This window comes from Burkholderia sp. BCC0506, assembly GCF_902833145.1.
GTDB lineage: Bacteria > Pseudomonadota > Gammaproteobacteria > Burkholderiales > Burkholderiaceae > Burkholderia.
Window position 1 is genome coordinate 113,796 of record NZ_CADFEN010000012.1, and the last position, 57,115, is coordinate 170,910.

45 protein-coding genes, 1 tRNA gene, 1 pseudogene and 2 riboswitches (2 of these 49 only partly in view) are annotated in these 57,115 nt (G+C 69.2%); of the genes and pseudogenes, 24 read left to right on the top strand and 23 right to left on the bottom strand.

Annotated elements, in window-relative coordinates:
- Together putA and HWX62_RS25560 are read left to right on the top strand one after the other, a co-directional pair.
- Positions 1-2,984, top strand: partial view of a trifunctional transcriptional regulator/proline dehydrogenase/L-glutamate gamma-semialdehyde dehydrogenase gene (gene putA / locus HWX62_RS25555; RefSeq protein ID WP_175930949.1) — the 3' portion only. The gene continues 949 nt to the left of window position 1, outside the view; 2,984 of the gene's 3,933 nt are visible here — the last part of the coding sequence; its start codon lies off the left edge, out of view; it ends in the stop codon at positions 2,982-2,984.
- 84 nt (positions 2,985-3,068) lie between these two features.
- On the top strand, positions 3,069-4,208 hold the full coding sequence (locus HWX62_RS25560; protein ID WP_050015844.1) for a branched-chain amino acid ABC transporter substrate-binding protein: 1,140 nt from the start codon (positions 3,069-3,071) through the stop codon (positions 4,206-4,208).
- A 124-nt stretch (positions 4,209-4,332) separates the two neighbouring features.
- Here the strand turns inward: HWX62_RS25560 and HWX62_RS25565 are convergent, their stop codons facing one another.
- Together HWX62_RS25565 and HWX62_RS25570 are read right to left on the bottom strand one after the other, a co-directional pair.
- The gene (locus tag HWX62_RS25565) at positions 4,333-5,841 is read right to left on the bottom strand and encodes an AMP-binding protein (RefSeq protein WP_175930948.1); all 1,509 of its coding nucleotides are present in this window, start codon (positions 5,839-5,841) and stop codon (positions 4,333-4,335) included.
- Positions 5,842-5,892: 51 nt separating this feature from the next.
- On the bottom strand, positions 5,893-7,545 hold the full coding sequence (locus tag HWX62_RS25570) for an acyl-CoA dehydrogenase family protein (protein ID WP_175930947.1): 1,653 nt from the start codon (positions 7,543-7,545) through the stop codon (positions 5,893-5,895).
- Between the two features lie 119 nt (positions 7,546-7,664).
- Between HWX62_RS25570 and HWX62_RS25575 the strand changes: the two genes are divergently transcribed.
- The 4 genes from HWX62_RS25575 to HWX62_RS25590 all read left to right on the top strand — a co-directional run bounded on the left by HWX62_RS25575 (position 7,665) and on the right by HWX62_RS25590 (position 11,960).
- Positions 7,665-8,333: a TetR/AcrR family transcriptional regulator gene (locus tag HWX62_RS25575; protein WP_175930946.1), complete on the top strand. Its 669-nt coding sequence runs from the start codon at positions 7,665-7,667 to the stop codon at positions 8,331-8,333.
- 206 nt (positions 8,334-8,539) lie between these two features.
- Positions 8,540-9,694 (top strand): pyridoxal phosphate-dependent aminotransferase, encoded by a 1,155-nt coding sequence (locus tag HWX62_RS25580; protein ID WP_175930945.1) that lies wholly within the window; start codon positions 8,540-8,542, stop codon positions 9,692-9,694.
- A 49-nt stretch (positions 9,695-9,743) separates the two neighbouring features.
- On the top strand, positions 9,744-10,532 hold the full coding sequence (locus HWX62_RS25585) for an ABC transporter substrate-binding protein (RefSeq protein ID WP_175930944.1): 789 nt from the start codon (positions 9,744-9,746) through the stop codon (positions 10,530-10,532).
- Positions 10,533-10,547: 15 nt separating this feature from the next.
- On the top strand, positions 10,548-11,960 hold the full coding sequence (locus HWX62_RS25590; RefSeq protein ID WP_175930943.1) for an FAD-binding oxidoreductase: 1,413 nt from the start codon (positions 10,548-10,550) through the stop codon (positions 11,958-11,960).
- A gap of 44 nt (positions 11,961-12,004) precedes the next feature.
- Here the strand turns inward: HWX62_RS25590 and HWX62_RS25595 are convergent, their stop codons facing one another.
- The 3 genes from HWX62_RS25595 to HWX62_RS33135 form a co-directional block, all read right to left on the bottom strand.
- On the bottom strand, positions 12,005-12,577 hold the full coding sequence (locus HWX62_RS25595; protein WP_175930942.1) for a PadR family transcriptional regulator: 573 nt from the start codon (positions 12,575-12,577) through the stop codon (positions 12,005-12,007).
- Positions 12,578-12,645: 68 nt separating this feature from the next.
- Positions 12,646-13,077 carry a Cd(II)/Pb(II)-responsive transcriptional regulator gene (gene cadR / locus HWX62_RS25600; protein ID WP_175930941.1) on the bottom strand — a complete coding sequence of 144 codons (432 nt, stop codon included), beginning with the start codon at positions 13,075-13,077 and terminating at the stop codon, positions 12,646-12,648.
- 51 nt (positions 13,078-13,128) lie between these two features.
- On the bottom strand, positions 13,129-13,491 hold the full coding sequence (locus HWX62_RS33135) for a hypothetical protein (RefSeq protein WP_347879939.1): 363 nt from the start codon (positions 13,489-13,491) through the stop codon (positions 13,129-13,131).
- Between HWX62_RS33135 and HWX62_RS25605 the strand changes: the two genes are divergently transcribed.
- Positions 13,384-15,705, top strand: coding sequence for a heavy metal translocating P-type ATPase (locus tag HWX62_RS25605; protein WP_347879940.1), 2,322 nt, complete (start codon positions 13,384-13,386; stop codon positions 15,703-15,705). The genes HWX62_RS33135 and HWX62_RS25605 overlap by 108 nt on opposite strands.
- A 10-nt stretch (positions 15,706-15,715) precedes the next feature.
- Positions 15,716-16,105, top strand: a complete 390-nt coding sequence (locus tag HWX62_RS25610; RefSeq protein ID WP_175930939.1) for a zinc ribbon domain-containing protein — start codon at positions 15,716-15,718, stop codon at positions 16,103-16,105.
- Between the two features lie 158 nt (positions 16,106-16,263).
- On the opposite strand, the gene HWX62_RS25615 is transcribed toward HWX62_RS25610, so the two are convergent.
- Complete coding sequence (locus HWX62_RS25615; protein WP_175930938.1) at positions 16,264-17,145, bottom strand: AraC family transcriptional regulator; 882 nt, start codon at positions 17,143-17,145, stop codon at positions 16,264-16,266.
- Between the two features lie 278 nt (positions 17,146-17,423).
- On the opposite strand from HWX62_RS25615, the gene HWX62_RS25620 reads away from it, so the two are divergent.
- From HWX62_RS25620 to eutC, 4 genes are all read left to right on the top strand, one after another.
- On the top strand, positions 17,424-18,887 hold the full coding sequence (locus HWX62_RS25620; RefSeq protein ID WP_175930937.1) for a mechanosensitive ion channel: 1,464 nt from the start codon (positions 17,424-17,426) through the stop codon (positions 18,885-18,887).
- Positions 18,888-19,099: 212 nt separating this feature from the next.
- Complete coding sequence (eat, locus tag HWX62_RS25625; RefSeq protein ID WP_175930936.1) at positions 19,100-20,512, top strand: ethanolamine permease; 1,413 nt, start codon at positions 19,100-19,102, stop codon at positions 20,510-20,512.
- Positions 20,513-20,612: 100 nt separating this feature from the next.
- Positions 20,613-22,010: an ethanolamine ammonia-lyase subunit EutB gene (locus tag HWX62_RS25630; RefSeq protein WP_175930935.1), complete on the top strand. Its 1,398-nt coding sequence runs from the start codon at positions 20,613-20,615 to the stop codon at positions 22,008-22,010.
- On the top strand, positions 22,007-22,804 hold the full coding sequence (gene eutC / locus HWX62_RS25635; RefSeq protein ID WP_175930934.1) for an ethanolamine ammonia-lyase subunit EutC: 798 nt from the start codon (positions 22,007-22,009) through the stop codon (positions 22,802-22,804). The genes HWX62_RS25630 and eutC overlap by 4 nt, the downstream gene beginning before the upstream one ends.
- On the opposite strand, the gene HWX62_RS25640 is transcribed toward eutC, so the two are convergent.
- Entirely contained in the window at positions 22,797-23,681 is an 885-nt protein-coding gene (locus HWX62_RS25640) for a LysR family transcriptional regulator (protein ID WP_175930933.1), read from the bottom strand. The genes eutC and HWX62_RS25640 overlap by 8 nt on opposite strands.
- Positions 23,682-23,836: 155 nt before the next feature.
- On the opposite strand from HWX62_RS25640, the gene HWX62_RS25645 reads away from it, so the two are divergent.
- Entirely contained in the window at positions 23,837-25,474 is a 1,638-nt protein-coding gene (locus tag HWX62_RS25645; RefSeq protein WP_175930932.1) for an MFS transporter, read from the top strand.
- Between the two features lie 115 nt (positions 25,475-25,589).
- On the opposite strand, the gene HWX62_RS25650 is transcribed toward HWX62_RS25645, so the two are convergent.
- Entirely contained in the window at positions 25,590-26,066 is a 477-nt protein-coding gene (locus HWX62_RS25650) for a pyridoxamine 5'-phosphate oxidase family protein (protein WP_175930931.1), read from the bottom strand.
- A 283-nt stretch (positions 26,067-26,349) separates the two neighbouring features.
- On the opposite strand from HWX62_RS25650, the gene HWX62_RS25655 reads away from it, so the two are divergent.
- The 3 genes from HWX62_RS25655 (at position 26,350) to HWX62_RS25665 (ending at position 29,834) form a co-directional block, all read left to right on the top strand.
- Positions 26,350-27,876 carry an aldehyde dehydrogenase family protein gene (locus HWX62_RS25655; protein WP_059503208.1) on the top strand — a complete coding sequence of 509 codons (1,527 nt, stop codon included), beginning with the start codon at positions 26,350-26,352 and terminating at the stop codon, positions 27,874-27,876.
- A 179-nt stretch (positions 27,877-28,055) separates the two neighbouring features.
- Positions 28,056-28,604 (top strand): hypothetical protein, encoded by a 549-nt coding sequence (locus HWX62_RS25660; protein ID WP_175930930.1) that lies wholly within the window; start codon positions 28,056-28,058, stop codon positions 28,602-28,604.
- 213 nt (positions 28,605-28,817) lie between these two features.
- A complete protein-coding gene (locus tag HWX62_RS25665) occupies positions 28,818-29,834 on the top strand; it encodes a helix-turn-helix domain-containing protein (protein WP_175930929.1) in 1,017 nt (338 codons plus the stop codon).
- A 63-nt stretch (positions 29,835-29,897) separates the two neighbouring features.
- On the opposite strand, the gene HWX62_RS25670 is transcribed toward HWX62_RS25665, so the two are convergent.
- Positions 29,898-30,980, bottom strand: a complete 1,083-nt coding sequence (locus tag HWX62_RS25670; protein WP_175931034.1) for an ADP-heptose--LPS heptosyltransferase — start codon at positions 30,978-30,980, stop codon at positions 29,898-29,900.
- 17 nt (positions 30,981-30,997) lie between these two features.
- A complete protein-coding gene (locus HWX62_RS25675; protein WP_175930928.1) occupies positions 30,998-32,701 on the bottom strand; it encodes a thiamine pyrophosphate-binding protein in 1,704 nt (567 codons plus the stop codon).
- 292 nt (positions 32,702-32,993) lie between these two features.
- Here HWX62_RS25675 and HWX62_RS25680 point away from each other — a divergent pair, with 292 nt between their 5' ends.
- The 3 genes and pseudogenes from HWX62_RS25680 (at position 32,994) to HWX62_RS25690 (ending at position 34,145) form a co-directional block, all read left to right on the top strand.
- Positions 32,994-33,455, top strand: coding sequence for a hypothetical protein (locus HWX62_RS25680; protein ID WP_175930927.1), 462 nt, complete (start codon positions 32,994-32,996; stop codon positions 33,453-33,455).
- Positions 33,452-33,736 carry a type II toxin-antitoxin system RelE/ParE family toxin gene (locus HWX62_RS25685; protein ID WP_175930926.1) on the top strand — a complete coding sequence of 95 codons (285 nt, stop codon included), beginning with the start codon at positions 33,452-33,454 and terminating at the stop codon, positions 33,734-33,736. The genes HWX62_RS25680 and HWX62_RS25685 overlap by 4 nt, the downstream gene beginning before the upstream one ends.
- Before the next feature lie 42 nt (positions 33,737-33,778).
- Positions 33,779-34,145, top strand: a pseudogene (locus HWX62_RS25690) (type II toxin-antitoxin system VapC family toxin).
- Positions 34,146-34,211: 66 nt separating this feature from the next.
- Here HWX62_RS25690 and HWX62_RS25695 read toward each other — a convergent pair.
- From HWX62_RS25695 to HWX62_RS25725, 7 genes are all read right to left on the bottom strand, one after another.
- Positions 34,212-35,600 carry an L-serine ammonia-lyase gene (locus HWX62_RS25695; protein WP_175930925.1) on the bottom strand — a complete coding sequence of 463 codons (1,389 nt, stop codon included), beginning with the start codon at positions 35,598-35,600 and terminating at the stop codon, positions 34,212-34,214.
- Positions 35,601-35,630: 30 nt separating this feature from the next.
- Positions 35,631-36,761 carry an alginate lyase family protein gene (locus HWX62_RS25700; protein WP_244136099.1) on the bottom strand — a complete coding sequence of 377 codons (1,131 nt, stop codon included), beginning with the start codon at positions 36,759-36,761 and terminating at the stop codon, positions 35,631-35,633.
- Positions 36,762-36,927: 166 nt separating this feature from the next.
- Positions 36,928-39,855 (bottom strand): aminomethyl-transferring glycine dehydrogenase, encoded by a 2,928-nt coding sequence (gene gcvP, locus HWX62_RS25705; RefSeq protein WP_175930923.1) that lies wholly within the window; start codon positions 39,853-39,855, stop codon positions 36,928-36,930.
- A 58-nt stretch (positions 39,856-39,913) separates the two neighbouring features.
- A complete protein-coding gene (gcvH, locus tag HWX62_RS25710) occupies positions 39,914-40,294 on the bottom strand; it encodes a glycine cleavage system protein GcvH (RefSeq protein WP_175930922.1) in 381 nt (126 codons plus the stop codon).
- Between the two features lie 127 nt (positions 40,295-40,421).
- On the bottom strand, positions 40,422-41,540 hold the full coding sequence (gcvT, locus tag HWX62_RS25715; protein ID WP_175930921.1) for a glycine cleavage system aminomethyltransferase GcvT: 1,119 nt from the start codon (positions 41,538-41,540) through the stop codon (positions 40,422-40,424).
- Positions 41,541-41,623: 83 nt separating this feature from the next.
- Positions 41,624-41,757, bottom strand: a riboswitch (glycine riboswitch).
- 32 nt (positions 41,758-41,789) lie between these two features.
- A riboswitch (glycine riboswitch) is annotated at positions 41,790-41,891 on the bottom strand.
- 121 nt (positions 41,892-42,012) lie between these two features.
- On the bottom strand, positions 42,013-42,378 hold the full coding sequence (locus tag HWX62_RS25720; RefSeq protein ID WP_175930920.1) for a hypothetical protein: 366 nt from the start codon (positions 42,376-42,378) through the stop codon (positions 42,013-42,015).
- A gap of 204 nt (positions 42,379-42,582) precedes the next feature.
- Positions 42,583-43,635 (bottom strand): oxidoreductase, encoded by a 1,053-nt coding sequence (locus HWX62_RS25725; RefSeq protein WP_175930919.1) that lies wholly within the window; start codon positions 43,633-43,635, stop codon positions 42,583-42,585.
- A gap of 544 nt (positions 43,636-44,179) precedes the next feature.
- Here HWX62_RS25725 and HWX62_RS25730 point away from each other — a divergent pair.
- Positions 44,180-46,267 carry a UvrD-helicase domain-containing protein gene (locus HWX62_RS25730; protein ID WP_175874689.1) on the top strand — a complete coding sequence of 696 codons (2,088 nt, stop codon included), beginning with the start codon at positions 44,180-44,182 and terminating at the stop codon, positions 46,265-46,267.
- A gap of 114 nt (positions 46,268-46,381) precedes the next feature.
- On the opposite strand, the gene HWX62_RS25735 is transcribed toward HWX62_RS25730, so the two are convergent.
- Complete coding sequence (locus HWX62_RS25735) at positions 46,382-47,269, bottom strand: c-type cytochrome (protein WP_175930918.1); 888 nt, start codon at positions 47,267-47,269, stop codon at positions 46,382-46,384.
- Positions 47,270-47,520: 251 nt separating this feature from the next.
- Here HWX62_RS25735 and HWX62_RS25740 point away from each other — a divergent pair.
- Positions 47,521-47,596: transfer RNA gene (locus HWX62_RS25740), tRNA-Arg, on the top strand.
- A gap of 341 nt (positions 47,597-47,937) precedes the next feature.
- Here the strand turns inward: HWX62_RS25740 and HWX62_RS25745 are convergent.
- A complete protein-coding gene (locus HWX62_RS25745; RefSeq protein WP_175930917.1) occupies positions 47,938-48,369 on the bottom strand; it encodes a helix-turn-helix transcriptional regulator in 432 nt (143 codons plus the stop codon).
- A gap of 146 nt (positions 48,370-48,515) precedes the next feature.
- On the opposite strand from HWX62_RS25745, the gene HWX62_RS25750 reads away from it, so the two are divergent.
- From HWX62_RS25750 to HWX62_RS25760, 3 genes are all read left to right on the top strand, one after another.
- Positions 48,516-49,658, top strand: coding sequence for an MFS transporter (locus HWX62_RS25750; protein ID WP_208458653.1), 1,143 nt, complete (start codon positions 48,516-48,518; stop codon positions 49,656-49,658).
- Positions 49,659-49,991: 333 nt separating this feature from the next.
- Complete coding sequence (locus HWX62_RS25755; protein WP_175930915.1) at positions 49,992-51,935, top strand: tetratricopeptide repeat-containing glycosyltransferase family protein; 1,944 nt, start codon at positions 49,992-49,994, stop codon at positions 51,933-51,935.
- Between the two features lie 93 nt (positions 51,936-52,028).
- Positions 52,029-52,691 (top strand): acetyltransferase, encoded by a 663-nt coding sequence (locus HWX62_RS25760; protein ID WP_175931033.1) that lies wholly within the window; start codon positions 52,029-52,031, stop codon positions 52,689-52,691.
- Positions 52,692-52,701: 10 nt separating this feature from the next.
- On the opposite strand, the gene vioA is transcribed toward HWX62_RS25760, so the two are convergent.
- From vioA to fliD, 4 genes are all read right to left on the bottom strand, one after another.
- On the bottom strand, positions 52,702-53,844 hold the full coding sequence (gene vioA / locus HWX62_RS25765; protein WP_175930914.1) for a dTDP-4-amino-4,6-dideoxy-D-glucose aminotransferase VioA: 1,143 nt from the start codon (positions 53,842-53,844) through the stop codon (positions 52,702-52,704).
- 28 nt (positions 53,845-53,872) lie between these two features.
- Positions 53,873-56,221, bottom strand: a complete 2,349-nt coding sequence (locus HWX62_RS25770; protein WP_175930913.1) for a tetratricopeptide repeat protein — start codon at positions 56,219-56,221, stop codon at positions 53,873-53,875.
- 257 nt (positions 56,222-56,478) lie between these two features.
- Positions 56,479-56,778, bottom strand: coding sequence for a flagellar protein FliT (locus tag HWX62_RS25775; protein WP_175930912.1), 300 nt, complete (start codon positions 56,776-56,778; stop codon positions 56,479-56,481).
- Between the two features lie 25 nt (positions 56,779-56,803).
- Positions 56,804-57,115 carry the end of a flagellar filament capping protein FliD gene (gene fliD, locus HWX62_RS25780; protein WP_175930911.1) on the bottom strand. 1,197 nt of this gene lie beyond the right edge of the window, so the window shows 312 of its 1,509 coding nt (coding positions 1,198-1,509); the start codon falls outside the window, past its right edge; the stop codon is at positions 56,804-56,806.

The window sequence follows — 57,115 nt, forward strand, 5'->3', positions numbered from 1 at the left end:
TCTACGAAGGCCCGGGCATCTCGATCAAGCTGTCGGCGCTGCATGCGCGCTACTCGCGCTCGCAGCAGGACCGCACGATGAGCGAGCTGCTGCCGCGCGTGCGTGCGCTGGCGCTGCTCGCGCGCCGTTACGACATCGGCCTGAACATCGACGCGGAAGAAGCCGACCGGCTCGAGCTGTCGCTCGACCTGCTCGAGGCGCTGTGCTTCGACCCGGAGCTCGCCGGCTGGAACGGTATCGGCTTCGTCGTGCAGGGCTACCAGAAGCGCTGCCCGTTCGTGATCGACTACCTGATCGACCTCGCGCGCCGCAGCCGCCACCGCCTGATGATCCGCCTCGTGAAGGGCGCGTACTGGGACACCGAAATCAAGCGCGCGCAGGTCGACGGCCTCGAAGGCTATCCGGTCTACACGCGCAAGATCTACACCGACGTGTCGTACCTCGCGTGCGCGAAGAAGCTGCTCGCGGCGCCGGACGCCGTGTACCCGCAGTTCGCGACGCACAACGCGTACACGCTGGCCGCGATCTATCACCTGGCCGGCCAGAACTACTACCCGGGCCAGTACGAATTCCAGTGCCTGCACGGGATGGGCGAGCCGCTGTACGAGGAAGTCACGGGCCGCGACAAGCTGAACCGCCCGTGCCGCGTGTACGCGCCGGTCGGCACGCACGAGACGCTGCTCGCGTACCTCGTGCGCCGTCTGCTGGAAAACGGCGCGAACACGTCGTTCGTGAACCGCATCGCCGATAAAACCGTATCGGTGAAGGAGCTCGTTGCCGATCCGGTCGACGAGGCGTCGAAGGTCGTGCCGCTCGGCGCGCCGCACGCGAAGATCCCGCTGCCGCGCAACCTGTATGGCGACGAGCGTCCCAACTCGATGGGCCTCGACCTGTCGAACGAACACCGTCTCGCGTCGCTGTCGTCCGCGCTGCTCGCGAGCGCGCACCATCCGTGGCGCGCGGCGCCGATGCTCGCCGACGATGCGCTCGCCGATGCCCCGGCGCGCGACGTGCGCAACCCGGCCGACCTGCGCGACGTGGTCGGCACGGTCAGCGAAGCGACGGCCGAGCACGTGAGCGCGGCGCTCGCGCACGCGGTGGCCGCCGCGCCGATCTGGCAGGCGACGCCGGTCGACGCGCGCGCCGATTGCCTGGTGCGCGCGGCCGACCTGCTCGAAGCGCAGATGCACACGCTGATGGGCCTGATCGTGCGCGAAGCCGGCAAGTCGCTGCCGAACGCGATCGCCGAAATCCGCGAAGCGGTCGACTTCCTGCGCTACTACGCCGCGCAGATCCGCGACGAATTCTCGAACGACACGCACCGTCCGCTCGGCCCCGTGGTCTGCATCAGCCCGTGGAACTTCCCGCTGGCGATCTTCATGGGCCAGGTGGCCGCGGCGCTCGCCGCCGGCAACACGGTGCTCGCGAAGCCGGCCGAACAGACGCCGCTGATCGCCGCGCAAGCCGTGCGGCTGCTGCGCGAGGCCGGCGTGCCGGCCGGCGCGGTGCAACTGCTGCCGGGCACGGGCGAGACCGTCGGCGCGGCGCTGGTCGCCGATCCGCGCACGCGGGCGGTGATGTTCACGGGTTCGACCGAAGTCGCGCGCCTGATCAACAAGACGCTCGCCGCGCGCCTCGACCCGGACGGCAAGCCGATCCCGCTGATCGCCGAAACGGGCGGCCAGAACGCGATGATCGTCGACTCGTCGGCGCTCGCGGAGCAGGTCGTCGCGGACGTGCTGCAGTCGTCGTTCGACTCGGCCGGTCAACGGTGTTCGGCGCTGCGCGTTCTGTGTCTGCAGGACGACGTCGCGGACCGCACGCTGACGATGCTCAAGGGCGCGATGCACGAGCTGGCGCTCGGTAACCCCGACCGGTTGTCGACCGACGTCGGCCCGGTGATCGACGCCGAAGCGAAGCAGACGATCGACGCGCACGTCGCGGCGATGACGGAGAAGGGCCACGCGGTCACGCAACTGCCGATGCCCGACGCGTGCGCGCACGGCACGTTCGTGCCGCCGACGCTGATCGAGATCGGCAGCATCGACGAGCTCAAGCGCGAAGTGTTCGGCCCCGTGCTGCACGTGGTGCGCTACCGCCGCAGCCAGCTCGACAAGCTGCTCGAGCAGATCCGCGCGACCGGCTACGGGCTGACGCTCGGCATTCACACGCGGATCGACGAGACGATCGCGCACGTGATCTCGAATGCGCACGTCGGCAACATCTACGTGAACCGCAACGTGATCGGCGCGGTGGTCGGCGTGCAGCCGTTCGGCGGCGAAGGGCTGTCGGGCACGGGCCCGAAGGCCGGCGGCGCGCTGTACCTGCAGCGCCTGCTCGCGACGCGTCCGTCGGGCCTGCCGCGCTCGCTCGCGCAGTCGCTGGTGGCGGACAATGCGACCGAAAGCGATGCGCGCGGCAATCCGGCGGCGGCGCTCACGGCGCTGCGCGACTGGCTGATCGAGCAGCGCGAACCGGCGCTCGCCGCCCGCTGCGACGGCTACCTCGCGCAGGTGCCGGCCGGCGCGACCGCGGTGCTGACCGGCCCGACGGGCGAACGAAACACGTATACACTCGGCCCGCGCGGCACGGTGCTGTGTGTCGCGGCCACGCCGGGCGGCGCGCGTGCGCAGTTCGCGGCGGTGCTGGCGACGGGCAACCGCGCATTGTTCGCCGGTGCGGCGGGCGAGGCGCTGGTCGCCGCGCTGCCGGCGTCGCTGAAGGCGCATGCAGCGGTGCGCAAGCAGGCCGACGCGCCGTTCGACGCGGTGCTGTTCGAAGGCGACAGCGACGAGTTGCTGACGCTCGTGAAGGACGTCGCGCAGCGGCCGGGCCCGATCGTGTCGGTGCAGGGCGTGTCGGCGGGCGCGTTCGAGAACGGCGATGCGCAAGACTACGCGCTCGAGCGGCTCCTGACGGAACGCTCGGTGAGCGTGAATACGGCCGCGGCGGGCGGCAATGCGAATTTGATGACGATCGGCTGATCATCCTTGCCGTTCGGATCAAACAAAGGAAGCGGCCAGGCGATCCCGAAGCCGCTCCATTTACCCTGGTACCAAGGAGATGCTATGCAACACACGATGAAAAAGGTGGCAGGCGCGACGTTCGTCGCCGTCATGTCGCTGGCGGGGACGGCCCATGCGGATGACGTGAAGATCGGTTACGCAGGGCCGATGACGGGCGCGCAGGCGCACTACGGCAAGGATATGCAGAACGGGATCGTGCTCGCGCTGGAAGATTTCAACGCGACGAACCCGAAGATCGGCGGCAAGGCAGTGAAGTTCGTGCTCGACACGCAGGACGACCAGGCTGACCCGCGCACGGGTACGACGGTCGCCCAGAAGCTGGTCGACGACGGCATCAAGGGCATGCTCGGCCACTTCAACTCGGGCACGACGATTCCGGCTTCGCGCATCTACGCGAACGCGGGCATTCCGGAAATCGCGATGGCGACGGCGCCGGAATACACGCAGCAGGGCTACAAGACGACCTTCCGCATGATGACGTCCGACACGCAGCAGGGCTCGGTGGCCGGTACGTTCGCGTCGAAGGACCTCGGCATGAAGAAGATCGCGATCGTCGACGACCGCACGGCCTACGGCCAGGGTCTCGCCGACCAGTTCGAGAAGGCCGCGAAGGCCGGCGGCGCGACGATCGTCGACCGCGAATTCACGAACGACAAGGCCGTCGACTTCAAGGCGATTCTCACGAAGCTGAAGGCGGCGAAGCCGGACCTCGTCTACTACGGCGGCGCGGATTCTCAGGCAGCGCCGATGGTCAAGCAGATGAAGGCGCTCGGCATCACCGCGCCGCTGATGAGCGGCGAAATGGTGAAGACGCCGACGTTCCTGAAGATCGCGGGCAACGCGGCCGAAGGCACGATCGCATCGCTGGCCGGCCTGCCGCTGGAAGAAATGCCGGGCGGCAAGGCGTACGCCGACAAGTACAAGAAGCGCTTCGGCGAAGACGTGCAGACGTACTCGCCGTACGCGTACGACGGCGCGATGGCGATGCTGAACGCGATGAAGAAGGCCGATTCGACCGATCCGGCGAAGTACCTGCCGGTGCTCGCGAAGACCGACATGGCCGGCGTCACGTCGACGCACGTCGCGTACGACGCGAAGGGCGACCTGAAGAACGGCGGCATCACGATGTACAAGGTCGAGAAGGGCGACTGGAAGCCGCTGAAGAGCATCGGCGGGAAGTAAGTAGCCTGTCGTGACGTGACGCGCGGGCGGCGGCGAACGTCGCCGGCCGGCTGATCGCGCGTGCAGAAAGAGCCACCGGGCCGTCGTCGAGGCCCGGTGGCTTTTTTATCGACAGGTGCCGGCGCTAGTCTGCCCGCACGCGCAGCAGGAACTTCTGCAACTTGCCGGTCGGCGTGCGCGGCAGCGCCTGCGCGAACGTGAATTCGCGCGGGATCTTGTACGCGGCGAGCCGCTCGCCGCAGAACATGCGCAGCGCATCCGCATCGGGTACCGCGTTCGCCCGCATCACGACGTGCGCGACGACGGTCTCGCCCCAGTCCGGATGCGGAACGCCGATCACGGCCGCCTCGGCGATGTCCGGGTGCGCGCCGAGCACGTCCTCCACTTCCTTCGAATAGACGTTTTCGCCGCCGGTGACGATCATGTCCTTCAGCCGGTCGACGATGAACAGGTAGCCATCCTGATCGATTCGCGCGATGTCGCCGGTGCGATACCAGCCGTCCGGCGCGAACGCGGCGCGCGTCGCGTCCGCGTCGTCGAGATAGCCGAGCATCATGCAGCCGGTTTTCAGCCAGATCTCGCCGGTCTCGCCCGGCCGCGCATCGACGCCGTCCGTCCGCACGACCCGCAGATCGACGCCCGGGCCGCCGTGGCGGCCGATCGAGCCGGCCTTCGCGATCTGCTCGTCCGGATACAGCGTCGTGCCGGCCGGCCCGGTTTCCGTCATCCCGTACACCTGGAAGAACGCGTGACTGCGATACGCGTGGGCGAGCCGTTCGGCCTGCGCGGCGCCGATCGGGCCGCCGCCGTACAACCATGCGCGCACGCTCGACAGGTCGAATGCCGCGAAGCCGTCGATCGTATCGAGCGGCAGCGTGTACGACACCGGCGCGCCGAAATACAGCGTCACGCGCTCGCGCTCGACAGTCTGCAGGAAGCGCAGCGGATGGTATTCGCGCAGCAGCACGACGGTGCCGCCCGCGACCAGCGTGCCGCCGAACCAGTTGTTCAGCGGCGACGAATGCCAGATCGGCATCGCCATCAGCGTGCGCTCGTGGCGGCCGATGCCGATCGCGAGCGCCGCCTGCATCGCGGCGAGCGTCACGGTGCGATGACTGTGCACGCAGCCCTTCGGGCGGCCGGTCGTGCCGGACGTGTAGAGGATCTGCGCGACGTCGCCGTCGGCCGGCTCGATGCCCGCGAGGCCGTCCATCGTCGCGCACATCGTGTCGAAGTTCGGCACGCCGTCGAGCTCGCCCTCGGTCACGAGCCGTCGTGCGGGATGCACGACGCGCTCGACCACCGGTGCGAGCGCCACGTCGAACAGCAGCGCGGTGCTGCCGCTGTGTTCGAGCACGTAGTCGACTTCCGGCGCCTGCAGCTTGTGGTTGATCGGCACGAACGCCGCGCCGAGGCGCCACGCGCCGAACATCAGGTGGACGAAGGCCGGCGTGTTGAAGCACATCGCGGCGACGCGGTCGCCGGCCGCGACGCCGAGCGCGCTCAGCACGGCCGCCGCGCGGTGCGAGCGCTCGCGCGCGGCCGCATACGTGATCGTCGCGGATTCGCTGACGAGGAATGGCTTGTCGGGCGTCGCGCGGGCGGCGCGGTCGAGGGCGGCGACGAGGTTCATCGGGGCTCCGGGGCGGACGAACGAACGCGAGTTCGGGTAAACGGGCCGGCGTCAGGCCGGGTACGCGCGCTGCAGCAACGCGGCGACGTCGATCGCGTGCGGATCGAAGCCGCCCGCGATGCGGCCCCAGTCGGGCGCGGCGAGCCGCGTCGCGACGAACGCATCGGCGACGGCCGCCGGCGCATCGCAGCGCAGCAGGCACGCCTGCGCGACGAGCGCGAGTCGCTGCGCGAACACGCGCCCCGACGCTTCGAGCGTGTCGGCCGGCGCGCCGAGCATCGCGCGCAACGCGTCGAGCGCCGCGCGGATGCGCGGCTCGCCCGCGCCGAGGTCGGCCAGCTCGTCGAACAGCGCGGCGGCCGCGTCGGGCTCGCGCGACACCGCGCGCAGCACGTCGAGGCACATCACGTTGCCCGAGCCTTCCCAGATCGAATTGACGGGCGCCTCGCGGAAGAGACGCGCGATCGGGCCGTCGTCGACGTAACCGTTGCCGCCGAACACCTCCATCACCTCGCCGGTCAGCTCGACCGCGCGCTTGCAGACCCAGAATTTCGCGGCGGGCGTGACGATCCGCTTCCACGCGCGTTCGCGCGGCGAGTCGTCGCGTTCGAACGCGTCGGCGAGCCGCATCGCGAGCGACAGCGCCGCCTCGCTTTCGAGCGCGAGATCGGCGAGCACGGTGCGCATCAGCGGCTGCTCGGCGAGCGCGCGGCCGAATGCATGGCGCTGGCGCGTGTATGCGATCGCCTGCACGACGCCCTGGCGCAGCATCGCCGCGCTGCCGAGCACGCAGTTCAGCCGCGTGTAGGTGGCCATCTCGATGATGGTCGGAATGCCGCGGCCTTCGTCGCCGAGCATGATGCCCCACGCGTCGTTCAGTTCGATCTCGCTGCTCGAATTGCTGCGGTTGCCGACCTTGTTCTTCAGCCGCTGGATCTCGACCGCGTTCTTCGCGCCGTCCGGCCGCCAGCGCGGCACGTAGAAGCACGACGGGCTGCCAGCCTCGGTGCGCGCGACGACGAGGTGCGCGTCGCACATCGGCGCGGAGAAGAACCACTTGTGGCCGCGCAGCCGGTATTCGCCGCCGCGCCCGCCCGCGCCGACCGGCGTGGCGAGCGTCGTGTTCGCGCGCACGTCGGAGCCGCCCTGTTTCTCGGTCATGCCCATGCCGAACCAGATCGCGCGCTTGTCGGCGACGGGCACGTCGCGCGGATCGTAGTCGTCGCTGTAGAGCTTGTCGCGCAGCAGGCCCCACAGTGCCGGCTCCTTCTGCAGCACGGGGATCGCAGCCTGCGTCATCGTCGCCGGGCACAGCGTGCCGGCCTCGATCTGGCCGTGCAGGTAGAAGCCGGCGGCCGTCGCGGCCCAGCGGCCGCGGCGGGCATCGCGAAACGCGAGCGACACGAAGCCTTCGTGGCGATACTGGCCGAGCAGCGCGTGCCAGGCCGGATGGAAGTCGACGCGGTCGATGCGCCGGCCGCGCCGGTCGAACGTGTTCAGCTCGGGCGGGTGGCGGTTCGCTTCGTCGGCGAGCCGCGCGGTGTCGGCGCTGCCGAGCCGTGCGCCGTACGCGTCGAGCTGCGGCACGGCCCAGTCGGCGCCCGCCCGGGCGAGTGCGTCGCGCAGCGCGAGATCCGTCGCGAAGAGGTTATAGTCGACGAGTTCGTCGAACTGGTTCGTGACGGCGTGAGTCGAGTCGGTCATCGCGGTTGTCTCCGGTCTCATGCTTCGCGGTCAGCCGGCGTGATGCCGCACGGAGGGCGCTTCGGCGCGGGTGCCGGCTTCCGGTAAACGTGTTCCCTGCTGAATTCAGAGTAGCAAATATGCCGCCGCGACATGTTCAGGTTCCGGCGCCGCCCGGCTCGCCGGCGGCGCAACCCGCGCCCGCGTTGCGCCGCCGGCCGCGCCAGTCGCGCGCGCAGGCGAGCGCCGACGCGCTCCAGCAGGCGTTCGTTCAGCTTTTGCTCGAACGCGGCTACGCGAAGGCGACGATCCGCGAGATCGCGGCCGTCGCGGGCGTCAGCATCGGCACCTTCTACGAGTACTTCGGCGACAAGCAGAGCCTCGCGGCGCTCTGCATCCACCGCCGCGTGCTGGCGCTGGCCGACCGGCTGCGCGACACCGTGCAGCGGCTGCGCGGCGCGCCGCGGGCCGAGCTCGCCGCCGCGCTGGTCGAGCTCCAGGTCGATACGATCGCCGCCGACGCGGCGCTGTGGGGCGCCCTGTTCGCGCTGGAGCGGCAGGTGTCGCCGCTGGCCGCCTACCGCCGGCATTACGACGCCTATGTCGCGCTGTGGCGCGATGCGCTCGCGCACGCGGCCGATCCGCCGCCGGCCGCGCGGCTCGACGGGATCGCGCGGATGGCCCACACGATCTGCTATGGCGGGCTGTCGCAGGCGTTGCTGACGCTCGGGCCCGCGCTCGATTTCGCCGCGCAACGCCGCGAACTGCGGGCCGTGCTGCGCGCGTACCTCGCGGCGGCGGACGCGTAGCCTTCCATCGGGAAAATGCCTGATTCGCATGCCGGGGCCTCGGGCCGGCCTTGCCGTTGCGGGCACTTGACCGCGAGCCATGAGAAAAATGCATGGCCGCCATGACGAACTTTCGATTGTCCGCCGATATTGGCTGGGGCTAAATCATGCGGCAGACGCAGGGCCGCGCAGGCGCGCCCGCCCGAAGGACATCAGGAGGAGGAGTCATGCGAAGCGCCACCGCGCCCCGTTCGAAACTGCCCGACGTCGGGACGACGATCTTCACGGTGATCGGCCAACTGGCTGCTCGACACGATGCGCTGAACCTGTCGCAGGGCGCGCCGAATTTCGCGCCCGATCCGGCGCTCGTCGAAGGCGTCGCGCGCGCGATGCGCGACGGTCACAACCAGTACGCGCCGATGGCCGGCGTGATCGCGCTGCGCGAGCGGCTCGCCGAGAAGACCGAGGCGCTGTACGGCGCGCGCTACGACCCGGCGACCGAGATCACCGTGATCGCGAGCGCGAGCGAAGGGCTGTACGCGGCGATCAGCGCGCTCGTGCATCCGGGCGACGAAGTGATCTATTTCGAGCCGTCGTTCGACAGCTATGCGCCGATCGTGCGGCTGCAGGGCGCGACGCCGGTCGCGATCAAGCTGTCGCCCGAGCATTTCCGCGTGAACTGGGACGAGGTGGCCGCGGCCGTCACGCCGCGCACGCGGATGATCATCGTCAACACGCCGCACAACCCGACCGCGACGGTGTTCCGCGCCGACGATCTCGAGCGGCTCGCGCAGCTCACGCGCGACACGGGCATCGTGGTGCTGTCCGACGAAGTGTACGAGCACGTGGTGTTCGACGGTGCGCAGCACCAGAGCGTCGCGCGCCACCGCGAGCTGGCCGAGCGCAGCGTGATCGTGTCGTCGTTCGGCAAGTCGTTCCACGTGACCGGCTGGCGAGTCGGCCATTGCCTCGCGCCGGCCGAGCTGATGGACGAAATCCGCAAGGTGCACCAGTTCATGGTGTTTTCGGCCGACACGCCGATGCAGATCGCGTTCGCGGAGATCCTCGCGCGGCCGGACAGCTATCTGGGCCTGTCGGCGTTCTACCAGGCCAAGCGCGACCTGCTCGCGCGCGAGCTGGCCGATTCGCGTTTCGAGCTGCTGCCGAGCGAAGGCTCGTTCTTCATGCTCGCGCGCTTTCGCCATTTCTCGGACGAAAGCGACAGCGATTTCGTGCTGCGCCTGATTCGCGACGCGCGCGTCGCGACGATTCCGCTGTCGGCGTTCTATACCGACGGCACCGACGCCGGCGTGATCCGGCTCAGTTTTTCCAAGGACGACGCGACGCTGGTCGAAGGCGCGCGGCGGCTGCGTTCGCTGTAGGACAACCGGCGACGGGTACGTCGCATCGACCAGATACAGGAGATCCACGATGAAACACACGGCCACCCTGAAACTCGCGTTCGCACTCGCGTGCGCGATCGGCTCCGGCGCGGCGCTCGCCGATGCGCCGACGCTGCGCTTCGGCCTCGAGGCGCAATACCCGCCGTTCGAATCGAAAGCGCCGAACGGCGACCTGCAGGGCTTCGACATCGACGTGGGCAATGCCGTCTGCCAGACGGCGAAGCTGTCGTGCAAGTGGGTCGAAACGTCGTTCGACGGGCTGATTCCGGCGCTGAAGGGCCGCAAGTTCGACGCGATCAACTCGGCGATGAACGCGACCGAGCAGCGGCGCCAGGCGATCGACTTCACGACGATCATCTATCGCGTGCCGACGCAGCTGATCGCGCGCACCGGCAGCGGGCTGCTGCCGACGCCGGAATCGCTGAAGGGCAAGCGCGTGGGCGTGCTGCAGGCGTCGATCCAGGAAACCTTCGCGAAGGCGCACTGGGAGCCGGCCGGCGTCGCGGTCGTCCCGTACCAGGACCAGAACCAGGCGTATGCGGACCTGGTCGCGGGCCGCCTCGATGCGACGCTCGTGCTCGCGCCGTCGGGCCAGCGCGGCTTCCTGTCGCGCCCGGACGGCAAGGGCTTCTCGTTCGTCGGGCAGCCGGTGCACGACGACAAGATTCTCGGCAGCGGCATCGCATTCGGGCTGCGCAAGGGCGACGATGCGCTGAAGGCGAAGCTCGACGCGGCGATCGACAAGCTGAAGGCGGACGGCACGGTGAAGTCGCTCGGCCTGAAGTATTTCGGCGATATCGACATCTCGACGAAGTAAGCGGGGCCGCGCACGATGCCGACCCCGAACCCGACCGCCGCGGGCAGCGGGCCGGACGATGCGGTCGATGCGCTGCTCGCCGCCGAACTGGGCGACGCGCTCGTCACGCGCGCGGCCGATATCGATCCGCGGTACTTCACCGCGTACAACGAGCCGGCCGGCGTGCGGCCGCGTGCGCTGGTGCGCCCGCGCAGCGTCGACGACGTGTCGCGCACGCTCGCGCTGTGCACGCGGCTCGGCCAGCCGGTCGTGCCGCAAGGCGGGCTGACGGGACTCGCGCGCGGCGCGGTCGTGCTGGGCGGCGAGGTCGTGCTGTCGATGGAGCGCTTCGCGGGTATCGACGCGCTCGACGCGGCGGCCGGCACGATCACCGTGCGCGCGGGCACGCCGCTGCAGACGGTGCAGGACGCCGCGCAAGCGGCGGGCTTCACGTTCGGCGTCGATCTCGGCGCGCGCGGCACGTGCCAGATCGGCGGCATGCTCGCGACCAATGCGGGCGGCACGCGCGCGATTCGCTACGGGATGATGCGCGAGCAGGTGCTCGGGCTCGAAGCGGTGCTCGCGGACGGCACGGTCGTGTCGTCGATGAACCGGATGCTGAAGAACAACGCGGGCTACGACCTGAAGCAGCTGTTCATCGGCAGCGAAGGGACGCTCGGCGTCGTCACGCGCGCGGTGCTGCGGCTGCATCCGCTGCTCGCCGCGCCGGCCACGGCGCTTTGCCGCGTGCGCGACTACGACGCGGTGCTCGCGCTGTGGAACCGCGTACGCACGCTGCCGGAGATCGTCAGCTTCGAGGCGATGTGGCCGGCATTCTACGACTACGTCGCGCGCCATACGCCAGGCGTATCGGCGCCGTTCGTCGGCGATGGCGGTTTCGCGGTGTTGATCGAATGCGCGACGAGCGCGCCGGGCGGCGATGCGCGCCATGCGCTCGAAACAGGGCTCGCCGCCGGGTTCGATGCGGGGCTCGTCGACGATGCGGTGCTCGCGACTTCCGAGCGGCAGGCGCGCGACTTGTGGACGTTGCGCGAAGGCCTCGCGATCGATGCGCTGCCGCATCTCGTCAACTTCGACGTGAGTCTGCCGACCGGCGAACTCGGCGCGTTCGCCGAGCGCTGCGAGGCCGCGTTGCGGGCGCGCTGGCCGCGGCTCACGTGCCTGTTCTTCGGCCATGTCGGCGACGGCAACGTGCATATCGGCGTGTCGCTGCCCGCGATGACCGACGCGCACGCCGAGGCGCTCGATCACTGCGTGTATGCGGTGGTGCGCGACATGGGCGGGTCGGTGTCGGCCGAGCACGGGATCGGCGTGCTCAAGCGTCCTTATCTCGCGCACACGCGCAGCGACGCGGAAATCGGGTTGATGCGATGCCTGAAGGCCGCGCTGGACCCGCGCAGGATCCTGAATCCCGGCAAGGTGCTTTGACGGAACCGGCACCCGTAGCCGACGGGGGCGGCCGGTGCGGTGCGTCAGCCGCTCACCCAGCGCAGCGCGCCGATCTTCAGGTGTTCGACGACGCTGCGCGCCCAGTCGAGTTCCGCATTGAGCAGCACGAGCGCATGTTCGTTCTGCAGCAGGAACAGGCGCGGCACCTGATCGGCCTGGGCGGTGGCGCGCAGCGCTTCCAGCCGCTCGCGCTCGGCGTCGAGCCGCGCAATGCGCAGCTCGAGCTGGTGGCGCGCATCTTCCGCATCGAGCAGCGGCAGGAACGCGAGGCCGGCGCCGAACGCCGGAAATTCACGCGCGGGCTCCGCAAGCAGCGCATGCAGCCACGCCTGCCCCGCCGTGTGCCCGGCTTCGGTCAGCGCATACAGCGTGCGCTCCGGAAACGCGCCGTCGCGCTCGGTGTCGTGCACGGCGATCAGCCCGTCGCGCAGCAGCCGGTCGATCGTTTGATACAGGCTCGTGCGCTGCCGCACGTTGACGACTTCGTCGTACCCGCGGGCCTTCAGTTGCTGCAGCATCCCGTATGGATGCATCGGCGCTTCGGTGAGCGTCGCGAGGACGGCCAGCGCGAGCGGGGACGGGCGGCTCGTAGTCATGAATAGTTAAAATATATCTAGTAAGAATATAACTATTCTTGATCGGAATATCTTGTTTGACAAGGGTTTCAGCCGAGGTGCGAGCGCTTCGCGGCCGGCGCGACGGTTTCCATCGTCGCGAGCCCATGCACGATCCCGCAATCCTCGACCGAATGCTCGCCGACGCACTGGCGGCGCAATTCGACGAGTTGATCGCGCAGATGCGTGAGTTCCGCGAGGCGCGCATCGACGTGCCCGATGTGATCGTCGAGCAGCGAATTGATCGAATCGCAGCGGTCGGCCGGCGTGTCGGTGAGCCGCAGCAACGCGCGGATTTCGTCGTGCGCCATGTCGAGCGCGCGGCAGTTGCGGATGAAGCGCAGCCGTTCGACGTGCACGTCGGTGTAGTTGCGGTAGTTCGAATCGGTGCGCTCCGCATCCGGCATCAGACCCTCTTTCTCGTAGAAACGGATCGTCTCGGGCGTGCAGCGGGCCGCTTTGGCCAGTTCGCCGATCTTCATGCCTTTCTCCCGTGTAAGGGTTGACCTTGTAGTGGCTTCAGGGTGTTAACTCTACACCGTCAAGCCACAAAGGAGGTTGTCATGACCGACGCCCAGCGTACCCCCGACCCACGACACCGTCATGCCGGCGGCGCCGACGCGTGCTGCGCCGATGCGCGCGACACGCAGATGGCGATCGTTGCCGACGCGGCGCCGGCGGCCGGCGGGCACGCGCACGGCCATGACCACGAACACGGGCACGATCACGCCGCGCGCGGCGAGGCGGCCCACGGTCACGATCACGACCATGCAGGCGACGATGCGCATGTGCACGGCGCCACGTGTGCGCACGATCACGCCACGCATGACCATGCCGGTCACGACCACGACCACGACCACGACCACGACCACGACCACGACCACGACCACGACCACGCGGCCGGCGACTGCTGCGCGCCGGCCGCGCTGACGCTCGCGCCGCTGCCGGTCGCGCGGGCGACCGCGTCGGGTCACGTGCGCTCCGCGTTCCGGATCATGCAGATGGACTGCCCGACCGAGGAAACGCTGATCCGCAAGAAGCTCGGCGGGATGCGCGAAGTGTCGGCGCTCGAATTCAACCTGATGCAGCGGATGCTGACCGTCGAGCACGTGCCCGGCGCGCAGCCGGCGATCGAAGGCGCGATCCGCACGCTCGGGATGACGCCGGAGGCCGCCACGGCCGGCGCCCCGGCGGCGCGCGTCGCCGATGCGCCCGCGAAGCCGTGGTGGCCCCTGGCGCTCGCCGGCGCGGCCGCGCTCGCGTCCGAAGGCGCGACCTGGGCCGGGCTGCCGGTGTGGCTGTCGGCCGCGCTCGCGCTCGCCGCGGTGCTCGCGTGCGGGCTCACCACGTACAAGAAGGGCTGGATCGCGATCCGCAACGGCAACCTGAACATCAACGCGCTGATGAGCATCGCGGTGACGGGCGCGATGGCGATCGGCCAGTGGCCGGAAGCCGCGATGGTGATGGTGCTGTTCACGATCGCGGAATTGATCGAGGCGAAGTCGCTCGACCGCGCGCGCAATGCGATCCAGGGGCTGATGCGGCTCGCGCCGGACACCGCGACCGTGCGGCAGGCCGACGGCTCGTGGCGCACGGTCGAGGCCGCGCAGGTCGCGCTCGGCGCGGTCGTGCGCGTGAAGCCGGGCGAGCGGATCGGGCTGGACGGCGAAGTCGTCGCGGGCCGCTCGACGGTCAACCAGGCGCCGATCACCGGCGAGAGCCTGCCCGTCGAAAAGACGAGCGGCGACGCCGTGTACGCGGGCACGATCAACGAATCGGGTTCGTTCGACTACCGCGTGACGGCCGTCGCCGCGAACTCGACGCTCGCGCGGATCATTCACGCGGTCGAGGAAGCGCAGGGCGCGAAGGCGCCGACGCAGCGCTTCGTCGACCGGTTCGCCCGCGTGTACACGCCGATCGTGTTCGCGGTCGCGCTGCTGGTCGCGGTGGTGCCGCCGCTCGCGATGGGCGGCGCGTGGCACGACTGGATCTACCGTGCGCTCGTGCTGCTCGTGATCGCATGCCCGTGCGCGCTGGTGATCTCGACGCCGGTGACGATCGTGTCGGGCCTCGCGGCCGCGGCACGGCGCGGGATCCTCGTGAAGGGCGGCGTCTACCTGGAGGAAGGGCGCAAGCTCGCGTGGCTCGCGCTCGACAAGACCGGCACGATCACGCACGGCAAGCCGGTGCAGACTGACTTCGACGTGCATGCGGACGGCGCCGATGCGGCGCGCGTGCGGCACCTCGGCGCGAGCCTCGCGGCGCGCTCCGATCACCCGGTGTCGCAGGCGATTGCGGCCGCGGCCCGCGACGCCGGCACGACGGCATTCGCCGACGTGCAGGATTTCGAAGCGATTGTCGGGCGCGGCGTGCGCGGCACGATCGACGGCACGCGCTACTGGCTCGGCAACCATCGGCTCGTCGAGGAACTCGAGCGCTGCTCGACGGCGCTCGAGGCGAAGCTCGACGCGCTGGAGCGGCAGGGCAAGAGCGTCGTGGTGCTGGTCGGCGAAACGCGCGTGCTCGGCATCTTCGCGGTGGCCGACACGATCAAGGACACGAGCCGCGACGCGATCGCCGACCTGCACGCGCTCGGCATCCGCACCGCGATGCTGACGGGCGACAACCCGCATACCGCGCAGGCGATCGCGCAGCAGGCCGGCATCGACGACGCGCGCGGCAACCAGTTGCCGGAAGACAAGCTCGCGGCGGTCGAGGAACTGTCGGCCGGCGGCGCGGGCGCGGTCGGGATGGTCGGCGACGGGATCAACGACGCGCCGGCGCTCGCGCGCGCCGACATCGGCTTCGCGATGGGCGCGATGGGCACCGACACGGCGATCGAGACGGCCGACGTCGCGCTGATGGACGACGACCTGCGCAAGATTCCCGCGTTCGTGCGGCTGTCGCGCGCGACGCACCGCGTGCTGGTGCAGAACATCGGCTTCGCGCTCGGCGTGAAGGTCGTGTTCCTCGGACTGACGGTCGCGGGGCTCGGCACGATGTGGATGGCGGTCTTCGCCGACGCGGGCGGGAGCCTGATCGTCGTGGCCAACGGCTTGCGGCTGCTGTCGTCCTCCGGCGCGTTCGGCGGCGCCCCGGCCAGGCGTTGAGGAGCGCACGATGAGCTTTCTGAAACGGATTCTCGGCGGCCACGGCCGCGAGCACGGCAACGGCGGACACGGCAACGGCGGGCACGGCGGCGGACACGGCGGCGGGCATCACGGCGAGTCGCGCCAGGGTGGGCATGGCGGTCACGACGCGCGCGGCCGCGACCGCCACGGCTGGGGCTGGCAGGCGCCCGCCGATGCCGGCGGCGGGCAACGCGGCCAGGGCGGCAACGTGCCGCTGAGCCAGCTCGCGTGCGCGGGCTGCGGCGCGCCCAACGCGGCCGATGCACGCTTTTGCACGCAATGCGGCGTCGCGCAACGCGGCAAGGCCTGCAGCCGTTGCCATGCGGCGCTTGCGGCCGACGCGCGGTTCTGTCCCGGCTGCGGGACGCAGCCTGCTTAAGGATCTCCGCGAGTTCGCGTCGGCCACGCATACGCACAAGCCGGCGCGCTTCGTTCGAGGCCGGCGCACCGGCATGCCCGACGTCGTCCCGGGCATGCTCTCACCGGCCATATCGTCGCGGTCCGTTCGGATACACGGCGCCACGACGCACGCGTCGCTCAGCGCAGCGGCAGGTGAATTTCGGTGAGCAGGTCGGCCGGCGCCGTGTCCATCGGCGTATTGAGGTACAGCTCGAACGGCGGCGCGTCGGCGGCTTCGCGGCCCGAGTGGCGCAGCCAGTCGCCGTAGAGCCACTGGTAGGCGGTCTTCAGGTCCGCGTACGGCCCCGTATGCAGCAGCACCGCGTATTCGCCGCCTGCGATCGTCGCACGCTCGACCGGCGGCACGGGCGCGACGTCCGGCGCACCGTCGGCCGGCATGAAGCACGCCTTCGCGCGCAACTGCGCTTCGGGCGTCGTGTCCGGATCGTCGTAGAAAATCCCGATCATCTTCGCGCCCGGGCCGACCAGCCCGTGCTGCCCGACCCACGCGCCGATCCGCCCGAACGCGTCGCCTACCTTCATGTACGCGCCGGTGTGCGTCACCGCATAGCCGCGCAGTTCCGGCAGGCGCCGGATCTCGACCTCGTGCTTGAACATGTCTGTCTCCCCTCGCTGTAATGGATAAATCGGCCGGTGGCTGCCCGTGCGGCGATGCTCGGCAGGCAGCACGCCGTACGCGTCGCGAAACGCCCGCGCGAACGCATGCGTCGACCCGTAGCCCGCGCGCCGCGCGATCTCGTCGAGCGGCCGTGCGGTGCAGACGAGATCCTCGGACGCCCGCACGATCCGCATCCGCCGCACCGTCAGCACGATCGACTCGCCGTACAGCGCGCGGTAGACGCGCTGCCAGTGATACGGCGACAGGCACGCGACTTCGGCGAGCCGGTTCAGGTCGAGCGGGCCGTCGAGATGCGCGCCGATGTACGCGTGGACGCGCGCCACGCTCGCCGCGTAGCGCACCCATGCGGGCGGGTCGGGTTTCGTTTCGGCTGGGGTCATCGGCGTGTCCGGGCTGGAACCGACGTCACGGTAGCACGGGCCGAATGGACAAATCTTGCGGAAATGCCGCGCCGCGGATGGCTCCGCCCCTTTTAAATTTTTCATGAAATGGGGTCTTGTCCCGCCGGAATCTATGACTAAAGTTAAACACGGTGAAATCGGGTGATCGCGTCATTTTTCTCGGGTAAGTTGCTCGGACGGGGCAGCACGCTTTTTCGAAGTACGCAGGTCGTTCGTCGATGTTCAATCGCACCACCACGTTTTCGGGAGAAGAAGAAATGGATGCTTCCAGCTTCATCACGTCGCTGCAGACCACGCTAGGCGGATACCTGCCCAAGATCGCCGGCGCGATCGGCATCCTGGTGATCGGCTGGCTGATCGCCGTCGCGGTGCGGGCCGGCGCGCTCCGGCTGCTCAACGCGCTGAAGGTCGACCAGCGGATCACCGAGAGCACCGGCCAGGGTGCGTGCGTCGAACGCATCATCGCCGGCGGCCTGTTCTGGCTCGTGCTGCTCGTCACCGCGGTGGGCATCTTCAACGTGCTCAACCTGTACGCGGTCTCCAACCCGTTCTCGCTGCTCGTCACGCACATCGTCAACTACCTGCCGAACCTGATCGGCGGCGCGGCGCTGACGCTGATCGCGTGGCTGATCGCGTCGCTGCTGCGCAGCCTCGCGAACCGCGCGCTGAAGGCGAGCAAGATCGACGACAAGCTGTCCGAAGGCGCCGGCATGCAGCCGATGAGCGGCTACCTCGGCGACGTGCTGTTCTGGCTCGTGATCCTGATGTTCCTGCCGGCGATCCTCGCGTCGTTCGCGCTGTCGGGCCTGCTGTCGCCGGTGCAGGGGATGGTCGACAAGCTGCTCGCGATCGTGCCGAACATCTTCGCGGCCGCGGTGATCGGCTTCGTCGGCTGGATCGTCGCGCGCGTGCTGCGCGGCCTCGTGACGAACCTGCTGGTCGCCGCCGGCGCCGACCGCCTCACGCAAGGCATCGACAGCCCGACGCCCGTGCGCGTGTCGAGCCTGGTCGGCACGGTCGTCTACGTGTTCGTGTTCGTGCCGACGCTGATCTCCGCGCTCGACGCGCTCAAGATCGACGCGATCTCGATTCCCGCGACCAACATGCTGAACCAGTTCCTCGGCGCGGTGCCGGACATCGTCGCGGCGATCGTGATCGTGCTGGCCACGTTCTACGTCGCGCGCTTCGTCGCGTCGCTCGCGCAGAAGCTGCTGGAGGCCGCCGGCGCGGACGGGCTGCCGGCCGTGCTCGGCGTCGAGCGCGTGTTCTCGGGCATCCTGCAGCCGTCGGTGCTGGTCGCGCGGCTGATCGTGTTCTTCGCGATGCTGTTCGCGTCGGTCGAGGCCGCGAACCGGCTCGGCTTCACGCAGGTGCGCGACGTCGTCACGCTGTTCATCGAATTCGGCGGCCACGTGCTGATGGGCGGCGTGATCCTCGTGATCGGCGTGTGGCTCGCGGGCCTCGCGCGCCGCGTGATCGAGCAGGCCGACCGCGAGCACAGCGTGCTGCTCGCGCGCATCGCGCAGTTCGCGATCCTCGGCCTCGTGTTCGCGATGGGGCTGCGCGCGATGGGCATCGCGAACGAAATCGTCCAGCTCGCGTTCGGCCTCGTGCTCGGCGCGATCGCGGTGGCCGTTGCGCTGTCGTTCGGCCTCGGCGGCCGGGAGGCGGCCGGCAAGCTGCTCGACCGCTGGTTCAACCAGCGCGGCGGCGGCCAGTAAGCACGGACGATCCGGCCCCGCGTCGCGCGGGCCGGATCCACGTTGCAACCCGCGTGGCCGGCGTTCGCGCAGGCGGTACCGCGAGCGTTACCGCAAGCGAAATGTCAGCCGCGATCTTTGCCGAATTTCGATAACACGTCGTTTAATGACTCTCTAGCATCGATTCTCAGTCGCGCGGGCCCGCAGCCCGGCGCCCTTGAGGAGAGAGTCCGATGAAAGCAGAGTCGAATGGCCGGCCCGCCGCCGGCGCCAAGTCCTCCGGCCAGCCCGCGCTGCAGCAGACGCTCGGCACCTGGCAACTGTGGGGCATCGCGGTCGGCCTCGTGATTTCCGGCGAATACTTCGGCTGGAGCTACGGCTGGGCGAGCGCCGGCACGCTGGGTTTCGTGATCACCGCGCTGTTCGTCGCGGCGATGTACACCACCTTCATCTTCAGTTTCACCGAGCTGACGACGTCGATTCCGCATGCGGGCGGCCCGTTCGCGTACGCGCGCCGCGCGTTCGGCCCGACCGGCGGCTATCTGGCCGGCGCCGCGACGCTCGTCGAGTTCGTGTTCGCGCCGCCCGCGATCGCGCTCGCGATCGGCGCGTACCTGCACGTGCAGTTTCCGGGGCTCGAACCGAAGCACGCGGCGATGGGCGCGTATCTCGTGTTCATGGCGCTGAACATCGTCGGCGTGCAGATCGCGGCGACCTTCGAGCTCGTCGTCACGCTGCTCGCGATCTTCGAGCTGCTGGTGTTCATGGGCGTCGTGTCGCCGGGCTTCGCGTGGAGCAACTTCATGAAGGGCGGCTGGTCCGGCGCCGATCATTTCAGCGTGGGCGCGTTCCACGGGATGTTCGCGGCGATTCCGTTCGCGATCTGGTTCTTCCTCGCGATCGAAGGCGTCGCGATGGCCGCCGAGGAAGCGAAGAACCCGAAGCGCTCGATTCCGATCGCCTACGTGGCCGGGATCCTGACCCTCGTCGCGCTCGCGATCGGCGTGATGGTGTTCGCCGGCGGCGCGGGCGACTGGACCAAGCTCGCGAACATCAACGACCCGCTGCCGCAGGCGATGAAGTACATCGTCGGCGCGAACAGCGGCTGGATGCACATGCTCGTGTGGCTCGGGCTGTTCGGGCTCGTCGCGTCGTTCCACGGGATCATCCTCGGCTATTCGCGCCAGATCTTCGCGCTGGCCCGCGAAGGCTATCTGCCGGAGTGGCTCGGCAAGGTGCATCCGCGCTTCAAGACGCCGCATCGCGCGATCCTCGCGGGCGGCGTGGTCGGGATTGCCGCGATCTACAGCGACGAGCTGATCCAGTTCGGCGGGCAGACGCTCACCGCGAACATCGTGACGATGTCGGTGTTCGGCGCGATCGTGATGTATATCGTGAGCATGGCGGCGCTGTTCAAGCTGCGCCGCTCGCAGCCGAACATGGCGCGGCCGTTCCGCGCGCCGCTGTACCCGATCTTCCCGGCATTCGCGATCCTGGCGGCGCTCGTCTGCCTCGGCACGATGGTGTACTTCAACGCTCTGGTGGCGCTGGTGTTCGTCGGCTTCCTCGCGGTCGGCTACGCATACTTCCTCGCGACCCGCGCGCAGCGCGCGAGCGCGCCCGGCGACGCGCTGCTGGAGGAGTGAGCGCGGTGACGACGGCGAACGTGAAAGGCCGTTCCTGACGGCATCCGGCGCGCCCCGTCGAACGGGCGCGCCGTCGGCATTTGGCAAGGAGATTCGAACGATGTCCTATACGGAGACGATCGGTCCGCGCACGTACCGCTTCGCGGACCTGAAGACGCTGCTCGCGAAGGCGAGCCCGCTGCGTTCCGGCGACCAGCTCGCCGGCGTCGCGGCGGCGAGCGAGGAGGAGCGCGTCGCCGCGAAGATCGCGCTCGCGGGCGTGCCGCTGAAGGCGTTCCTGAACGAAGCGGTGATCCCGTACGAAGACGACGAGGTCACGCGCCTCATCATCGACGATCACGACGCACAGGCCTTTGCCGACATCTCGCACCTCACCGTCGGCGATTTCCGCAACTGGCTGCTGTCGCCCGCGGCCGACGGCGCGGCGCTCGAACGGATCGCGCCGGGCCTCACGCCCGAGATGGTCGCGGCCGTGTCGAAGCTGATGCGCAACCAGGACCTGATCGCGGCGGCGAGGAAGCGCCGCGTCGTCACGCGCTTTCGCAACACGGTCGGGCTGGCCGGCCGGATGTCGGTGCGGCTGCAGCCGAATCACCCGACCGACGACGTGAAGGGCATCGCCGCATCGATGCTCGACGGGCTGATGTACGGCTGCGGCGACGCGATGATCGGCATCAACCCGGCCACCGACAGCCTGGCGGCGATCGTGAAGCTGCTCGCGATGATCGACGGCTTCCGCGAACGCTACGGCGTGCCGACGCAATCGTGCGTGCTCACGCACGTGACCAACACGATCGCGGCGATCGAGAAGGGCGCGCCGGTCGACCTCGTGTTCCAGTCGATCGCGGGCACCGAGAAGGCCAATGCCAGTTTCGGGATCTCGCTCGCGCTGCTTGCCGAGGCGCGCGAGGCCGCGTTGGCGCTGAAGCGCGGCACGGTCGGCAACAACCTGATGTATTTCGAGACGGGGCAAGGCAGCGTGCTGTCGGCGAACGCGCATTTCGGCGTCGACCAGCAGACCTGCGAAGTGCGCGCGTATGCGGTCGCGCGCAAGTTCGAGCCGTTCCTCGTGAACACGGTGGTCGGCTTCATCGGGCCCGAATACCTGTACGACGGCAAGCAGATCATCCGCGCGGGGCTCGAGGATCACTTCTGCGGCAAGCTGCTCGGCGTGCCGATGGGCTGCGACATCTGCTACACGAACCACGCGGAAGCCGACCAGGACGACATGGACACGCTGCTGACGCTGCTGGGGGCGGCCGGCATCAACTTCATCATGGGGATTCCCGGCGCGGACGACGTGATGCTGAACTACCAGAGCACGTCGTTCCACGACCAGCTCTACGTGCGCGAGGTGCTCGGCCTGCGTCGCGCGCCCGAGTTCGAGGAATGGCTGGAGACGATGGAGATCGCCGACGCGCACGGCGCGCTGCGCGCGGCGAATGCACGCGTGCCGCTGCTCGCGGGCGCGAACGACTGGATGGGGGTGTCCGCATGAGCGACGCCGTCGAGAAGAACCCGTGGGCGCAACTGAAGGCGTTCACGAACGCGCGGATCGCGCTCGGCCGCGCGGGCAACAGCCTGCCGACCGCGCCGCTGCTCGCCTTCAACCTGTCGCATGCGCAGGCGCGCGACGCGGTGCACCAGCCGCTCGACGCGGACGCGCTGCGGCGCGAGATCGAGGCGGCCGGCCTGCTGCCGACGCTGCGCGTGCAGAGCGCGGCGCCCGACCGCGACCATTACCTGCGCCGGCCCGATCTCGGCCGCAAGCTGTCGGACGACAGCCGCGGGCTGCTGGCCGGCTACGGGGCGGCGCTCGACGAAGCGCCCGATGTCGTGTTCGTGGTCGGCGACGGGCTGTCGGCGTTCGCGGCCGCGAAGCAGGCGCTGCCGCTGTTGCAGGCGGTGCGGCCGCGGCTCGACGCGGACGGCTGGCGGATCGGCCCGGTGGTGGTCGCGACGCAGGCGCGCGTCGCGCTCGGCGACGAGATCGGCGAGCTGCTGCGCGCGAAGGTGGTCGCGATGCTGATCGGCGAACGGCCGGGGCTCAGCTCACCGGACAGCCTCGGCGTCTACCTGACGTGGGCGCCGAAGGTCGGCTGTCACGACGCGCTGCGCAACTGCATCTCGAACGTGCGGCCCGAAGGGCTGCCGCACGCGGCCGCCGCGCACAAGCTGCATTACCTGATGACGCATGCGCGCAGGCTCGGGCTGACGGGCGTCGGGCTGAAGGACGACAGCGACGCGCTGCTGCCGGCGGAGGAAGCGGAGCGGATCGGGGCGACTACCTGAACAGCCGCTCGCACAGGAAATCGACGAACACGCGCAGCTTCGGCGACAACTGCCGGCTCGACGGCCACACGATCGAGAATTGCCCCGGCGCGATCCGGTAGTCGTCGAGCACGGTGACGAGCGCGCCCTGTTCGAGCGCGTCGCGCGCGAGGAAATCGGGCATGTAGCCGATGCCGAGCCCCGCGAGCACGGCGCCGCGCAGCGCCTCCATGTTGTTGCAGGTCATCGCGGTGCGCAGCTTCAGCGGCGTGCCGTCGTCGGCCGCGAGCGCCCAGTCCTGCAGCTTGCCGGTGGTCGGGAAGCAGTAGCGCACGCAGTCGTGCGCTTCGAGCTCGCGCGGCGTGCGCGGCATCCCGGCCTGCGCGAGATACGCGGGCGTCGCGCACAGCACGAACGCGAACGGGCCGAGCCGCCGCGACATCAGGCTCGAATCGGACAGCGGGCCGCTGCGGATCACCGCGTCGAAACCGCCTTCGACCACGTCGACCATCCGGTCGTTGAAATCGAGATCGAGCTCGATGTCCGGATAGCGTTGCCGGAATTCGGGCAGCACCGGCAGCAGGAAGCGGTAGCCGATCACCGGCAGGCTCACGCGCAGCTTGCCGCGCGGGCGTTGCGCGGACGCCGTCACGGTCGCCTCCGCGTCGCGGAAATCCTCGAGGATGCGCTGGCAGCGCTCGTAGAAATGCCGCCCCTCGTCGGTGAGCGTCACGCGCCGCGTCGTGCGGTTGAACAGCCGCACGCCGAGCGACTGCTCCAGTTTCGCGATCGTCTTGCCGACCGCCGATGCCGAGATGCCGAGCGCGCGGCCGGCCGCGACGAAGCTCAGCGCTTCGGCGGTGCGGACGAACGCGACGATGCCGGTGAGGTTTTCCATCGAATCGAAGGGCGTGCGGCGACGCACGCTGCCACGTCAATTGCGGAATTTTAGTCCGTTATATGTGGAACTTCGTGTGGTTTTTCACGGATTGAATCGGATTTATCTTCTGTCGTTCCGATGGCGCATCCGCGCCGGCTTTTCGAGGAGCGATGATGGATCACCCTGTTTCACCTGTTTCAGCCCTGGCCGCGCGCCGGCGGGCATGGGTGCTGGCCGCCGTCTGCATGGCCGCCGTCGCGCTGCCGCTGTCGTTTTCGGGCGGCGCGGTCGCGACGCCGGCGATCGGCCGCGATCTGCACGGCAGCCCGGTCGCGATGAACTGGATCACCAACGCGTTCATGCTCGCGTTCGGCAGCTTCCTGATGGCGTCGGGCGCGCTGGCCGACCAGTTCGGCCGCAAGCGCCTGTTCGCGATCGGCGTCGGCGGCTTCACGCTGATGTCGGTCGCGCTCGCGTTCGCGCCGTCGATGCTCGCGGTCGACTTGCTGCGCGCCGCGCAAGGGCTTTCGGCGGCCGCGGCGCTGGCCGGCGGCACGGCCGCGCTCGCGCAGGAGTTCGACGGCGCGGCGCGCACGCGTGCATTCAGCCTGCTCGGCACGACCTTCGGGATCGGGCTCGCGTTCGGGCCCGTGCTGGCCGGCGGGCTGATCGGGCATTACGGCTGGCGCGCGATCTTCGTGACGAGCGCGCTGGCCGGCGTGCTGTCGCTCGCGTTCGGGCTGCCGCGCATGCACGAGTCGCGCGACCCGCACGCGACCGGGCTCGACTGGCCCGGCACGGCCGCGTTCACGACCGCGCTGACGCTGTTCACGTTCGGCGTGATCGAGGCGCCCGCGCGCGGCTGGTCGAGCGCGCCCGTGATCGCGCTGCTGGCCGGCGCGGCGCTCAGCGCGTGCGCGTTCGTGACGATCGAGACGCGCGTCGCGCGGCCGATGCTCGACCTGTCGCTGTTTCGCATCGCGCGCTTCGTCGGCGTGCAGGTGCTGCCGGTGTCGACCTGTTGCTGCTACATCGTGCTGCTCGTCGTGCTGCCGCTGCGCTTCATCGGCATCGACGGCTTCAGCGAGATCGACGCCGGCTGGCTGATGCTCGCGATCTCCGCGCCGATGCTGGTCGTGCCGCTCGTCGCGGCGACGCTCACGCGCTGGCTGTCGGCCGGCGTGATTTCAGGGCTCGGGCTGCTGGTCGCGGCGGCCGGGCTCGTGTGGCTCGGGATCGCGTTGCGCGGCGGCGCGGGGCCGGCGGCGATCGCGCCGATGCTCGCGATCGGCGTCGGCGCTGGCATGCCGTGGGGGCTGATGGACGGGCTGTCGGTGAGCGTCGTGCCGAAGGAGCGCGCGGGGATGGCGACGGGCATTTTCAGCACGACGCGCGTGGCCGGCGAGGGGATCGCGCTGGCGATCGTCGGCGCGGTGCTGGCCACGCTCGCGCAAGCGGGGCTCGCACGGGCGGCCGGCACCGCCGCCGCGCCGGATGCGACGCTGCGGGCCGCCGCGCGGCTCGCGACCGGCGATCTCGCGGGCGCGGCGGCCGCGTTGCCGGGCGTCGGTCGCGCGGCATTGATCGCGAGCTACACGCACGCGTTCGACCGGCTGCTGATCGCGCTGGCCGTCGTCACGGTGCTGTGCGCGGTGGTGGTGTTCGGGTTTCTCGGCGGACGGCCGGCTGCCGACGAAGCGGGCGACAAAGCGGCCGACAAGGCGCGCGACGAGGCGGACGGTCATGTGCACGCCGATGTGTCGGCGCGCAGCGGGATCGAGCCGGCCTGTGCGGAGACGCACGGGCGCTGACGACTGCCGCGCGACGCATCGGCGCGTTCCGTTTGTCGGTCACGCGCCCGTCGCGCCCGGACGGTCCGTCGATCAGCGCCTCACCTCATGTTGCGCAACGCGCAACCGTCGCGCATCACGCCAGCACGAGCGGCGGCAGGGCCGCATCCGTGCGCGCCTGCGCACGTTCCACCTCGATCACGAGATAACGCAGCGCATCCGGCCACAGGTGCGCGTGCCGCTGCGCGTCCTCGTCGAGCGTCGCGCGGCCCTGCACGAGCCACGTCGTCTGGCGCACGAAATCGACGAACAGCAGTGCGATGGCCGGATTCACGAGCAGGTTGCCGATCGTGTTGAGCAGGTTGTTGCCCGCGAAGTCGGGCAGTACCAGCGTGCGGCGATCCGGGACATCGACGAGCGGCGTGAACGAACCGTCGGCGCGCGGCTGGCGGCCGCGGTACGAACAGTCGGCGTTGCCGGCCGCGTCGGCGGTCGCGACGATCAGGAAAGCCTGCTCGCGAATGAATGCGATGGCGTCGTCGGTCAGGGGGCCGCGATCGTTCATGGTGTCGGTCGGCGTGGGCGCCGTGGCGTGTGGATCCGCAACGGTCATGCAAGCGACATGCCACGCGGCGCGGCACGCCTCCGCGGGCGGCGCGCGTGCGCGCACTGTGGAAATTCCGAACACCGGCCCCGCCGCTGCGCAACCGCGGTGTTCAGAATCGGCACACCCGCCGTGTTGCGTGCGTGAACACCGCACGGTGCGAGCACCGGCCGGCCTCGATCGACATGCTCCCGATCCCGTCCGTTCTGTTTGGCACGCATGTTGCGTAAACGGGACCAGCGCATTCCAACCGGCGCTGTACTCACACAAGCACGATGAACAGGAGACATGTATGAACCCGTTTGACCTGAAACAACTGGGCCTCGACGTCGAATACCCGTACCGCCAGCAATACGACAACTACATCGGCGGCAAGTGGGTGGCGCCCGTGAAGGGCGAGTATTTCGAGAACGTGTCGCCGATCAACGGCCAGCCGTTCTGCCGCGTGCCGCGCTCCGGCGCCGACGACATCGAGCTGGCGCTCGACGCCGCGCATGCCGCGCGCCGCAAGTGGGGCAAGACGTCCGTGGCCGAGCGCGCGAACCTGCTGCTCGCCGCCGCCGACCGGATGGAAAAGAACCTGAAGCTGCTGGCCGTGGCCGAGACGATCGACAACGGCAAGCCGCTGCGCGAGACGATGGCGGCCGACCTGCCGCTCGCGATCGACCACTTCCGCTACTTCGCGGGCTGCATCCGCGCGCAGGAAGGCGGCATCTCCGAAATCGACGACAACACCGTCGCGTACCACTTCCACGAGCCGCTCGGCGTGGTCGGCCAGATCATCCCGTGGAACTTCCCGCTGCTGATGGCCGCGTGGAAGCTCGCGCCGGCGCTCGCGGCCGGCTGCTGCGTGGTGATGAAGCCGGCCGAGCAGACGCCCGCGTCGGTGCTCGTGCTGATGGAGCTGATCGGCGACCTGTTCCCGGCCGGCGCGATTAACATCGTGAACGGCTTCGGCAAGGAAGCGGGCGAAGCGCTCGCGACCAGCAAGCGGATCGCGAAGATCGCGTTCACGGGCTCGACCCCGGTCGGCAAGCACATCCTGCGCGCGGCGGCCGACAGCCTGATCCCGTCGACGGTCGAGCTGGGCGGCAAGAGCCCGAACATCTTCTTCGCCGACGTGCTCGACCAGGACGACGCGTTCCTCGACAAGGCGCTCGAAGGGCTCGCGATGTTCGCGCTGAACCAGGGCGAAGTGTGCACGTGCCCGTCGCGGATCCTGATCCAGGAATCGATCTACGAACGCTTCATCGAGAAGGCCGTCGCGCGCGTCGAGCGCATCAAGGCCGGCCATCCGCTCGACCTGCAGACGATGATCGGCGCGCAGGCGTCGCAGCAGCAGCTCGACAAGATCCTGTCGTACATCGACATCGGCCGAGGCGAAGGCGCGCAATGCCTGACGGGCGGCGAGCGCACGGCGCCGGCCGCCGAGCTGGGCACGGGCTACTACGTGAAACCGACGATGCTGCTCGGCAACAACAAGATGCGCGTGTTCCAGGAGGAGATCTTCGGGCCGGTCGCGTCGGTGATGACGTTCAAGGACGAGCAGGAAGCGATCGAACTCGCGAACGACACGTTCTACGGGCTCGGCGCGGGCGTGTGGACGCGCAACGGCACGCGTGCGTACCGGATGGGCCGCGAGGTCGAGGCCGGCCGCGTGTGGACCAACTGCTACCACCTGTACCCCGCGCATGCGGCGTTCGGCGGCTACAAGCAGTCGGGGATCGGCCGCGAGACGCACAAGATGGCGCTGTCGAACTATCAGCAGACGAAGTGCCTGCTGGTCAGCTACCAGGCCGAGGCGCTCGGGTTCTTCTGATCGCCGACGCCGGCGCGAAGGGCCGCGGCCGGTTCGGCCCGGCCCTTCGCCCGGTTCGATTTCCCGATTCAACCGTCGGCGCCGGTTGCGTTTTTCTGCGCGGCCGGCGCCGGCAACGCTGCCGGCCGCCGCGCGTTCGCGGCGGCACGGTGCGCCGATGCGTGCGACGACCCCCAAGCATGGCAGAACCGCCCCGATTCTTTCCCCGTCACCCGGTATTCCATCCGGGCGAACTCGACGCGCAACACCGCTTCGGCGTCGCCGACGAAGCCGAGCGGATGAGCGATGCCGTGACCACGCGGCTGAGCCTCGGTGTGCGGCAGTTCGTCGAATCGCAACCGTTCATGTTCGTCGGTCTGGTATCTGGCGCCGGTGCATCGATGACCTGCGACATCGTGCAAAGCCGGCGCGACGCGAACGGCGATCTGCTGCCGGTCGTGCGCGTGATCGATACGAAGACGCTGCGGTTCGCGTTGCCGGCCGCGCATGACGGCGACGGCGGCCGGCTCGACGCGGCTGCCTGCGACGGCAGCGGGGTCGGATTGCTGTTCGTCGATTTCGTGCGCGGCCTGCGCTACCGGATCAACGGTCGCGCCACGCTGCGCGCCGATCTGCCGGAAGCCGACGCGGCGCCGTGGGCGGCCGGCAGCGCAATCGTCGAGCTGGCGATCGCGCAGGCCTACGGCAATTGCGGCACGCGGGTCGTGCGGCTGAAGCCGGCCCGGTAGCCGGCATCCGGGCGAGGGGCGGCGGGCGGCGGCGCGCATGCGCGGTCGCCGCGCGGATCGCACCGGCGGCGTGCGCGGCATGCCGCCTTCGGGTGCGCCCGCATGGCGCGCATCGGCCGGACAGCGTGGAATGGCGGGTTGCTCGCCGGGCCATGCGGTTCGGCACGGGACTTGCGTGATACGCACGGTTCCGCGCAGGTGAGGGAGGACACGATGAATCGACATGTGGCGTGTACGGAGGAGCCGACCGCCGAAGACACGCGGCGCAGCGCGCAGGGCGACGACGCGTTCGCCGGGCAGGCCGTCGTCAGCGTCGCGCACGATGCGGACGAGCAGGCGCGCAACCTGATCGGCTGGCGGCAAACCTACGACCAGCTCGCGGCCGGCCGCTTCGTCGGCACGTTGACCGAGCTGCCGCTCGACACGATGAAGCTGTTTCGCGAATCGACCAGCCACCTGCTGCGCCAGGCGTGCGAAGTGCGCGGCGATGCGTACTGGTTCGGCATCCCGCTCGTGTGCGACGGCTCGGCGCGCGTCGATGCGTGCCGCATCGGCCCCGGCGCACTCGCGTTCCGGCCCGGCAACGTCGAATTCGAGCTGGTGACGCCCGCGCAGTTCTCGATCTACGGCGTCGTCGTGCGCGGCGACGTGCTGCGCCGCTACGCGGCGGAAGTCGAGCGTCGCGCGCTCGACGAGCGGCTCTTCACGCAGCGCGTGATGCAGGTCGGCGACGCGCGGCTCGCGCGCCTGTGCGCGCTGCTCGGCCGCCGGCTCGACGGCGCGGTGGCGATGGCCGGCCCGCTGCCCGATGCGCAGCGCGACGACCTGCAGGCCGAAGTGCTGGCCGCGCTGTTCGATGCGTGTTCGCAGCCGGCCGACGACGGCAGCGGCGCCGCGCCGTCGACGCGCCGCTGGATCGTCGACCAGGCGCGCGATTACGTGCTCGCGCACCGCACGCGCCCGGTCGGCGTGCCCGAGCTGTGCGAACAGTTGCACGTGAGCCGGCGCACGCTGCAGTACTGCTTCCAGGACGTGCTCGGGATGGCGCCCGCGACCTATCTGCGCACGCTGCGGCTGAACGGCGCGCGGCGCGATCTGTGCGGGCGCGCGGCCGGCTCGGTGCAGGACGTCGCGGAGGCGTGGGGCTTCTGGCATCTGAGCCAGTTCGCGACCGATTACCGGCGCCTGTTCGGCAAGCGGCCGTCGGAGACGCTGCGCGATCGCGCGTGAGGGGCGCGGCCGGGCACGCCGCGGCCGTTTCGACCGTCCCGCTTGCCGCCGCGCCGGCTTCGCTCAGATGGCCCGCGCTGCCGCATCGCGCGGTGCGGGCCACGCCAGCGCGTCCCAGTCGATGGCGCGGTAGGCGGCTTCGACCGCCGCCAGATCGTCCGGCTGCTCGCTGCGATGCAGCCCGTGCAATTCGGCCGGCACGTCGAGCATGACCGCCTCGCAGTGCGGATAGTCACGTACGCGCAAGGCGGGCCCGATCGTCGTGAAGCACGCGAGCGTCGGCACGTCGAAACCGTCGGCGAGATGCACGGCCGCCGTGTCCGGCGCGAACAGCAGGCTCGCCCCCTTGATCCACGCGATGAAGCGTGCGGTGTCGGCCGCGTCGCGGCTCACATCCACGTAAGCCGGATGCGCGAGCGGGCCGAAGCCGACTACCGGCAATCCGTAACGCTGCGCGAGCCGGTCCACGAACGCGACGCGCAGCGCGGGCGGCACGCTGCGCACCGCGGTGCTCGCATTCGGGCAGAACAGCACGTACGGCCGCCGCCATTCGGCCGGCAGCGCGGGCAGCGGCAGCCGCGCGAGCCAGCGGTTGCGCTTCGCGGCGGCCGGCACGGCGGCCGGATCGGCGCCGAGCGCGTCGAGGAAGAAGTCGATCATCGGCAGTCGCGCGAACGCGGGCCAGTACAGATGATTGCCGACGTCGATGCAACGCGCGTCGGCGGGTAGCGCATCGGCGGGGCACGGCAGCGTGCGCGACGGCGCGACGACGTCGGCCGCGAGCGCATACAGCGCCTCGACATAGCGCGGCGCGCGCGCCGGCCGGTACAGCGTGAAGCGCAGGCCCGCATGTGCCGCGCGCAGTGCGGCGAGGGCCGTGAGCCCGATCACCGAATCGCCGAGCGTGACGCCCATCCCGTTGATCACGTGGACGTGCCGCGCATCGCCGTAATCGAGCCGGAACGGCCGGTGCGCGGCGTGCAGCAGGCCGAGCGCGGGCGCGGCCGCCATGTAGCCTTCGGCGCGCACGTCGCCATGCTCGAGGTCGTACGGCGCGACGAGCGCGCCGTCGGGCGCGAGCAGCGTGCCGGGGCAGGCCAGCGCGTCGTCGTGCGACAGCGCGGCGGCGGGCGGCGCGGTGTGCATGTCCACGTTCACCGCCGTCATGCGCCGCGCGCGCGGCGGCCTTGCTCGCGGATCTGCTCGAGCGTCGCGGCCGGCGTGCTGGCGTCCTGCGGGATACGGATCTCGATCACCGCCGGCAGTCCGCAGGTCAGCGCGCGTTCGAGCGCGGGCGCGAAATCGGCAGTGCGCTCGACCGTCTCGCCATGCGCGCCGAACGCACGCGCATACGCGGCGAAATCGGGATTCGTGAGCCCCGTGCCGTGCACGCGGCCGGGGTAGTTGCGCTCCTGATGCATGCGGATCGTGCCGAAATGACCGTTGTTGACGACGATCGCGACGATGTTCAGCCCGTATTGCATCGCGGTCGCGAGCTCGTTGCCGGCCATCATGAAGCAGCCGTCGCCGGCGAGCGCGACGACGGCGCGCCGCGGATACAGCGACTTCGCGGCGAGCGCGGCCGGCAGCCCGTAGCCCATCGCGCCGCTCGTCGGCGCGAGCTGCGAACGGAAGTGCCGGTACGCGAAATGGCGATGCAGCCAGATCGCATAGTTGCCCGCGCCGTTGGTCAGGATCGCGTCGTGCGGCAGGCGCTCGCGCAACTGCACCATCACGTCGCCGAGCTGCACGTCGCCGGGCATCGGCAGCGGCGCATGCCATTCGCGGTACGCGCGGTGCGCATCGGCGGCCGTGCCGGCCCATGCGGGCCGCGCGGGCGGCTCGAGCGCGGCCAGCGGCGCGGCGATCTCGGGCATCCCCGACACGATCGGAAGATCGGCGGCGTACACGCGGCCGAGTTCGTCGGCGCCCTGGTGCACGTGGATCAGCGTCTGGCGTGTCTTCGGGATGTCGAGCAGCGTGTAGCCGCCGGTCGTCGCTTCCCCGAGGCGCGGGCCGATCACGAGCAGCAGGTCGGCGTCGCGGATGCGTTTCGCGAGCGCGGGGTTGATCCCGAGCCCGACGTCGCCCGCGTAGTTCGGGTGCGCGTTGTCGATCGTGTCCTGGAAGCGGAACGCGCACGCGACCGGCAATTGCCAGCGTTCGACGAAGGTGCGCAGGTTCGCGCAGGCGTCCGGCGTCCAGCCGCTGCCGCCGACGATCGCGAACGGCCGTTGCGCGCGCGCGAGCCGCTCGCGCAGCTCGTCGAGCTGCGCGGGCGACGGCGCGGCCGCGACGCGTTTCGCGGCCGGCACGACCGGCTGCGGCGCGCACGCGTCGGACAGCACGTCCTCCGGCAACGCGAGCACGACCGGGCCGGGCCGGCCCGACGTCGCGACGTGGAACGCATGGCTCAGGTATTCGGGGATGCGCCGCGGGTCGTCGATCTGCGCGACCCATTTCGCCATCTGGCCGAACATCCGGCGGTAATCGATTTCCTGGAAGGCCTCGCGGTCGAGATGCTCGCGTGCGCACTGGCCGACGAACAGGATCATCGGCGTCGAATCCTGGAACGCGGTATGCACGCCGATCGACGCGTGGGTCGCGCCGGGCCCGCGCGTGACGAACGCGATGCCGGGGCGGCCGGTCAGCTTGCCGACCGCTTCGGCCATGTTCGCGGCGGCCGCCTCGTGGCGGCAGACGACCGTCTGGATGCGGGCGGTATCGTCCGCCAGCGCATCGAGCACGGCGAGAAAGCTCTCGCCCGGCACGCAGAACACGCGTTCGACGTGATTGGCGAGCAACGCATCGACGAGCAGCCGCGCACCGGTGGTCGTGCGCGGCTCGAGATCCTTGGAATGCGACATGGGCTGCCGTCTCCCTGGGTAGCGGGACGTACAGATTACGCCGGTTGGCCGCGGGCCGGTGCGACGGCCGCTGAAAAGTGTCGGAACGCTGGGTGGGCCGAGTGCGCGCCGGCTTCGGTTGGCCATCCGGCCAGCTTGTGCGCGCTTGTGCGAGGGCGGAAAGTGAGCGCTACGGATGGCGGGCTGACGCGTGTCTCGATCCGGAAATGGGTCTCCCAAATAACAATAAAGTGGGATACCGTCCAATAGTAAAATTTCAGCGAATGAGTGGGGAAAGGGGGCGAGAATCGTCATGATGACCGAAACGATTGATCAAAAGACGCTGACGGAGCTGGTCGAGGCCGGTGCGGTGCGTGCGGCCCGCGTGGTCGGTTGCGGCAACGGTTGGGCGCTCTCGGCCCGGTGCGGTGCACACGAACGCTTCCTGTCGGCCAAGCGCGGCGACGTGCGCGTGTTTCGCCGTTTCGAAACGCTGGTCGGCTTTCTGCGCGACATCGGCATCAGCCGGTTCGATGTGGATGCATCGACGTTCGATCCGGATGCGGCCGGTCGGGCGGCCCGGCCCGATCGTTCAGCCGCGTTGAAGGCGGCGCACGAGGCGGCAGCCCACGACCGCTGGTTTCGCGAACAGGTGCAGCAGGCGCTGGATGACCCGCGCATGTCGATTCCGGACGCCGAAGTCAGCGCCGACTTCGCGTCGCGCCGTGCGGCGCTGCGTGAGCGGCTCGCGGGCAAGCGCGGGGATGCTTCTTGACCCTCGCGTCGCACTGGAATCCGAAGGCGTACGAGGATCGCGCCGCGATCATGGAATACCTCACCGAGGACGACCCGCTGGCCGCGCTCGAACTCGACGAACTGCTGGAAGAAAGGGCGGGGGCGTTATCGGCCCACGCCGAGTTGTATCGGCAAGGGCGGGTGGCCGGCACGCGCGAGCTGGTGATCGCGCCGAATTATGTACTCGTGTACCGCATTCGGCCGGCCGAGGGCATCGTTGAGGTTCTCCGGGTGCTGCATGCGCGACGGCAATGGCCGTGATGCGCGTATTCATTGCCGGCTCGTCAGCCGGGGAAGACTGATATGTACACACATGGTCAGCCGGAGCAGGTCGCGAAACGGTTTGCGCAGTGCTACACGGGCGACGTCGTCATGTCGGCGATCACCTATGCGGAACTCGAGTACGGCGTGACCGCATGCGCGAGCCCTGCCCGGGGGGCGCCGCCATCTCGCCGCATTGATCGAGGATATTCCCGTCGCGCCTTTCGACGCCGCGGCAGCGCAAGCGTATGGCCCGGTGCGCGATGCCACCCGCGAGCGGAAGAAGGATCACCTCGACAAATTGATCGCCGCGCATGCGGTGTCGCTCGATGTCGTCCTGGTGACCAACCACGAGCGGGATTTCGTCAGCTATCCGGGGGTGCGACTGGAGAACTGGCTGAACGACTAGCGTCGGGCGCCAGGTCGGCGGCAATGCGGGGTATCGATTCACCCCGCGCGACCATCGAATCCCGCATCAGCACTCGACGATATTCACCGCCAACCCGCCGCGCGACGTTTCCTTGTACTTCGTCTTCATGTCGGCGCCCGTCTCGCGCATCGTCTTGATCACGGAGTCGAGCGACACGTAGTGCGAGCCGTCGCCGCGCAGCGCCATGCGCGCCGCGTTGACGGCCTTCACCGACGCCATCGCGTTGCGCTCGATGCACGGGATCTGCACCATCCCGCCCACCGGGTCGCAGGTGAGGCCGAGGTTGTGCTCCATCCCGATCTCGGCCGCGTTCTCGACCTGCTGCGGCGTGCCGCCGAGCACGGCCGCGAGCGCGCCGGCCGCCATCGAGCACGCGACGCCCACTTCGCCCTGGCAGCCGACTTCCGCACCCGAGATCGACGCGTTGAGCTTGTACAGGATGCCGATCGCGGCGGCCGTCAGCAGGAAGTCGATCACGCCCTGTTCGTTCGCGCCGGGCGTGAAGCGCGTGTAGTAGTGCAGTACCGCCGGGATGATGCCGGCCGCGCCGTTGGTCGGCGCGGTGACGACGCGGCCGCCGGCCGCGTTTTCCTCGTTGACCGCGATCGCGTACAGGTTGATCCAGTCGATCATCGACAACGGGTCCTGCAGCGCGCGTTCCGGGCTGCCCGTCAGCGTGCGGTACAGCTGCGGCGCGCGGCGCTTGACCTGGAACGGGCCGGGCAGGTTGTCGTCGGCGTCCGGGTTGCCGATCCCGCAGCCGCGCGACACGCACGACTGCATCACGGCCCAGATCTTCAGCAGCCCGTCGCGCGTTTCTTCCTCGGTGTGCCACGCGCGCTCGTTTTCCCACATCAGCTGCGCGATCGACTTGCCGGTCGACGCGGTGAGTGCGAGCAGCTCCGCGCCGGTGCGGAACGGGTGCGTCATCTGCTCGGCCGCGCTCAGCACCTTGGTGTTCGGCGCGCCGGCCGTCACGACGAAGCCGCCGCCGACCGACAGATAGGTGCGCTCGACCAGCACCGCGCCGTTCGCGTCGCTTGCGCGCAGCTTCATCCCGTTCGGATGTTCGGGCAGCGCCTGGCGGTAGAACGCGATGTTCTCCTTCAGCACGAACGGCACCGGGTGCGTGCCGAGCAGCGCGAGCTGCTTCGTCTTGCGGACGTCTTCGAGCCGCGCGTCGATCGTGTCGGGATCGACGGTGTCGGGCGCGTCGCCGAGCAAGCCGAGCATCACGCCGCGATCGGTGCCGTGGCCCTTGCCGGTCGCGCCGAGCGAGCCGTACAGCTCGACCTTCACCTGGGCCGTCGCCGCGAGCAGCCCGTCGCGCTCGAGGCCCTGGACGAACATCAGCGCCGCGCGCATCGGCCCGACCGTGTGCGAACTGGACGGACCGATGCCGATCTTGAAGAGGTCAAACACGCTGACTGCCATTTCGATACCTGCCTTGCTATAAGAATGGTGCTAGCGCGCCTGCAATGGCAGGCACGCGGCGAGCCATGCGGGCGGCGTTGGGGAAAGCTGCTGCGCGACGCGGGCATAGCGCCCGTCGAGCCGCGCGGCCAGATGAAAGAGTTCGGTGGCGTTTTTCGGGTCCCACTGCCCCGTGTAACCCGGCAAGCCGGCCTCGCGGCGCTTCGCGTCGAACGGCACCGGCGAATTCACGAATTCCTCGTGCGTTTTCTCGCCGAGCGCATACGGCACGAGCCAGTCGAGCGCGGCCGCGAGCGTCGCGCCGTTCGCGCCGCGCTCGCGCAGCCAGTTGCGGTTGAAGCGGCGCGCGGCGAGCGCGGCCGTCACCAGCGGCTGCAGATCGTAGACCGCGTAATGCAGCGCATCGCGCTCCTCGAAATCCCAGGTCTTGCCGTCCGGGCCGATGTTGTCGGCGAGATGCTCGACGAACAGCCGCTGCGCGGCGTTCATCATCTTGCGGTCGCCGAGCGTGAACGCGGACAGCGCGATCAGCTTGATCCGGTGGCTCTGCCAGTTGTTGCGCCAGGTGCCGGTGAGCGGGCGCTTCTGCGCATCGACCTGCGCGACGTAGCCGGCGCCGAGCTTCGCGATGAACGCGGCCGCCGCGTTGCGCGTCTTCACCGGCAGCGCGCTCGCGGTCATGTCGTACGCGATGATCAGGCTGTCGAAGCGCGTCTCGTCGATCGGGTTGAAGCTCGGCTGGTAGGTCGACACCCACGCGGACAGGAAGCGGTCGACGAGCTGCAGGTAGCGCGGCGCGTTCGTCACGCGCCACGCGAGCGCGGCATCGCGCATCAGCTCCATGTCCCTGAGCGCGGCTTCACTCTGGTCGTAGATGCCTTCATGCGGTAGCGTGCCCTCGGTGTGCACGCGCGCCATCGCCTTCGGCTGCTCGCCGATGCGCGCGTCGACGCTGCGGATCAGCGCCTGCACGCCCGGCTCGGCCTGCGTCGTCTCGCTCGCCTGCAGCGCCGGCGCCGCGCAGAAATTCATCGCCGCGCGCGCACTGCCGGACACGCCGACGCCGGCGGCGGCCAGCGACAGCGATGCGACGAGCATCGGCACGTAGCGGCCTGCGCGGGTGCGCGGCCGACGCGCTGTTGCACCATGGCCCGGAAACATCGGACGCACCATGCGGAACTCCTTCATTGGCTGGATCGCGTGTGATGTTAGCCGGATTGGCGGGCAAGCGTGAAACGGTTGGCCGGGCGGGGAACGTAAAAACCGCACGCAACCGGTGGCTGCGTGCGGTGTCGTCACGGTCGGACGCTCCGGTGCGAGACGGGCGTTATGCGTAGTCCGACATCGGCACGCACGAACAGAACAGGTTGCGGTCGCCGTACGCGTTGTCCGCGCGGCCGACCGGCGGCCAGTACTTGTTCGTGCCGAGCGACGCGACCGGGTACGCGGCCTGCTCGCGCGAGTACGCGTGCGGCCATTCGTTCGCGGTGACGACGGCCGCCGTGTGCGGTGCGTGACGCAGCGGGTTGTCCTCGCGATCGGCGCGGCCTTCCTCGACCGCTCGGATTTCCTCGCGGATCGCGATCATCGCGGCGATGAAGCGGTCGAGTTCTTCCTGCGATTCCGATTCGGTCGGCTCGACCATCAGCGTGCCCGGCACCGGGAAGCTCATCGTCGGCGCGTGGAAGCCGTAGTCCATCAGGCGCTTCGCGACGTCGTCGACGCTGATGCCGCTCGTTTCCTTGATCGGACGCAGGTCGAGAATGCACTCGTGCGCGACCAGCCCGCCCGGGCCCGAATACAGCACCGGGTAGTGCGGCGCGAGACGCTTCGCGATGTAGTTCGCGTTCAGGATCGCGGTTTCGGTCGCGGCGGTCAGGTTCTTCGCGCCCATCATCGCGATGTACATCCACGAGATCGGCAGGATCGACGCCGAGCCGTACGGCGCGGCCGATACCGCACCGATGCCTTCCTCGCCGCGCGCGTAGCCGGTCGAACGCTGGTTCGGCAGGAACTTCGCGAGGTGCGCGCCGACCGCGACCGGGCCGACGCCCGGGCCGCCGCCGCCGTGCGGGATACAGAAGGTCTTGTGCAGGTTCAGGTGCGACACGTCGCCGCCGAACTGGCCCGGCGCGGTCAGGCCGACCATCGCGTTCATGTTCGCGCCGTCCACGTACACCTGGCCGCCGTGCGCATGGACGATCTCGCAGATCTCGCGGACGTTCTGCTCGAACACGCCGTGCGTCGACGGATACGTGATCATGATCGCCGCGAGGTCCTTCGAGTGCTGCTCGGCCTTCGCCTTCAGGTCGGCGATGTCGACGTTGCCCTGCGCGTCGCACGCGACGACCACGACCTTCATGCCGGCCATGTGCGCGGACGCCGGGTTCGTGCCGTGCGCGGATGCCGGGATCAGGCACACGTCGCGATGGCCTTCGCCGCGCGATGCGTGGTAAGCGTGGATGATCAGCAGGCCCGCGTATTCGCCCTGCGAGCCCGCGTTCGGCTGCAGCGATACGGCCGCGTAGCCGGTGGCCGCGACGAGCATCTGTTCGAGCTGGTCGATCATCTCGCGGTAGCCGACGGTCTGCTCGGCCGGCGCGAACGGGTGGATCCGGCCGAATTCGGGCCACGTGACGGGCAGCATTTCCGACGTCGCGTTCAGCTTCATCGTGCACGAGCCGAGCGGGATCATCGAGCGGTCGAGCGCGAGATCCTTGTCCGACAGGCTGCGCAGGTAGCGCAGCATTTCGGTTTCGGAATGGTGGCGGTTGAACACGGGGTGCGTGAGGTACGCGCTCGTGCGCTCGAGGCCGGCCGGCAGCGCGGCGACGCCGCCGAGGCCCGCGTCCAGCGCGTCGACGGCCGGCGCGGTGCCGCCTGCCGCTTGCGCGAACACGTTGAGCAGGTCGGCGAGGTCGTCGCGCGTCGTCGTTTCGTCGACCGATACGCCGACTTGCGTGTCGCTCACGCGGCGCAGGTTGATGCGCTTCGCCTTCGCGAATTCGTGAATCTGCGCGGTGCGCGCGCCGGTGTCGATCGTCAGCGTGTCGAAGAACGTGTCGTTGACGGTCGCGAAGCCGAGCTGTTTCACGCCGGCCGCGAGCAGCGCCGCGATGCGGTTCACGCGCAGTGCGATCGTCTTCAGGCCGTGCGGGCCGTGGTAGACCGCGTACATGCTGGCCATGATCGCGAGCAGCGCCTGCGCGGTACACACGTTCGACGTCGCCTTTTCGCGGCGGATGTGCTGTTCGCGCGTCTGCAACGCGAGGCGCAGCGCGGGCTTGCCCTGCGCGTCGACCGTCACGCCGACGAGCCGGCCCGGCATCTGGCGCTTGAACTCGTCACGCACCGCGAGATACGCGGCATGCGGGCCGCCGAAGCCCATCGGCACGCCGAAGCGCTGCGTGTTGCCGACCGCGACGTCCGCGCCCCATTCGCCGGGCGGCGTCAGCACGGTGAGTGCGAGCAGGTCGGCGGCGACCACCACGTGGCCGCCGGCCGCGTGGATCGCGTCGGTGAGCGCGCGGTAGTCGCGCACGTCGCCGTTCACGCCCGGATACTGCAGCAGCACGCCGAACGCGTTCGCTTGAGCGGCGTCGGCCGCCGGGCCCGTCTTGACCTCGATGCCGATCGGCAGCGCGCGCGTGCGGATCACTTCGAGCGTTTGCGGCAGCACGTCGTCGGCGACGTAGAACACGTTCGACTTCGGCTTGCCGGTACGCTGCAGCAGCGTCATCGCTTCGGCCGCGGCCGTCGCTTCGTCCAGCAGCGACGCGTTCGAGATCGCGAGGCCCGTGAGGTCGGCCACCATCTGCTGGAAGTTCAGGAGCGCCTCGAGGCGGCCCTGGGAAATTTCGGGCTGGTACGGCGTGTAGGCCGTGTACCACGCCGGGTTTTCGAGCACGTTGCGCAGGATCACGGCCGGCGTGTGCGTGTCGTGATAGCCCTGGCCGATATACGAGCGGAACACCTGGTTCTTGTCCGCGAGCGCACGCAGCGCGGCGAGGGCTTCGGCCTCGCTCTTCGGCTGCGCGAACGGGCCGAGCGGCAGCGTTTCGGCGCGGCGGATCGAGGCCGGGATCACGGCGTCGATCAGCGCGGCGCGCGACGCGAAGCCGAGCGTGTCGAGCATGGCCTGCTGGCTGGCGGCGTCGGGGCCGATGTGGCGTTCGGCGAACGCGTCGTGCGTTTCGAGCGCGGCGAGCGAGAGGGGCGTGCGGTTCATCAGGCGGTCCGGGTGTTCGAGCTTCATGGCGTGACTCTGGTCCCGCGCGCGCCGGGGCCGGCGCCGCGCGGTTCGGGTAGGGAAATTAGTCGATCAGCTTGCTGTACGCGGCGGCGTCGATCAGCTTGTCGGTCGATGCGCCGTCCGCGAGCTTGATCTTGAACAGCCACACGCCGTACGCGTCGCCGTTCACGCCTTCCGGCGAGTCGGTGGCTGCCTCGTTGACGGCGACGATCTCGCCGGACACCGGCGAGTAGATGTCGGACGCGGCCTTCACCGATTCGACGACGCCGACGGCGTCGCCCGCCGTCACCGACTTGCCGACTTCGGGCAGCTCGAGGAAGACGATGTCGCCGAGCGTGCTCTGCGCGTGATCGGTGATGCCGACCGTCAGCGTGCCGTCCGCCTCGGTGCGGATCCACTCGTGTTCGTCGGTGTACTTCAGGTCGGCCGGGACGTTGCTCATCGGATGCTCCTGGATAAAAGGGTGTGTTCGTTTTGCTGGCGCGCCGCCGAGGCGCGCCGGATGGGGTTGCGCCGGGCGCCATTTCCCGGCTTTACCGGGACGCGGCCTGCCGGTCGCTTCCCGGTCGTTACGCAGCGAGGACCTTGCCGTTGCGCACGAACGGCAGTTTTACCACGCGCGCGGGAAGATTCTTGTCTCGAATTTGCACCTGGACGGTGTCGCCGATCCGGACGGCCGCCGGCACGCGCGCGAACGCGATCGATTCCTGCATCGACGGCGAGAACGTGCCGCTCGTGATCTCGCCTTCGCCGTGCGGCGTGACGACCTTCTGGTGCGCGCGCAGCACGCCGCCCGCCTTGCCGTTCTCCTTCTGCAGGATCAGGCCGACGAACGCGGCGCGCGTGCCGTTGGCTTCCAGTGCGGCGCGGCCGACGAAGTCGCGCGGCGCGGTGAGGTCGACCGTCCATGCGAGGCCCGCGTCGAGCGGGGACACGGTGTCGTCCATGTCCTGGCCGTACAGGTTCATGCCGGCCTCGAGGCGCAGCGTGTCGCGCGCGCCGAGCCCGCACGGACGCACGCCGTTTTGCTGCAGCGCATTCCACAGCGCGACGACGTGCACGGCCGGGACGATCACTTCGAAGCCGTCCTCGCCGGTGTAGCCGGTGCGGGCGACGGTGAGATCGCCGAACGGCGTGCCGGCGACCTGCGCGGCGTTGAACGGCTTGAGCTCGCCGGTGGCCGCGCGTGCGGACGGCACCGTCGCCCAGACCTTCTCGCGGGCGTTCGGGCCCTGGACGGCGACGATCGCGAAATCGCGGCGCGGCGCGATCGTCAGGCCGTAGCCGCCTTGCTCGTTCAGCTGGTTGAACCACGCGATGTCCTTCTCGGCGGTGCCGGCGTTGACGACCACGCGGAAGAATTCTTCGGTGAAGTAGTAGACGATCAGATCGTCGATGACGCCGCCCTGCGGGTTGAGCAGGCACGAGTAGAGCGCCTTGCCGGGCGTCTTGAGCTTGCCGACGTTGTTCGCGATCGCATGCTCGAAGAACGCGCGCACGCGGCTGCCGGTGAAATCGACGACGCACATGTGCGACACGTCGAACATGCCGGCGTCGGTGCGCACGGCTTCGTGTTCTTCGATCTGCGAGCCGTAGTTGACGGGCATGTCCCAGCCGCCGAAGTCGACCATGCGGGCATTGAGCGCGCGGTGCGCGGCGTTGAGCGGGGTGTGATTCAGTGCAGTCATCGAGGCCTCAGGCAAGGCGCTTGCGCGCGGATCAGAACGGCCATGTGCCGACCGCCGCGGCCGATGGCCTCGAGCGATCCGGTACATGCCCCTCTGTCCTCGATACCTGAGAGATTGCGCTGCGGGCAAAGCCCGGCGAACGCGCGCCCCTTCGGTGGGCAGCCTGCCCGCGCAGCCGATGCGCTGCGGGCTACTGCCGCTCTCCAGAGTGCGGGGAGTGCGGCCCGCGCAATGCGCGGACGGGAATCCCCGACGCGGTCGGTCCTTTTGCCTGAGAGTTTGCGGGTGTGCCCCTTCGGCGGCGCAACCGGTGTCGGAACACCCGGTCGCACGCTCTCCCGACGCGTGCGGGCGACTGTACGCGAGCGGGTCGGCATTGTCAATTTGAGCAAAAGAATGTCGCTTCGCGACAAGCGGCCGCGGCCGGCGCCGCCGCTTCATCCGCTCCGGCGGCGCCGGCGCGTTGACTCGCTTACTCGCCGATCGCGCGCGCGGCCGTGTCGAGTTCCTGGTTCAGCACGCGCTGCTCGTCGCCGGACAGGCCGCCGTTGTGCTGGGCCGCCATGTCGTTCGCTTCCTGGCGGATCACGTCGAGGCGGTGGTGCAGCTGTGCGCCATAGGGCGGCGGGTAATAACCGCCGTTCACGCGCGCGTCGATCCGGCGATGCAGGTTGTCGATCCGGCCCTGGACCTCCTGCATGCGGTCGTTCGCGACGACCTGCGGATTCGGTCGCGGCGGCGGAGGCGCCTGCCGGGCCGGCCGCTGCGGCTGCACGATACAGGCCGCGAGCGAGGAAACCAGGGCGCAGCATGCCGCTGCGCGAATCAACCGTTGCATCACATTCTCCTGACGGATAAGTGTCGAATCGACTTTTCGAGAAACGCGTCAGACCGGACGAGCGCTGACTTTCGTTCCCGCACCATTTGTAACGGAATGTTCGGGATCGTACCGGCCGGGCGGCGTGGTGGCGGGGGCCGCGCTGCCGCCGGCGCGTGGCGGCGTGGCGCGAAGCGCGGCCGGGTCGGCACCCGGCCGAGGCCGTCAGACCACGCGGCGCGCGAACGGCAGGCGGCGGCCGTCGTGCTCGCTCTGCGCGGCGAGCTCGATGATCGTCATCACGTCGACCGCGTCCTGCGCGGTCACGGGGAACGGCGCGCCGTCGCGGATCGACGCGGCGAGCGCGCGGTAGAACTCCGCGTACTGGCCGTCGAGCGTCGGCACCGGCCGCTCGACCTCGAGGTCGCCGTCGAGCACGCGCAGCAGGCCGGGCGGATTGCCGCCGCCGAATTCGACGTCGTCCGCGGTGAGGCCGGCCTTGAGCTGGTCTTCCTGCGTGTCGAGCCCGAACTTCTGGTAGCTGCCGCGGGTGCCGTGCAGCGTGAAGCGCGCGGGCTCGATCGCCGACAGCGCGCTCGCATGCAGCGCGACGTCCTTGTCCGGATAGCCGAGCAGCAGGTGCACGAAATCGGGCGCCGTGCCGTTGTCGCGGCGCGTCTTGACGGTGGCGCTCACCGTTTCCGGCGTACCGAACAACGCGAGCGCCTGGTCGATCAGGTGCGGGCCGAGGTCGAGCAGCAGGCCGCCGCCGCGGGCCGGCTCCTCGCGCCAGCGCGTGCGCGGCGTCGGCCGGAACCGGTCGAAGTGCGACGCGAAGTACGTGATGCGGCCGAGCTCGCCCGATTCGACGATCCGGCGCACGGTGAGGAAGTCGCCGTCCCAGCGGCGATTGTGGAACGGTGCGAACAGCCGGCTGCGCGCGTTCGCGAGCCGCGCGAGCGCGAGCGCCTCGTCGGCGGTGAGCGTGACGGGCTTGTCGACGACCACGTGGCGGCCGGCTTCGAGCACCTGGCGCGCGAGCGCGAAGTGAGTGTCGTTCGGCGTGGCGATCACCACGCACTCGATGTCGTCGAGGCCGAGCAGCGTGTCGAGGTCGGGGACGATGCGCGCACCCGGATACGCGGCCCGCGCGCGATCCGCCTGACCCGTCGCGATCGCGGCGACCTCGGTGCGGCCGCTCGTGGCGATCACGGGCGCGTGGAACGTCGCGCCGGCGAAACCGAAACCCATCAAACCAATCCTGAGCAATGACGACATGGCAATTCCTGGCTGCGAAGGAAACTAAAGGATGGCGCGCCTGAGCGACGCGAGGACGACCGGCTATTTTGGCATGGCGGCGCCGCTTGCACAGACGCGTCGGGCGAAACGCACGAAGCGGTGCGGCGCGTGCGCAGGCACTGCCGGCATTTTGCGCGGAATCGTGCGCCGCGCAGCCGGCCGGCCAGGGCGCGTACCGCGTCATTCGCCCGCCACGCCGTCGCGCGCGCCGGCCGCCTCGGGCAGCCGCGGTGTGACGCGGCGCACGTAACGCCCCTGCCCCGAACGCAGCGGGCCGGCGCGGACGGCGCCGCGGCACGCATATTGTGGCCGAACGGTGCGTGAACGGGGCCGGATTGGCCGGACGGACAGCGCGCGCCCGGCCGATCGGCCTGCGGGCGCCGCGTCCGGCGGCGCGCCCGAAATACGCGCCGCCGACGTGTTAACATGCGCGTCCTGCCTGCGTGTCCGCCTGCTTCGCCAGCCTGCCGCGCACGGCATCCTCCCGGCGTTCCGCCGTCAACCCGCAACACCATCCGCCATCATGTCAGCAGGCCTCAATCCCGCTCAGAACGAAGCGGTGCGCTATCTCGACGGTCCCTGTCTCGTGCTCGCCGGCGCGGGCAGTGGCAAGACCCGCGTGATCACGCAGAAGATCGCGCATCTGATCGAAGCGAAAGGCTTCGAGCCGCGCCATATCGCCGCCGTCACGTTCACGAACAAGGCGGCCGCCGAAATGCGCGAGCGCGTGTCGAAGCTGCTGGAAGGCAAGACGCTCACCACGCCGGGCAAGGAAGGCCGCAAGGTGCCCGTCAACCAGCTCACCGTCTGCACGTTCCACTCGCTCGGCGTGCAGATCCTGCGCCAGGAGGCCGAACACGTCGGCCTGAAGCCGCAGTTCTCGATCATGGATTCGGACGACTGCTTCGGGATGATCCAGGAGCAGCTCGGCACGACCGACAAGGGGTTGATCCGCAAGATCCAGAGCATCATCTCGCTGTGGAAGAACGGCCTGATCATGCCCGACGAGGCGATGGCGATCGCGGCCAACGAGGACGAGCATCAGGCCGCGCTCGTCTACCGCAACTACGTGGCGACGCTGCATGCGTACCAGGCGGTCGACTTCGACGACCTGATCCGCCTGCCGGCCGAGCTGTTCGCGAAGAACGAGCAGGTGCGCGACCGCTGGCAGAACAAGCTGCGCTACCTGCTGATCGACGAGTACCAGGACACCAATGCGTGCCAGTACGAGCTGCTGAAGCAGCTCGCGGGCCCGCGCGCCGCGTTCACGGCGGTGGGCGACGACGACCAGGCGATCTACGGCTGGCGCGGCGCGACGCTGGAGAACCTCGCGCAGCTCGGCAAGGATTTCCCGAAGCTGCACGTGATCAAGCTCGAGCAGAACTACCGGTCGACGGTGCGGATCCTGACCGCCGCGAACAACGTGATCGCGAACAACCCGAAGCTGTTCGAGAAGAAGCTGTGGTCCGAGCACGGGATGGGCGATTCGATCACCGTCACGGCGTGCAACGACGAGGAACACGAGGCCGAGTCGGTCGTGTTCCGGCTGTCCGCGCACAAGTTCGAGCGGCGCGCGCAGTTCCGCGACTACGCGATCCTGTACCGCGGTAATTTCCAGGCGCGGATCTTCGAGCAGGTGCTGCGGCGCGAGCGGATTCCGTACGTGCTGTCCGGCGGCCAGTCGTTCTTCGACAAGGCCGAGATCAAGGATCTGTGCGCGTACCTGCGGCTGATCGCGAACGCCGACGACGATCCCGCGTTCATCCGCGCGGTCACGACGCCGCGCCGCGGCATCGGCAACACGACGCTGGAAGCGCTCGGCTCGTTCGCGGGGCAGGCGAAGGTGTCGCTGTTCGAGGCCGTGTACATGGGCGGGATCGAGGCGCGGCTGTCGGCGCGCCAGGTCGAGCCGCTGCGGATGTTCTGCGACTTCATCCAGCGCCTGACCGAGCGCGCGGACAAGGAGCCCGCGACCGTCGTGCTCGACGACATGATGGAGGCGATCCACTACGAGGCGTACCTGTACGACGCGTTCGACGAGCGGCAGGCGCAGTCGAAGTGGCAGAACGTGCTCGAATTCCTCGAATGGCTCAAGCGCAAGGGCACGAAGCCCGAGACGGAAGCCGTCGACGGCGAGGCCGAAGGTTTCCACAACGCGGACGGGCTCGCCGATACGGGCAAGAACCTGCTCGGGCTGATCCAGACCGTCGCGCTGATGTCGATGCTCGAAGGCAAGGACGAGGATCCGGACGCCGTGCGGCTGTCGACCGTCCATGCGTCGAAGGGGCTCGAGTATCCGCACGTGTTCCTGGTCGGCGTCGAGGAAGGCATCATGCCGCACCGCGGCGGCAGCGAGGACGACGGCCCGATCGACAACGAGCGGATCGAGGAGGAGCGCCGGCTGATGTACGTCGCGATCACCCGCGCGCAGCGCAGCCTGCACCTGAACTGGTGCAAGAAGCGCAAGCGGGCGCGCGAGACGGTCGTGTGCGAACCGTCGCGCTTCATCCCGGAGATGGGGCTCGACGAAGCGCCGCCGCCGACGCCGGAAGAAGCGCCGATGTCGCCGAAGGACCGGCTCGCGAGCCTGAAGGCGTTGCTGCAGAAGTGACGCGACGGCGCCGCCGCGAGCACGACGGCGCGGCGAACGGGCGACCCCAAAACGAAACCCCCGCGGTGCGCTGGCGCCGCGGGGGGGGGGGGTTACGGCAGGCCGGGTGGTGCGTTACTTCGCCGCGTTGACCATGTAGTCGACGGCCGCCTTCACGTCGGCATCCGACGCGTTCGACCCGCCCTTCGGCGGCATCGCGCCCTTGCCGTGCAGCGCGTAGTTGTAGACCGTATCCATCGAGTCCTTCAGGCGCGGCGCCCAGTCTTCCTTGCTGCCGAACTTCGGCGCGCCGAGCACGCCGGCCGCGTGGCAGGCCTGGCAGGTCGACGCATACAGCGCCTTGCCGGCCGTTGCCGCATCGGCGCCGGCCGGGGCGGCCGCGGGCTTTTCGCCGGCCTTCGGGATCGCGGCGATCGCAGCCATCGCGGCGGCGGCCTGCGCGTTCGACGCGTCGGCGCCCGACGCGGGCGCGCCGCTGGCGGGCTGTGCCGCGTTGGCGGCCGGTGCGGCCGGTTCGGGGAAGTTCGCGCCGTCGTTGTTCGCCATGTAGACGATCGCACGGGCGATTTCATAGTCGCTGACGTCGTCGGGGCTGGTGCCGCCGCGCGCCGGCATTGCGCCCTTGCCCGCGAGGGCCGTCTTCAGCAGCGTGTCGAAGCCTTGCGAGATGCGCGGCGCCCAGTCGTCCTTGTTGCCGAACTTCGGCGCGCCGGCGGCGCCCGTACCGTGGCAGGTCACGCAGACGGCCTTGTAGACTTCCTCGCCGGTCTTGTACGTGCGGGGCGCGTTGGCGTCCTTCACGTCGACCTTCGCGATCGGGGCGATACGGGCGGCGACCTGCTCGTCGGATAGCGCGTCCGTGCCGGCGCCCGCACGGAATGCATGGTTCGCGTAATTGGCGAACAGGACGATCAGGACAATCGGAATCGCGAACGACGCGATGATGACGGCAATCAGCTGCCCGGGGGTTTTGACGGGAGATTCGTGGGGTGCTTCGCTCATGCTTGCCTCGTCTCCGTGAATAGGAATTGTGAGCGCGGTGCAACGGCAAAATGGCAGTCCAATGAAGCACGGACGATTATAGACGGAACGTTTACATCACGGCGAGCGGCGCGGTGGCGCGTGTTTACCCGCACGCAGCGGGCCCGTGCGGCGATTCGGCGGGCAAGGTGGACGCGTCGTGGGAAACCGGGTATCCTTGCCGTCTTGCCAATCGTGGGCGGCCTGTATATGGGGTCGCTTCACTGTCTCACGCGCCCGTAGCTCAATGGATAGAGTACTGCCCTCCGAAGGCAGGGGTTGCTGGTTCGATCCCAGCCGGGCGCGCCAAGCCTATCGAGGCTCTCAGCGGTTTCCTTCCTTCGTCGGACAGACTCATTGCAGCTAAATTGCAGCTAGCACCGGCTCGGCCGTCGGCGGCGCGACCCGATGCGCCAGCGTTTCCCATCCACCCAGCTCCTTCGATACCTGCAGCGGCGTGCTGCTGCTACGAGTGCCAGCTCACCTGGGCGTGACGTCGGTCGTGCCCGCGGAAGTCGTGCAGGCCGGCGCGCGCGGGTTCGCGCGCTAGCGCTGCGGCATGGTTTTCGCGGATCTTCGCAGACATCGCTTCGAGCGCGTCTCGGGAGCTGTTCCGCCTCGCTCTTCGCGCCCTTCAGCCGCGGCCATGACTAGGCCGATGCCTTCGCAGCACGCCTCACGTTCGCGTGCTGATGCGTAAGCGCGTCGGCGGGCGGCTGCCAGTTTTCCACCAGCGACAACAACCCCGGAAAGCGTGCGTCGAGATCTTCGCGGCGCAGCCGGCTTCGCCGTTCGAGCCCGTATTGGCGCTGGCGGAGCACCCCGGCTTCCCGCAGGGCCTTGAAATGGTGGGTCAGGGACGACTTGGGCCGGTCGAGGCCGAACCAGCCGCACGGATGGTCGTAGGCGTCGGACTCCATCATCAGCTTGTGGACGATGAACAGTCGCAGCGGATCGGCCAGCGCAGCCAGGATGTGCTCGAGCCGCAGATCGTCGATGGCCGGCTCATCCAGCGGCGCCGGGAGGTCGGCCGGCGTGACGGGCAGCGTCCCGGCTCGGGAGTTCGTAGGCTTTTTCGTCATGATGTTTCGCACTATAGCACCCTGTACGAGTTTTTTCGAACTAAGGTATAGTTCGAAAAAACTCGTACAGGAGGGTCGTCATGCCGCATTCTTCCGCGTCCGCTTGCGCACGCTCATCCCGCGCTGGTACTCGATCCCCGGCACGCATGGGGACCGTCGCCTGGATGATCACTGCAGTCTTCATGCTGTCGAACTCGACTACGCCGCTCTACGTGCATTGGCAGGAGCGGATGGGCTTTTCGTCCGGCATGCTGACCGTGATCTTCGCGCTCTACATCGTCGGCCTGCTGGGCACGCTGCTGGTGGCCGGGCAGTTATCGGATCACTACGGGCGCAGGCCGGTGCTGATTCCCGGCCTGCTTGCGGCGCTGGCGGCCTGCGGCCTCTTTGCCGGTGCCGATTCGATCGCGATGCTTGCGGTGGGCCGGCTGCTGGCGGGTGTCGCCGTGGGGGTCATCGTCTCGGCCGGCATGGCCGCGGTGGTCGACGCGGGCGGCCCCGAACGCAAGCCCAAGGCCGCCATGCTGGCCTCTATCGCGATGGTGCTGGGCGCCGGCCTCGGGCCGTTGTGCGCGGGCGGCGCGGTCCAGTGGCTGGCGCACCCCGTGCTGCCCATCTTCGCCATGGAGGCGCTGATCCTGCTCAGCGCGTTGGCGGTGGCATCGCGCTTGCCGGCGCGCAGCAAGGCCAATGGGCCGCTTCGACTGCGTTTGCCGCACGTGCCGGTTGCCAACCGCCGCCACGTCCTGTCCGGCATCGCCGCGTTCGGCCCGGGCATCACCGCGACCTCGTTCGTGCTGGCATTGGGCCCGTCGTTGCTGGCCCGGCTGCTCGACATCCGCAGCCCGTTGCTCGCCGGCGGCATGGCATGCGCGATGTTCTTCACCGCGGTTGGCGTGCAGTTCGCCGTGCGGAAATGGCCGGTCGCGCGCATCTTCGCGGCGAGTGCGTTGGCGACGATCCTGGCGATGATCGGCCTGGTGCTGGCGATTCATGCGTCGTGGGTTCCGGCATTGATCGTGTCCGCATTGCTGGCCGGCGCCGGGCAGGGGCTCGGGCAATTGGGCGGATTGACGCTGATCGGCCTGCATGTGCCCGATACCCATCGAGCCCAGGCCAATGCCGTCCTCAACATCGGCGGCTATATTCCGGCAGGCCTGCTGCCGGTGGCGACCGGCTATCTCATCGACCGCGTGGGATTGGCACCCGCCGGGACGTCGTTTGCGCTGGTGCTGGTCGTCACCGCAATGGTCGGCGGCGCGTGGGCGATGCGACGGACCACTGCCTGAGTTGCGCCTTTCCGTTGTGCGAGAATCGCCCGCAACGACCACTCCAAGCGTCGGTCGCGATTGATGCCGCGTGGCATCCATCTGCAATACACGATCGAATACGGGGACGTCTTCTGCGCCGGCGCGCCACGCGCGGGGCGGCAGGCTCATCGCCCGAACAGCCGCACGGAATGGGCTCAGATCGTCGCATCGCGTGCGTGCATGCTTCGGTAACCTGTCGATCGACGCTCTCCGTGCCGAAACGGTCGCCCGGGCGCGACACGCGTCGCGCATGCCGGGCCGCCGCCGCGACGGCCGGACGGGATGAATGTCCGCCGCTTTGCCCAGCCTTCCATGACGACGCCTGCTTCCGACGTTTCCACGCGTGTTCAGCACGCCGCGACCCTGTGCCAGAACGGGCGGTTCGCCGACGCGCTGTCGTGCGTCGAGCCGCTGCTCGACGCACCTGAGGGGGACGTCGCGGCGCTGCACATCGCGGCCGTTTGCGCGCTGGGCCTGAACCGCCTGACCGATGCCGAGGCCTGGTGGCAGTGCGCGATCGACGCGATGCCGGCGTTTGAACCGCCCTATGACGGCCTCGGCGCGCTACTGATGTCGCAGGGCCGCTTGCCCGAAGCCGAAGCGCTCCTGCGTCGACAGCTCGCCTCCGTCATGCCGTTGCGCGCGTCGCATCATCATCGGCTCGGCAAGGTGCTCGAAGCGCTCGGCCGGCTCGACGAGGCCGAACAGGCGTTCGGGCAGGCACTGCTGATCGAGCCGCGGTCGCCCGATGTGCTCACCGATCTCGGCAACCTGCTTCGCGTCCTCGTTCGGCCGGCGGAGGCGGAACTCGCGTACCGGCTCGCGATCGCCGTTCGCGCCGACCATGTGCTCGCGCACGCGAATCTCGGCGCGATACTCGTCGACATGCAGCGGTTGCCGGAAGCGGAGGCGGCCTGCCGGCAGACGATTGCACTGTGTCCGGATCATCCGGAGGCGCATTACAACCTCGGTATCGCGCTGCAGAACCTCGATCGCCTGCCCGAAGCGGAGGCGGCCTATCGCGACGCCATCCGCTGCCGGCCCGGCCTGCCGCACGCACACAACAATCTCGGCTGTGTGCTGCGTGCGCAGGGCCGCCACGACGAAGCGGCCCTCGCGTTTACCGACGCGCTGACGCTAGCACCGCGGATGGCCGAGGCGCACTACAACCTCGGCACGACGTTCGCGCATGCGGGCCGGCTCGACGACGCCGAACGCGCGTACCGTCGTGCGCTCGAGCTGCGCGCGGACTACGACGATGCGCGATTCGGGCTGGCGACGCTGCTGCTCAGCCGCGGACGATTCGAGGAAGGGTGGCGTCGCTACGAGTCGCGTTACGCGCAGTCGACGTTCGTGCACCGCCGGACCCGCGAGGTGCTGCGGTGCGCGCAGTGGCAAGGCGAGCCGCTGGCCGGCAAGACGCTGCTCGTGTGGCAGGAGGACGGCCTCGGCGACATGCTGCAGTTCAGCCGCTATTTCGCGGAATTTCGCGCGAGGCGGGCGGCGCGTGTGGTGTTCGCGTGCCAGCCGGCGCTGCATCGGCTGATGGAGGCGGTCGACGGCGTCGACGCGGTGCTCGATCACGAGACGGCCACCGCGCAGGCCGCGCAATTCGATTATTGGACGAGCCTGTTGAGCGCGCCGATGCACGCCGGCACGACGCTCGACACGATCCCGCCGCCGGTGCGGTTCATACCCGATCCGGCGCGCGTCGCCCACTGGGGCGCGCGCCTCGATGCGTTGCCGGCCGGCCCGCGCGTTGGCCTCGTGTGGAAAGGCAATCCGAAGCATCACAACGACACGCACCGTTCGCTGCCGTCGCTGGCGCTGCTGACGCCACTGTGGAGCGTGCCGGGGGTGAACTTCGTGAGCCTGCAGAAAGGACAGGGCGAGGACGAGGCGCGCCAGCCGCCGGGCGGCCTGCCGTTGCTGCACCTGGGCTCGGAGATCGACGATTTTGCCGATACGGCCGCGATCGTCGCGCAACTCGATCTCGTGGTGTGCGTCGACACGTCGAGCGCGCATCTGGCCGCGTCGCTCGGCACGCCTTGCTGGGTGCTGCTGCCGAATCAGGACGTGGATTGGCGCTGGATGCACGACCGTGAGGATTCGCCTTGGTATCCGGGTACGGTGAGGTTGTTTCGGCGCGGGCGCGGCGAAAGCTGGATTCAGGTGGCCGAGCGGTTGCGGGGGGCGTTTGCCGCGCATTTTGCAGCCGCACCCGTGACGCCGGACGAAGCGGCGCATACCGTCTGACGTGGCGGCACGCGCGGCACGGGTGCGGCGACACGGCATACTGCGCGAAACGCGACCCTGTTGCCGCTGCTTATCGGATCAATCGAGGCCTTTGTGGAAAACATCGTCATCGTCGGCTCTTCCGGTCACGCCAAGGTCGTGATCGACATCGTCGAACTGGCTGGCCGGTACCGGATCGCCGGGCTGATCGATTCGTTTCGCCCCCCCGGCGAAGAGACGCTCGGTTACGCGGTGCTGGGTGCCGAGCGGGATTTGCCGCAACTGGTCGACAAGCTCGGGATCGCCGGGCTGTTGGTCGCCATCGGCGATAACCACGCGCGCGAGCATGTGACGACCGGGCTCGCGGCGCTCGTGCCGGGCCTGCCGCGCGTGTCGGCGGTGCATCCGGCCGCGCGTGTCGGCAAGGCATCGACGATTGGCGCGGGCACGGTCGTGATGGCCGGCGCGGTGATCAACCCCGGCAGCTCGATCGGCGAAGGCTGCATCGTCAACACGAATGCGTCGCTCGACCACGACGGCGTGATGGAGGATTTCTCGAGCCTCGCACCCGGCGTCGTCACGGGCGGCAACTGCCGGATCGGCCACGGCGCGGCGATCGGCCTCGGTGCGATGCTGCGGCACCGGATCGCAGTCGGCGAGCACGGCGTCGTTGGCGCGGGTGCGGTCGTACTGCACGACGTCGAGCCGTACACGGTCGTGTACGGCAACCCGGCGCGCCGGATCCGCGCGCGTGCGGCCGACGAGCGTTACCTGTAAGCGCGACGGGTCAGAAAGCGATCAGCTCGACGATGCGGCGGACCATGTCGTCGCTGAGCGCCGGGTAGATCGGCAGGCACAACACCTTGCGCGCGGCTTCCGTTGCGACAGGCAGGTTGTCGCGGCTGGCGGACGGCAGCCCGCGGTACATCGGAAATTCCGAAATCAGCGGATGGAAGTAGCGGCGCGCATACACGTCGTAGTCGCGCAGCTTCTGGTACAGCGCATCGCGATCGAGCGGATAGTCTTCGTCGACGAGGATCGCGAAATACGCGTGGTTCGCGACGGTCTGACCGCCGAGCGGCACACAGCGGATGCCGCGCACGTCGGTCAGCAGCGTGCGGTACAGCGCGTCGATCTCGCGGCGGCGCGCGAGCGCGCCGTCGATGTGCTGCAACTGCAACATCCCGAACGCGGCGTTGATTTCGCTCATCTTGCCGTTGATGCCGGGCGCGACGACCGTGACTTCATCGACGAAACCGAAGTTCTTCAGGTGATCGATCCGCTGCTTGGTTTTCGCGTCGGGGCAGATGATTGCACCGCCTTCGAACGTGTTGAACACCTTCGTCGCGTGAAAGCTCAGCACCGACAGGTCGCCATGCGCGAGCACGCTGCCGTCGGCGTTCTGCACGCCGAACGCGTGCGCCGCGTCGTAGATCACACGCAGGTTGTAGTTGTCGGCGATCTTCTGGATCGCGTCGACGTCGCACGGATTGCCGTAGCAATGCACGGGCATGATCGCCGTGGTCTGCGGCGTGATCGCCGCCTCGATGCGCGCGGGGTCGAGATTGAGCGTGCCAGGCGCGACGTCGACGAATACCGGCTTGATGCCGTTCCACAGCAGCGAATGCGCGGTCGCGACGAACGAGTACGGTGTCGTGATGACCTCGCCGGTAATACGCAGCGCCTGCAGCGCCGTGACGAGCGCGAGGGTGCCGTTCGCGAAAAGCGACAGGTACGGCACGCCGAGATAGTCGCACAGCGCACGCTCGAACTGCTGATGGAACGGGCCGCCGTTCGTCAGCGTGCGGCTCTCCCAGATCTTCTCGAGATACGGCAGGAATTCCTCGAGCGGCGGCAGGTGCGGTTGCGTGACGTAGATGCGTTCGTGCGGCAGTTGCGCGACGGACGACGCGGGCAGGCTGGCGGTCATGATGGTCTCTCTCGGTAACGCGTGGCGTTCAGGCCTCGACCGCGGCCGGTGCGGTCGCCACGTCGTCGAACAGCGGCGTGTCGAATGCGGTGACCGGCTCGCCGGCGCACCAGCGGGTCCACATCGTGCGCAGCGCCGACGACAGCCCGGCCGCGACGACGGCCGGCCGGAACGCGGCGGACGCTCCGCAGCGCGCGCGCAGGCCGGCGCGAAGCGCCTGTAGCGCGGCGGTGTCGCCGCTGAGCGCCAGCGCCCTCGCGACGAAATCGTCCTCGTCCGTCGCGATGTACGCATCGAGCCCGACGTGCTGCAGCCAGCCCGCGCTACCGCGCCCGGCCATCGTCGCGCCGGGGATCGTCACGGTCGGCACGCCCATCCACAGCGCATTCAGCGTGGTCGTCGAACCCGTGTATGGGAATGTGTCGAGGCAGAGGTCGACGCCGTGATGCTGCTGCATGTAGACCGGAATGTTCGAGCGCCGGTGGAACGCCAGGCGGCCGGCATCGATCCCCGCGGCGGCGAACCATTCGGTCAGCGCGTGCTGGTCGCCGTCGTTGCCGATCGCGCCGAGCACCATGCGCGCGGTCGGGTCCGCATGCAGTACGCGCGCCCAGACCGCGATCACGTGCGGGCTCAGCTTGTTCAGGCGGTTGAAGCTGCCGTAGGTCGTATGACCGTTGCGCAGCGCCGGCAGCATGTTGACGGGCGGGCAGTTCGGCGGCGGCATGTAGGGGGCGATCGCGGGAAGCCGCACGATCCGTTCGACGAACTGGTCTTCGAATGCGCCGTGCGGCGCGACGAAGCGGTCCGTCAGGTAATAGTCCATCTCGGCGAGGCCGGTCGTGGCCGGATAGCCGATCCATGACGCCTGCACCGGTGCCGCGCGCTGCGCCAGCGCGACCAGCCGATTGCGGCCGGTGTGGCCCGACAGGTCGATCATGATGTCGATCCGATCGTTGCGCACGCGCTCGAGGAAGGCCTGATCGCTGATGCCGGCGATGTTGCGCCAGTTCGCCGCGTGGGCCTTGAAGCGCGCGGAGGTCTGATCTTCTTCGACGTGGTTGTGATAGAAGTGCATCGCGATGCCGGGATCGGCCGCGAGATGCTCGATCACGGGCACCGCGTAGGAGGCGACCGCGTGGCCGAACAGGTCGCCCGACACGAAGCCGACCTGCAGCCGGCGCGCCGGGTCGCGCGAGTTCGAGAAGCCGGCCGTGCGCTTGCGCTTGTGGTTGTCGTAACGCTGGCCGAACCGACGGTGTTCGGCGACGAGCGCTTGTGGACTGAAATCGCTGCTGTGCGCAATGCAGAACAGCATGCTGCTGTGGGTCACGCTGTCGGTCGGGTCGAGTTCGATCGCGCGCCGCAGCCATCCGAGCGCCTCCTGCGTGGCGCCCTGTTCGAGCAGCACGAACCCGAGCGTGCCGTTCGGGGCAGCGTGGCCAGGCGCGAGCTCGACGGCGCGCCGGCAGGCGGCGATCGCTTCGTCCGTGCGGCGCAGCGCGAACAGCACGAGGCCATGGATCCGCAGCCCCTCGGGGTGGTCCGGCTGAAGCTCGAGCAGGCGGCGGCACTGTTCGTCGGCTTCCGCGAGACGGCTCATCACCCGCAGCGTGTCGGCAAGCAGGATGCGCACGAGCACTTCATCCGGCAGCAATTCGACCGTGCGCAGGCCGGCGTCGATCATCTCCGCATAGCGGCCGTCCTTGTGCAACGACGCGGATAGTGCACGCCAGCATGCGCCGTCGTCCGGATGGTCGGCGGCAAGCCGTTGTGCAAGCGCGGTGGCTTCCGCGTACTTGCCCTTGCCGAACAGCGCCGCGTGCTTTTGCAGGAGGTTCGGATTCGCGCGGTGGACCGGCTTGCCGGTGTCGTCGTACCTGGTCGGCGTGACGGCGGTTTCCGCGACGATCGCCGCGTCGACACCGCTGGGGGCGATGGCGGCCGCGGCGGTCGCGAGCATCGTATCGGGCATCGCCATCTGTGCGATCAGCCCGTCGAGCGCGGGGCCGTGCACGCCGCGCTGCTGCGCGATCTCGACTGCGACCCACGCGGCCGGCGTCTGCCCGCTACGGTGCAGCGCGTGGATGTAGCTGACCCAGTAATAGCCGTTGGCCGGATTGGCGCCGAGCGCGGCTTCGAAATGCGGCACCGCGTCGGCCGGACGGCCCGTATCGACCATGAGTACCGCGAGGTTGTAGTGCGCGTCCGCGTGCGCGGGCACCGCGTCCAGGATCGCCTCGTACAGCGCCTGCGCTTCGTCGAATGCGCCGCTGCGCTGGCGTTCGAGCGCGTTATCCATGACGAGCGCAATGTCCTGCGCAAGCTGCTGTTCGGGCGTGAGCGTGGCGGTAGCGGACGGATCGGACGGGGGCATGATGAAATCTGCGGAAAGTCGGTCGATACCATTATGGGTAGCGTGCCGTCGCGCCGATGCCGCGAGGTGACGGGAAAAGCCCGGTCAGTTTGGCCGATTGACCGGTCGGCCGAGCCCGGGGGGCGCGTTTGGCGGCAACCAAAAAAACGCCCGCACGAGGCGGGCGGGGAGGCGAACGAGCACGCCCTCACATCAGCGCGTAGTTCTTGTTGTCGGGTTGGCGGCGCGTGCGTATCGAGTACGCCGCGCGGCGCGTCTTAACGGTTCGCGATGCTCTGGTACTGGCCGACGGCCTGCACGCGGCTCATCGCCGCCTGGTATTCGTCGGTCAGTTCCCGCTGCGCGCGTTGCGCGTCGGCGAAGATGCGGTCGTTGCTGGCCTGCATGCGGCGGATCGCGGCGATGCCGCCGGGCGGCTGGTCGGTCGAGAGCCGTGCGACGAGCGACCCGCGCGCATCGACGAGGCGCACGGCCTCGACCCAGTCGGCCATCGCGGCCGCGTGTTCGATCGCGTCGGTCAACGTGTCGATCTGCGCAATCAGTTCGGTCTGTTCCATCTGGGTGCTCCCGTCCGGCTAGCGGTCAGCTCTTGTTGTTCGACATCGCGCCGGCGCTGTTCGCGCCGCCGAACAGCTGGGTCAGGTATTGCGAATTGCTGTTCATCGTCGCCATCAGCGTATTGAGCGCGGTGAACTGCGCCTGGTACTGGCTCGTCAGCTGGGCCGCGTAGTTCGACAGCGTCGTCTGCTGCTGGGCGACGTTCTTCAGATCGTTGCTGAGCGCGGTCGTGCGTGCGGCGATCAGTCCGTTCGTCTTCGTGTAGTTCGTGATGTTCGTCGTCAACTGCTCGCCGATCCCGTTGGTCGAGTTGAACAGCGACGCGACACCGGTCGG

What these genes read in the sequence shown, in the direction of transcription:
- HWX62_RS25665 (WP_175930929.1), top strand. Translation starts at nt 28,818, where the DNA reads ATGAATCGACATGTGGCGTGTACGGAGGAGCCGACCGCCGAAGACACG.
- HWX62_RS25570 (WP_175930947.1), bottom strand. Translation starts at nt 7,545, where the DNA reads ATGACCGACTCGACTCACGCCGTCACGAACCAGTTCGACGAACTCGTC.
- gcvP (WP_175930923.1), bottom strand. Translation starts at nt 39,855, where the DNA reads ATGAAGCTCGAACACCCGGACCGCCTGATGAACCGCACGCCCCTCTCG.
- HWX62_RS25735 (WP_175930918.1), bottom strand. Translation starts at nt 47,269, where the DNA reads ATGAGCGAAGCACCCCACGAATCTCCCGTCAAAACCCCCGGGCAGCTG.
- HWX62_RS25695 (WP_175930925.1), bottom strand. Translation starts at nt 35,600, where the DNA reads ATGGCAGTCAGCGTGTTTGACCTCTTCAAGATCGGCATCGGTCCGTCC.
- HWX62_RS25770 (WP_175930913.1), bottom strand. Translation starts at nt 56,221, where the DNA reads ATGCCCCCGTCCGATCCGTCCGCTACCGCCACGCTCACGCCCGAACAG.
- gcvH (WP_175930922.1), bottom strand. Translation starts at nt 40,294, where the DNA reads ATGAGCAACGTCCCGGCCGACCTGAAGTACACCGACGAACACGAGTGG.
- HWX62_RS25730 (WP_175874689.1), top strand. Translation starts at nt 44,180, where the DNA reads ATGTCAGCAGGCCTCAATCCCGCTCAGAACGAAGCGGTGCGCTATCTC.
- HWX62_RS25750 (WP_208458653.1), top strand. Translation starts at nt 48,516, where the DNA reads ATGGGGACCGTCGCCTGGATGATCACTGCAGTCTTCATGCTGTCGAAC.
- HWX62_RS25585 (WP_175930944.1), top strand. Translation starts at nt 9,744, where the DNA reads ATGAAACACACGGCCACCCTGAAACTCGCGTTCGCACTCGCGTGCGCG.
- HWX62_RS25745 (WP_175930917.1), bottom strand. Translation starts at nt 48,369, where the DNA reads ATGACGAAAAAGCCTACGAACTCCCGAGCCGGGACGCTGCCCGTCACG.
- HWX62_RS25720 (WP_175930920.1), bottom strand. Translation starts at nt 42,378, where the DNA reads ATGCAACGGTTGATTCGCGCAGCGGCATGCTGCGCCCTGGTTTCCTCG.
- HWX62_RS25650 (WP_175930931.1), bottom strand. Translation starts at nt 26,066, where the DNA reads ATGACCGTTGCGGATCCACACGCCACGGCGCCCACGCCGACCGACACC.
- HWX62_RS25630 (WP_175930935.1), top strand. Translation starts at nt 20,613, where the DNA reads ATGTCCTATACGGAGACGATCGGTCCGCGCACGTACCGCTTCGCGGAC.
- HWX62_RS25565 (WP_175930948.1), bottom strand. Translation starts at nt 5,841, where the DNA reads ATGAACCTCGTCGCCGCCCTCGACCGCGCCGCCCGCGCGACGCCCGAC.
- HWX62_RS25595 (WP_175930942.1), bottom strand. Translation starts at nt 12,577, where the DNA reads ATGACTACGAGCCGCCCGTCCCCGCTCGCGCTGGCCGTCCTCGCGACG.
- HWX62_RS25675 (WP_175930928.1), bottom strand. Translation starts at nt 32,701, where the DNA reads ATGTCGCATTCCAAGGATCTCGAGCCGCGCACGACCACCGGTGCGCGG.
- HWX62_RS25575 (WP_175930946.1), top strand. Translation starts at nt 7,665, where the DNA reads ATGCCGCCGCGACATGTTCAGGTTCCGGCGCCGCCCGGCTCGCCGGCG.
- HWX62_RS25615 (WP_175930938.1), bottom strand. Translation starts at nt 17,145, where the DNA reads ATGACCCCAGCCGAAACGAAACCCGACCCGCCCGCATGGGTGCGCTAC.
- HWX62_RS25725 (WP_175930919.1), bottom strand. Translation starts at nt 43,635, where the DNA reads ATGTCGTCATTGCTCAGGATTGGTTTGATGGGTTTCGGTTTCGCCGGC.
- vioA (WP_175930914.1), bottom strand. Translation starts at nt 53,844, where the DNA reads ATGACCGCCAGCCTGCCCGCGTCGTCCGTCGCGCAACTGCCGCACGAA.
- HWX62_RS25700 (WP_244136099.1), bottom strand. Translation starts at nt 36,761, where the DNA reads ATGTTTCCGGGCCATGGTGCAACAGCGCGTCGGCCGCGCACCCGCGCA.
- cadR (WP_175930941.1), bottom strand. Translation starts at nt 13,077, where the DNA reads ATGAAGATCGGCGAACTGGCCAAAGCGGCCCGCTGCACGCCCGAGACG.
- HWX62_RS25755 (WP_175930915.1), top strand. Translation starts at nt 49,992, where the DNA reads ATGACGACGCCTGCTTCCGACGTTTCCACGCGTGTTCAGCACGCCGCG.
- gcvT (WP_175930921.1), bottom strand. Translation starts at nt 41,540, where the DNA reads ATGACTGCACTGAATCACACCCCGCTCAACGCCGCGCACCGCGCGCTC.
- HWX62_RS25660 (WP_175930930.1), top strand. Translation starts at nt 28,056, where the DNA reads ATGGCAGAACCGCCCCGATTCTTTCCCCGTCACCCGGTATTCCATCCG.
- HWX62_RS25655 (WP_059503208.1), top strand. Translation starts at nt 26,350, where the DNA reads ATGAACCCGTTTGACCTGAAACAACTGGGCCTCGACGTCGAATACCCG.
- HWX62_RS25645 (WP_175930932.1), top strand. Translation starts at nt 23,837, where the DNA reads ATGGATCACCCTGTTTCACCTGTTTCAGCCCTGGCCGCGCGCCGGCGG.
- eutC (WP_175930934.1), top strand. Translation starts at nt 22,007, where the DNA reads ATGAGCGACGCCGTCGAGAAGAACCCGTGGGCGCAACTGAAGGCGTTC.
- eat (WP_175930936.1), top strand. Translation starts at nt 19,100, where the DNA reads ATGAAAGCAGAGTCGAATGGCCGGCCCGCCGCCGGCGCCAAGTCCTCC.
- HWX62_RS25640 (WP_175930933.1), bottom strand. Translation starts at nt 23,681, where the DNA reads ATGGAAAACCTCACCGGCATCGTCGCGTTCGTCCGCACCGCCGAAGCG.
- HWX62_RS25590 (WP_175930943.1), top strand. Translation starts at nt 10,548, where the DNA reads ATGCCGACCCCGAACCCGACCGCCGCGGGCAGCGGGCCGGACGATGCG.
- HWX62_RS25680 (WP_175930927.1), top strand. Translation starts at nt 32,994, where the DNA reads ATGATGACCGAAACGATTGATCAAAAGACGCTGACGGAGCTGGTCGAG.
- HWX62_RS25775 (WP_175930912.1), bottom strand. Translation starts at nt 56,778, where the DNA reads ATGGAACAGACCGAACTGATTGCGCAGATCGACACGTTGACCGACGCG.
- HWX62_RS25610 (WP_175930939.1), top strand. Translation starts at nt 15,716, where the DNA reads ATGAGCTTTCTGAAACGGATTCTCGGCGGCCACGGCCGCGAGCACGGC.
- HWX62_RS25580 (WP_175930945.1), top strand. Translation starts at nt 8,540, where the DNA reads ATGCGAAGCGCCACCGCGCCCCGTTCGAAACTGCCCGACGTCGGGACG.
- HWX62_RS25670 (WP_175931034.1), bottom strand. Translation starts at nt 30,980, where the DNA reads ATGCACACCGCGCCGCCCGCCGCCGCGCTGTCGCACGACGACGCGCTG.
- HWX62_RS25560 (WP_050015844.1), top strand. Translation starts at nt 3,069, where the DNA reads ATGCAACACACGATGAAAAAGGTGGCAGGCGCGACGTTCGTCGCCGTC.
- HWX62_RS25620 (WP_175930937.1), top strand. Translation starts at nt 17,424, where the DNA reads ATGGATGCTTCCAGCTTCATCACGTCGCTGCAGACCACGCTAGGCGGA.